Below are 49103 nucleotides of genomic sequence, written 5' to 3' on the forward strand. Positions count from 1 at the left end.
GCCTGGGGTGGCCGCAGGCCAGGGCGAAGCCCCAAAGCCCCAGGGGTGGGCCTGCCGCAGGGCCTGCAGGCCATGACGGGTCAAGAGGCGAGGGGACCCGCACACCACGGGACGGCCCCACGAAGCGAGAGCCCACCCCCGACACCGGCCCACGAACCGCAGCCCCGGCCAGCCCCAACCGACCCCAACCAGCCCCAACCGACCCCCCGCCGACCCCAACCAACCCCGGCCGGCGCCCAGCCCAGCCCAGCCCAGCCCAGCCCCCTCCTCACCCCCCGTACAGATGCTTCAAGCACTCGTAAGCCGTCGGCAACGTGTCCAGCAGGATCCGCTGCTGCCGCTTGACCGCCGTGAACACCTCGTCCGCGGCCGCGGCCCGCTGCACGTGGTGGGCGAGCGCCGGCAGCGGCCGCGCCGGCTCCGTCCCGAGGCCGGTGAGGATGCTGTAGTAGTGCCCGTCCGTCCAGACGGTGCGCAGCTCCGCCTCGGGCCGGCCGGCCGCCCCGTAGTACGCCGCTTCGTCCGTGGCGGCCGCCACCACCGGCAGTCCCGCCCGGTAGTCGGCCGTCTTGCGGCGCAGCCCGGCCGGCAGCTCCGGCTCCTTGACCGCTCGCCAGAACGCCGTGTCCGTCCGCGGCGCGAAGGCCAGGTGCGCCCGGACGAAGTCCCGCGACTCCTCGAACACCTCCTCGGTGTCCCGGTTGTACCCGTCCGCCAGCGCCGGGTCGACGTCGCGGTCCGGGAAGTGGGTGACGAGCCGGTGCAGCGCCGCGACCAGGAAGTGGCTGTCGGTCGGCTGCAGCGGCCCCAGCGAGCCCGCCGCGGTGCCGACCGCGACGACGTTGCCGACCCAGGCGCGCCGGACCCGGCCCACCCGCAGGCCGACCACGTCGAACCCGCCGCGCGCGGCGTCCGCGCCCCACAGCGCACCCAGTTCGGCCACCGCCTCCTCCGGCGTGGTCAGCGCGCTGTGGTGCACGTGCCCGGTGGTGAATCCGGCGCGCAGCGGGGTCCGCCACACCCAGCCGGACGGCACCGCCACCGCCGAGGTGTACGGGTCGACGGTGTCGGACCGGTCGGCGTGCGGGACCCGGGCCACCACCGCCCGGTCGCAGAGCAGTTCACCGGACAGGTCGAGGAAGGGCTCGGCCAGCTCCCCGCCGAGGAGCGCCGCCGCGGAGCCCGAGCAGTCGACGAACAGGTCCCCCTCCCACCGGCGCCCGTCGTCGGTCCGCACGGCCGTCACGAAGCCGCGGCCGTCCCGCTCGGCCCCCGCGAAGCCGCCCTCGACGGCGCGCACCCCCGGCTCCCGCAGGGCCAGTCGGCGGACGAACCCGGTGAGCAGTGCGGCGTCCAGGTGCCAGGCGTACCGGGTGGCCGCCCGGCCGTCGAGCCAGCGGGGTGCCAGCCGGGCGTCCATCAGCGGCGGCTCGCGGAAGCAGGCGTAGTCGAACGGCTCGGTGGTGCGGCCCTCGCGGGTGCGCAGCAGCCAGTACGAGGACAGCGGCAGCCCGTCGCAGTCGGGGAGCAGCCCGGTCGAGTGGTAGAAGTGGTCGGGGCCGCCGCCCGGAAGCTCCCGCGGTAAGGGCGAACAGGGGCCTTCCGTACGCCAGTTGACGAACCGCGTCGCGGTCCGGAAGGTCGCCCCGCAGGCCCGCATCCATTCGTCCTCGTTGACGCCGAGCAGGTCGAAGAAGCACCGGTGGAACGGCGGCAGCGTCGCCATGCCGACCGCCCCCGGCACGGGGGCGTCACCGGGCGCCTCCAGCACGGTGATCCCGACCGTGCCCCGCAGCGCCCGTGCCAGGTGGGCGGCGGTCATCCACCCGTCGGCGCCGCCGCCGAGGACGACGACCTTCTCGATGCGTCGGCTGTTCATACGGCGGCACTCCTCGCGGACGGCGCGGACGGGCGCGGGCTGGGGCTGCCAGCTTCGCCCGGGCTCCTATAGGTGTCCTGTAGCGGTCCGTGCGTCGCCTGAAGGTTTTTCATAGGAACGTCGGAGGCCCCCCGGCCACCCTGAGCCCGCGAGCCGTGCCGCCGCCCGACCGCAGCCTAGGGAGACACCGATGAAGCGCAGGTTCCGTACCAAGCCGGCCGTGTACGCACTGGCCGCCGTGACGGCCGGAGGGCTCCTCTCCGGCTGCATGGGCAGTGCCACCACCACCTCCGCCACCTACACCGTCGAGTCCGCCGTCACCTCGCTGAACGTGAAGACGTCCGGCGGCACGATCGAGGTCGTGGTCGGCAGCGGCCGCGGCGTGAAGGTCACCGAGAGCCTGAAGTACGACGGCGACAAGCCCCTCACCACGCACCGGGAGCGGGGCGGCGAACTGACCCTGACCGCCCCCAAGGACTGCGGCGGCAGCGGCATCGGCGGCTCGACCTGCCAGGTCGACTACCGCGTCGAGGTACCGAAGGCCCTCGCCGCGACCCTGGACAGCGACGGCGGCAACATCGTCGTGGAACGCGCCGTCACCGGCCGCTTCACCGCCCGCTCCGACGGCGGCAGGGTCACCGCGGGCTTCGCCGACGCCCCCGACGCGGTGGACGTCGACAGCTCCGGCGGCAACGTCGTCCTCCGCCTCCCGGACGGCACCTACGCCGTCGACGCCTCCTCCGACGGCGGCGACCAGAGCGTCCGCATCCGCACCGCCCCCGACTCCCCCCACAAGATCCGCACCCGCACCGACGGCGGCAACGTCAGTCTCCTCCCGGGGAGTTAGCGCGTCGGGCTCCTCCGGGGAGGGCTCCTCCCGGGGAGCCCGGCGCGGCGGGGCGGGGCTCAGACCGGCGCGGGGGCGAACTCGTGGATGGCGTCGTGGCCGGGCCGGACGATGCCGTAGGTGCCCTCCGGCACCTCGTTCCAGGCGCCCGGCAGGTCGCCCAGGGGCTCGGAGACCACGAGGCGGGTCTCGTCGGACACCTCGCGCAGGAACTCCAGGTCGGGGTGGAGCCTGCGCAGGGAGTCCACCCGGGTGCTGTAGAAGAGCGTCCGGGACTCGTGCCGGCTGGAGTAGCGGAAGGCCCACACCGATTCGCCGTCCGTCACGGCCACCGTCATCTGCAGCGGGTCCGCCACACCGTGCTCCCGGCCGACCGCCTCGACCACGCCCGCCATGCGCGCGACGGCTCCCGGCGGGTCCTCGTCGAGCCCGAAGGTGAGCGCCAGGAAGAACATCATCTCGCTGTCCGTCGTCCCCTCGACGTCGGCGTAGAGGGAGGGGTCGACGCGCAGCGCGAGGTCCCGGCGCAGCGCGTGGAAGCCGGCGACGGCGCCGTTGTGCATCCACATCCAGCGCCCGTGCCGGAACGGGTGGCAGTTGGTCTGCTGCACCGCCGTACCGGTGGAGGCGCGGATGTGCGCGAAGAACAGCGGGGAGCGCACGTGGTCCGCGATCTCCCGCAGGTTGCGGTTGTTCCACGCGGGACCGGTGTCGCGGAAGACCGCCGGCGTCGCGATGTCCTCCTGCGCGTACCAGCCGATGCCGAACCCGTCGCCGTTGGTCGTCTCCACGCCCAGGCGGGAGTGCAGACTCTGGTCGATCAGTGAATGCGCGGGCTTGTAGAGGATGGTGCCCAACAGCACGGGAGTCCCCGAGTACGCGAGCCAGCGACACATGTGATCACCCCATATCCCTCCCAGTCTCGCCCGCACCCACGCTGATCGCCACGGGGACGGGACCCGCCCCGCCGCACCACGCCGCAAGCCGGCCCCGGCGGCCCCGCCGCGGGGCGGACAGGGCATTTCGTGCACGGGCCGGGCCCTCCCCGTGATCTAGGCTCGGTCCGTGGGGCGACCTGAGCAGAACGTCGAAGGTGTAGGACCCTTCGCCACCCGGGTCACCTGGACGCTGCCCGATGGCGGGACGGCGGTCTGGGAGTCACGGCAGGCACGGCGGCGAGGAGCGCTCGCCATCCGTGTCCCGGGCACGGACCCCGTGCGGCGCGCCCGTGCCGACGCGGTCGCGATCGGCCGCCTGCGCCGGCTCAACGCCGTGGCAGCGACCGCCTTCGTCATCGGCGGGGCCCTGTTCGCGGCCGGTGCCGGCATCGCCCTGTTCGGTTCGGGCGATGCCGTGGAGAGCGTCTCGGTCTACTTCGCCGGCGGCCTCTTCTTCAACACCGGCGGCTACGCCTCGCTCCTGCAGGTGGTCAACGCCCCCCGCCACCGGGTCGGGCACCGGGGCCTGGTCACCCACAGCTGGCGGTGGTGGAGCTTCGAACCGATGCGGTTGGACTGGCTGAGCGCGTTCCTCCTGTTCACCGGCACGCTCGTGTTCGGCGTGAACCTGGTGGACTCGTTCCTGCAGGGGCTGAGCGTGCAGCAGGTCAACCGGCTGATCTGGGTGCCCGACGTGGTGGGCTGCGTACTGTTCCTGGTCTCCGGGCACCTGGCCCTGATGGAGGTCTGCCACGGCCGGATCCGGGTCCTGGCGCGCGACCTCGGCTGGTGGATCGTCGCCGTGAACCAGCTCGGATCCGTGCTCTTCATGATCTCGGCCCTCGCCGCCTTCACCCACCCGGCCACCGGGAGCATGGTCAACGTCAACATCGCCAACTGGGGCACCCTCACCGGCGCCCTGTGCTTCTCCGTCGGCGGGGTCCTGCAGTACTTCGAACGGCCGTGAGTCCCGCCCCGGGCTTCAGGAGGCGGGCACCGAAGGCCGTGCCCTGCCGCTGGAGGGGCTCTGGGGGTCCGGTTCTCCGTCACGCAGGCCGGTGGCCGGGCCGGCGGGCCGAACGGCCCCCTGCCCGGTCCGGCCTTCTACACATCCTTCAGGTGGCGGCCCACGGCGGTACGGCGGGAAGGACCGTGGGGCCTTCGGCGCGGACGGCTTCGATGACCGCGTCGTGCAGGGCACGGCTGGCGTCCTCGCTGGGGCACGCGATGGGGCTGCCCGAGAGCGTCAGCCAGTGCGAGCCCCCGCTGTACTGAACGGTGACGTGGGCCAGGCCGTCGGACTCGGTCCACGTGGTGTGGACGTCCAGTTCGCCGTCCAGGATCCCGGCCTCGTCGGTGCGCACGCCGCCGCGTCCGGCGAAGACGCCGCGGGTGGTCCATGATGCCCAGCTCATACGACCCTCCGGGCTCAGCCCCTCGTGGTTCCTGCCGCCTCGCGACAGGCGCGGGAGCTCCGCTGCTGCCAGGGTAGACCGACCCGCCACCGCAGGGCGGCGAGCAACGCCGCAGGTCCGCCGATCATGCCCGGGCGCACAGGGCGGCCTTCTGGACCTCGTTCAGTCCGGTCCCCAGCGGGAAGGGCGTTCCGTGCCGCAGCTCCGCACCGAGGTCGTAGACGTTGACCGCGAACACCAACTGCCGCTCGCCGTCGGCGGTGGTGAGCGCCATGCTCATGAAGCCCGGTCCGGTGCCGTCCGTGGCCCAGACGCCGACCCGCTCGGCCTTCGGCCCCGATCCGCAGGCCACCGTGCCGCGCTGGACGCCGAGGCCGTACGCCGGCTTTCCGCGGAACCGCACCGTGGTCAGCAGTTCGCGCTGCTGCGCGGGCCGCAGCAGCCTGCCGGTGAACAGGGCCCGGTGGAAGCGGGCCAGGTCGTCGACCGTGGAGACCATGGCCCCGGCGGTCCAGTCGTACGACGGGCTGAACCGGGTCACGTCCCGCCCCGCCAGGTCGTAGCCGTGCAGGTGGGGCCGTGGAGGTCCGGGTCGGTCAGCGGGAAGGAGGTGTGCTCCAGGCCGAGCGGGGCGAGGATCCGCCGGCGGATCTCGGAGGGCGCGCCGCGCCCCGTCACGGCCTCGACCACCAGACCGGCGAGCAGGTAGTTGGTGTTGGAGTACCTGAAGCTCTTGCCGGGCGCGAAGTACGGGGCGTGCCGGACCGCCCGCGCGATCACCTCCCGCGGGGTGTACACGTATCCCCACTCGTGACGCTCCAGGTAGGGGGCGAAGAACTCCGGCTCGTCGGTGGGGTCGTAGATCCCCGAGGTGTGGTTGAGCAGCTGCCGGACGGTCACGGCCCGCCCGTCGTTGCCGGCTCCCCGGACCACGCCGGGCAGCCAGCGCTCCACGCTGTCGTCGAGGGAGAGCCGTCCCTCGCCCTCCAGCTGGAGGAGCACGGTCGACACGAAGGCCTTGGTGTTGCTGGCGATCCGGAACCGCTGGTCCGGCCGGGCCCGCTCGCCGCTCGCCCGGTCCGCGAGCCCGGCCGCCAGCCGTGACTCCCGCTCGCCCCGCCGGGTGTACGCGACGACCCCCGGGAACCCGTCCGCGACGGTCCGCTCGAGGGCCGCCTCCAGGCCGGCGGGCGGCGGGGCCGCCGTGCGCGCCCGGCCCCCAGCAGGCCCTCGGACCCCCGCAAGCTCCCGAACCCCCGCGCGCCCCTGCGGAGCGTCCGCATGCTCCTGCGCGGCCGCCGGGAAGATCCCCGCCACCGTCACCACGCACATCCCCACCAGCAGTGCCGCGGCCCGTGCCCGTGCTTTCACCGATCGCTCCCGTACCTATCGTCCGCGTCGTACCTACCCGCCCCACCCTGCCGGGCGACCACCCCCGTTCCCCATCCCGCTGACACCCGTGTCCACCCGGGGGTGTCCCCCACCCCGCGCCGGGATCGCCGGGTCAGGCCGCCGTCAGGACGCGCGGGCCGTTCGTGGTCACGGCCACCGTGTGCTCGGCGTGCGCGGCCCGGCTGCCGTCCGTCGTGCGCAGGGTCCAGCCGTCCCCCGCCGTCACGTAGCCGTCCCCGCCGCCCCCGATGACCATCGGCTCGATGGCCAGCACCATCCCCGCCCGCAGCCGCATGCCGCGCCCGGCCCGGCCCTCGTTGGGCACGCCCGGGTCCTCGTGCATGGAGCGACCTACGCCGTGGCCGCCGAAGCCGTCCGGCACGCCGTACCCGGCGGCCCGGCAGACGGTACCGATGGCGTGCGTGACCCCGGCGCGCCGCCCGGCGCGCGGGTTCGGCCACCTGCTCACCCCGCGGGTCGTGCGCGCCGCCGGTCCGCGTCCCCGCGGAGCCGCCACCCGGTCGGCGCGGCCGGGCCCCGGCGGCCGGACTCGGCCGGCGCCCGCACGGCCGGCCCCGACGGCCGGGGCCCCGGGGCGGCGCCCGCCGTAGCGGTGCGCGGCCCCGGGGCCCCGGGTGGTCCGCAGGTGGTCCGTCAGCGCGCGAGCACGCCGAATTCCCTGCCGGTGAGGACCTGGGAGTCGACCGGCGCCTCCACGACGCGGGTGGCCGCGGTCCCGGCGAGCTTGCCGGCCTTCGTGCCGACCGACCAGACCGCGGGCCTGGTGGCCGCCACCGGGACGGCGAGCTCGGGCTGCTTGTCGTTGTTCAGGTCCGTGACCTTGAGCTGCGAGCCGATGCGGAACGTGCCGGCGGGGCGGGGCAGACCGGGGGCGTTGTAGGCGTACCACGCGGCACCGCTGCCGGTGACGCCCTTGCCCGTGCCCTTCAGCACGTAGAAGCCGCCACCGCTGACGTAGCAGTGCTCGCAGGTGGGCTTCCGCTCCCCGGGGGCACCGATGATCAGCTCGGGGTGGCCGTCGAGGTCGAGGTCGGCCGCGGCGAGGGAGGCGCCGAAGCGGTCGGCCTTGCCCACGCTGCCCGGGATGCCGTCGGAGTCCTCGGTGAACGTCCGGACGCCGCGCCTGTCGTTCACACCGGTCGAGGTGCCGAAGTTGATCCGGACCAGGCCCGCGGCGTAGTCGGTGTCGATCTGGCTCTCCGCGTCGCCCACCGCGATGTCGCCGTAGCCGTCCTTGTCGAAGTCCGCGACGGCGACGCTGTTGCCTCCGCGGATCGTGACCGGAGTGATGCGGAGGCCCGAGGACCCGCCGAGGAGCACCCGGCCGCGCATGGGGCCGTCCATCCGCCGCTCGCCGAGGACGACGAGGTCGTCGGCGGCACCCTTGTCGATGCGACCGACGGTGATGCGGTCCTGCGCCAGCCCCTCCTCGAAGACGGGGTAGTCGCGGCCGAGGTCCAGCTTCCTGGGCGTGGCCGCGGTCGTGCCGTCCGTCTTGAAGGGGCCCCGGAACAGCCAGAGGGAGGTCTGGTAGCCGACGACCAGGTCGGTCTTCCCGTCACCGGTGAAGTCACCGGCCTTCAGGACGGTGCCGAAGCCGGGCCGGTGCTGCGGGTCGGGCATCAGGGTGCCGCCCTTGAGGCCGGTGGGGCTGCCCCACAGCAGGCTGACCTGGTCGCCGCGGGCGCCCACGGCGAGGTCCGCGTAACCGTCGGCGTTGAAGTCGCCGTTGGTCAGGACCTGGCCGAAACGCCGGCCCTGGGCGGCGTCGCCCGGTACTCCGGGGCTGTTCTGGGTGAGGACCTTCAGGCCGGTCTTCTGGGCGCCGTACCGGCCGCCGTACGAGACGGTGACGTAGCCCGCGCCCGGCAGCTGCGTGGTGGCCCCGTCCGTGCCCGTGGCGTTCACGGTGGCGTCGGGGGCGCCGATGGCCAGGTCGTGGACGCCGTCGCCGTTGAAGTCGTCGGAGAACCGGCTGGGCGCCGGACCCGCGGCGGCGGCCGCGGCCTGCGTACCGGTGGAGACCAGCAGGCCTCCGGTGAGCGTGGTGGCCGCCGCGGCGATGGCGACGGCGTGACGGATGTGGCGTCGCACGTCCGTTCCCCCTAGGTGTGCGATCAGATGAACACCCTCTGGACCCCCGGCCCCCCGAAAAGGTTGTACGCCCCCGGGCCCGCCCGCCCCGGTACCCCCTGTGCCCGTGACGCCGTCGGGCCGCCGCCCGGACCGCGAACTCTTCGTGGACGGCGGCGCCCGCCGGGTCCGACCCGTGCCGGGCAGCTCCGACCCGCTGCCCGGCAGGTCCGCCCCGCCGCCGCGGGTCAGCGGAACCGGTGCAGGTTCTCGACGAGGAAGTCCTCGAGGGTGCGGGGGGCGCGTCCGACGAGGCGGCGGAAGGAGTCGTCCGGTGTCTCCTCGCGAGCCACCGCGAGCTGCTGGATCTCCACCACGTGGGCGGCCAGCCAGTCCGGCATCCCGGCCCGGCCGACCAGGTGGGCGTACAGCTCGGAGGGGCTCAGGTCGAGGTAGCGGACCGGTCGGCCGAGCAACCCGCCCAGCAGTGACGTGAGTTCCGGGTGGCTGTAGGCCCGCCCGCCGGTGAGCGGGTACGTGCCGCCGGCCGACGCCGGACGGGTGAGGACCTCGGCCGCGGCGTCCCCGATGTCCCGGACGTCCACGTAGTTGCACCGCGCATCGCCCGTCGCGCCGTGCACGACCCCGGCGGCGGCGATGCCGGGCGCCAGGAGCAGCAGCTTCTGCATGAAGGCGTACGGCCGCAGGACGGTGGCGGTGACGCCGCAGGACCGCAGCCGCTCCTCGACCAGGTGGTGGCCGCGCGAGACGGCGACGGGGGAGTCCGGTTCGGCGGCCGGCGCGGAGACCTTGACGACGTGCGTCACGCCGCAGTCGACGGCCGCGTCGATCGCGTCGAGCTCGTACCGGACCTGGTGCGGGCCGTTGGCCATGGTGAGGAAGAGCTGGTGCGCGCCGCGGAAGGCCGCCCGCAGGGACTCCGGATCGGCGGCGTCGGCGCGGAGGACCGTGGTGCGGGCGAGCGTGCGCGCGTCGAGTGCCGAGGTCAGGCGGGCGGGGTCGCGGCTCAGGGCGCGGCTCGGTACGCCGAGGGCGGCGAGGCTGCGCAGGGTGGCGCCGCCGGTGTGCGCCACCGGCGCCCATGATGACGATCATGAAGTCTGCCTTTCGGGTCGGGGTGTGACGGGGAGTCGGTGCTGCGGTGCGCGGGCCGGGCCGCTCCCGCGTCGGCGCCAGGTGGTGACGGCGGCCGCGATCGCCGAGGAGACCGGCAGGTCGACCGGCAGCCGGCGCGGCCACGGGCTGTCGGCGAGGGCCGGGACGTGCGGCAGCCCGTGGGCGGCGGCGAGGCCGACGGCCAGGCCGAGCGCCGCGCCGGCGAGGCCCGCGGCGGCGGCTGCGAGCGCGCGCGGGGTCCGGCCGGGCCGGGCCCGGAGGGGGCGGCGCCGCAGCACGGCGCCGAGGGCGGCGGTCACCAGGGCGGAGGCGCCACCGATGGTGGTGAGCGCCGCGACCACCAGCTGCGGCTGCCCGGTCACGGCGCCGCCGAGACCGGCCGTCGCCGCGGGCATGGCGTAGGCGACCAGGACCTCGCTCCACGCACTCGGGGGCGGGGGAGCGCCGGCAGCCTTCCTCGTCATCATCGGTCGTCCTCTCGAACAAAGTAATTAGTCACCTAACTATTAGTGCTTAGGTGCCTAACTATAGGATGGGAAGAAAGGCGGGCCGCCAGGCGGCCCGCCGGGACGCGGTCGGCCTCAGGGTCGGCCGTGAGGTCGGCCGTCGGGTCGGTCGTCGGTGAGCGCATCGATGCCCGAGACCACCCGGGCGAGCAGGTCGAGGAAGGTGGCGCGCTCCTCGGGGGACAGTCCGCCGACCAGTCCCTGCATCCGGGCGAAGTGCTCGGGCGCCAGCTCGCGCAGCTTGTCGGCGCCCCGCGCGGTGAGGACCACCACGTTGCCGCGCCCGTCCTCCGTGGATGGTCGGCGGGCCACCAGACCCTCCTGCTCCAGCCCGTTGACCAGGCCCGTCACGGTGGCCCGGGACACGCCGAGGCTCGCCGCGAGCTGGGAGGGCGACTTCTCGCCGCCGTGGTCCTCCAGGTCGGCCAGCAGTCGGTAGCGGCCGGTGGAGAGGCCGAAGCGCCCGAAGTGCACCTCGCCCGCCTGGCCGATCCGGGCGCCGGCGGCCATCAGGCGCGCCGCGACCAGCACCGCCTGCGGGTCGGCCGTGAGGCCGTAGCGGGCGATCTGGCGGCGCGCCTGGTCGAGCGTGGGCGCGCCGGGTCCGGTCTCGGGGTGCTGGGTCACGTGAAGTAATATGGTGCCTAATCACCTCTCCGGTCAAGAGCCACCGCCTCCCGTCCGCACTCGGAGGAGACCGTCTCAGACGCCACCGAAGTCGGGGAGGGTGATCGAGCCGTCCTCGTTGAAGGGGATCCCGGGATTGTGCGCGACCTCCCAGGCGTGGCCGTCGGGGTCGACGAAGGCGCCCGAGTAGAACCCGACGGCGTTCACGGCCCCGGGCTTCGTGACCGTCCCGCCGGCCCGCTCCACCGCCGACAGCAGGGCGTCCACCTCGGCGTCGGACCGGACGTTGTGCGACAGGGCGATCCCGCCGAACCCGACCGCCGGCACCGGCCCCGGCCCCGCCTCCAGTCCGCACTCCCGCGCGAGCCTGCCGCGGTCCCACAGCACGAGGCCCAGGCCGCCCGCCTGGAAGAAGACCGTCTCCTCGACCTCCTGACCCCGCCAGCCCAGCGCGCGGTAGAAGGCCTTGGCGCGGGCGAGATCCGAAACCCCCAGCGTGACCAGGGTGATGCGCTGCTCCATGCCGGCACGGTACGCCCCGACCCGCGCGACCGGCCGCCCGCCGGGCGGGAGCCCACCAGGGCGTCACCCCCTGCCGCGGTGGACCGCCTCGAGCCGGGCGAGTTCGCCGTCGGTGAGGCGCAGCGCGCCGGCGGCGACGTTGGCCTCGAGGTGGGCGGGGTCGCCGGTGCCGGGGATGGCCAGCACGTGCGGTCCCCGGTGCAGCGTCCACGCGATGCGGACCTGGGCCGGCGTCACGCCCCGCGCCCGGGCCACCGCCCGGACCTCCTCGTGCTCCCGCCCGGTCGCCCCGGCCTGCCGGCCGTCGGCCGCGAGGGCGTAGAAGGGCACGAAGGCGACGCCCTGCTCGCCGCAGTGGCGTACGAACGCGTCCTGGTCGGGCCGGACCCCGATGCCGTACATGTTCTGCACGCACACCACCGGCGCGATCTCCCGCGCCTCGGCGAGGTGTTCGGGGGTGACGTTGGACAGGCCCAGGTGCCGGATCAGCCCCGCCTCCCGCAACTCCGCCAGCACGCCGAACCGCTCGGCCTCGTTCGCGGAGCGCAGCGGGGAGAAGTAGAAGGCGGCGGTGTCGATGTGGTTGACGCCGAGTTCCACGGCGCGGCGCAGGACGCCGATCGCCTCGTTGCGGTCGCGCGGCCTCGCACCGGGCACGAGTGCCGTGCCGGTCTGCGGCAGGCGCATGGCGCCGAAGCCGATCCGGCGGACCGTGAGGTCACCCAGCGTCCACGTGCCCGATGCCGCTGCGGCGGCGGTGTTCGTCTCCAGGTCGGTCATGCCGGAAGGATCTTCGGACGGTACTCTCGGCGCCATCGATTCAGGTGGACCCGAATCCTCGACCGAGCGGACGGACACGGTGGCGGAGCTCTCCTTCTCTGCGGGGGACCTCGCACGGATGCGGTTCGCCGTCTCCCCGATGTGGCAGGTCGGGACGAGCTTCCGGCTGCTCCGCTCCGGAGCCGCGGACCCGGTGCACCACCGCTGGCTGGAGCAGGTACGGCCCCGGCTCGCGGCCGCCGGGCTGGACCGGGGGTGGCTGGCGGAGCTGATCCCGCCCTCCGGCTACGTCCCCGACTTCCTCAACCCCGCACCGCCGGGCCCGGCCCCGACACCGGCCGACGAACTGGCGGCGATCACCGCGACCCCGCCCGAGCGGCTACGGCGCGACCTCGACCACCTGCGCCACCACCAGGGCGCCCTCGGCGAGCGGCTCCGCGCGCTCCACGCCGACCCGCACCGCGTGGAGCACCTCGCGCAGGAGATCCAGGCGTACTGGGAACTGGCCCTCGCCCCGTACTGGGCCCGCATCCGGGCACTGCTCGACGCCGACGTCCGCCACCGCGCCCGGCAGGTCGCCGAACACGGAGCCGGCCACCTGCTCGACGACCTGCACCCCCTGGCCAGCTGGCACGACGACGTCCTGCGCCTGGTCCGCCGCCCGCACACCCTGTCCCGGGCGACCGCGGGCAGCGGACTGCTGCTGGTCCCGTGCGCCTTCAAGGGCCCGGGCCTGTCGACCCGGGTCGCACCCCCGGACCCGCCCCAGCTCGCCTACCGCGCCCGCGGCACCGGAACCCTGTGGGAACCCCGGCCGGCCGCCGGCACCGCAGCCCTGGCAGCCGTGCTGGGCCGCACCCGCACACTGCTCCTCACCGAGCTCGACGCACCGGCCACCACCACCGAACTGGCCGCCCGTACCGGCGCCTCCATGGCGGCCGTCTCCCAGAACCTGTCCGCCCTGCGCGACGCCGGCTTCGTGACCGCCCACCGCACCGGCCGCACGGTCCTGTACGCCCGTACGAAGACCGCTGACGCCGTCCTCGCCGCGCATGCCGCCCCGTCCTGACCCGTCGACGCGACCGCGCGGGCGAACGAGCGGCCCGGATCACCCTTGTTAGGGTGCGCGGATGGCATCGATCAAGCAGTTCCAGGTCACCTTCGACTGTGCAGTGCCCGAGCGCGTCGCCCGCTTCTGGTGCGAGGTGCTGGGGTACGTCGTACCGCCGCCGCCGGAGGGGTTCGCCACGTGGGACGACTTCGACCGCGCGCTGCCGCCCGAGCGCCAGGGGTCGGCGTTCGCCTGCGTGGACCCTTCGGGCGTCGGCCCGCGGCTGTTCTTCCAGCGCGTTCCCGAGGGCAAGTCCGTCAAGAACCGGGTGCACCTCGACGTGCGGGTCGGCACCGGACTCGTGGGTGAGGAGCGCCTGGCCGTACTCGAGGCCGAATGCGCGCGCCTGGTCGCGCTCGGCGCCGTGCGCGTTCAACTGCTCCGCGCCGACGGCGTCGACGAGTCGTGCATCGTCATGCAGGACGTCGAGGGCAACGAGTTCTGCCTCGACTGAGCATCCTCCGGGACGCGGAGGGGGGACGGCGGGTCCCCTCGCCGCCCCGCCCCCGGGGGCCCGTCAGTCCAGGAGCGCCGTCACCGGCGACATCGCGTCCCACCCCGGGTCGCGGCCGGTGAGCCGCCGTACGACCCGCTCCCACGCCAGCCGATCCGTGCCGAGGCGCCGCCCGACCAGGTCCGCCAAGGCCTCCAGGGCGGCGGCGGCCTCCGGCGGGGCGTCCGTACGGAGCCGCGCCGAGCTCAGGTAGGAGAGCACCAGCACGGCCGGGGTCGCCACCTCCAGCAGGTCGCGGGCGCGGAGGTGGCCCGAGGCGAGCAGCCCGTCGAACTGCATGACCGGCGGGGCACTGTAGAGCCCTCCCAGGCCGAAACGGCTGCGGGCCCGCGTGAATTCGGGCCCCTCGGGCAGTCCGCCGGGTCCGGGCTCCGGTGCCAGCTCGGGATGGCGGAGCCGGAGCTCCAGGGGCGCGTCCGGGCGCCGGACCAGCCACGCCCACTGCGGCAGCGGCTCCTTCGCGTGCTCGGCGGCGAGGACGTCCCAGTCGGGGGCGTGCGGGAAGACGCGACGGTACGGGTCGTCCCCCTCCCCGGAGGCGGTGCGCAGCTTCGCGGCGAGCTTGACCGGGTCGGTCTCGAGGGCGAGCCGGGCCCGCACGACGGCGGCCGGGTCCGCGGACGCCAGCGCCTTCGCGCAGAGTTTCGTGGCCGCCCGGCCGAGCACCCCGCGCGCCACGAGCGCGGCCAGCCGGTCCCGGCCACCGTGCTCGACCAGGTGCAGGCAGCCGGTGAGCTGCTGGACGAGACTCAGCTCGGGCGAGCGGGTGAGCACCGCCTCGACCAGGTCGGGCTCGGCCGAGGCCAGCCAGCGCAGCGACCCGGCCGGCTGCCCCCACGGACCGGCCGGCATCCGTTCCAGGACCAGCTTCCCCAGCTGCTCCGCGCGCTGCGTGCCACCGGCCCGGGAGCGGCGGACGATCCGCCGGCGGACCGGCTCGGGGGCGTTCTCGGCGAGCAGGAAGTAGTCGACCTCGGGATCGCCCAGGTCGGCCAGCCGGTCCGCGGTACCGGCCGGCAGGCGCCTGGCGCCGGCGGCGAGGACGTACATGGCCCTGGGGTCGCGCCCGGCCAGCAGCCGGTCCAGCACGGTCCGCGGGGTCCGCTCGTGGCGCAGCAGGTACGCGGCCAGCAGCCAGGGGCCGTCCGGGCCCAGGCGGGGCAGGACCGCGTCGACGGTGTCGGCGTCCGCCATGCACAGCATCGTGGCGATGGGCCACTGCCACAGGTGGCTGCCGCGCCCGCTCTGCCGGACCGCCTCCTCGGGCGTGGCCGGCAGCGGCGTGGGCTGCCCGTACTTCCACTGCCCCAGCGGCCGCCGTGCCGTGGCGGCCCGCTCACCGGTGCGCGCCTCCCCGGTCCCGTCCCCTGCCGCCCCGGCACCGCAGCCGTCCGTCCCGGCGGCCCCACTGCCGTCCGCCCCGTCGGTCCCCCTGCCGTCCACCTCCCCGGACCGGGCCAGCCGCACCAGCTCGGGCCAGGTGAGCCCACCGCCGCCCGTGTCCAGGTCGCCGCCGCCCGCGGCGGCCACGGTCCCCGCGAGCCGCAGCCAGGCGTCCGGGTCGGCGCCCAACTCGGTGCGCAGCAGGCGGGCCACGCCGGCCTGCCACGCAGTGGCGAAGGCCTGCCGCCGCCAGTCGCCCGGCAGCGGGAGCAGGTACTGCGCGGGCAGCCCGTCGAGCAGGTCGGCCACCGTCAGGATCCCGTGCTCGTACGCGACGGCGACGGACCGGGCGGTGGAGGGGGCGAGACCGGCGAACGTCGCCCGCGCCTCGTCCCGGGTGGGCGCGACCGACCACCCGCGCGTCCAGGGTGGTCGTACCCCGTGGTCCGCGCACGCCTGTGACAGCCACCGCGGGGTGGCGAGTCCGGGCGCGTCCTCGTCGCCGTGGGCGGCGAGGAAGAACAGCACGCCGGGGTCGGAGGGAGCCGGCGCGCCACCGTCGGCGAGGCAGCCGCGCAGGACGTCGAGGGCGGCCAGCGCGGCCCGCTCGTACGGGGTGCGCGGCCGCTCGGGTGCCTCGGCGGCCGCAGCCGTACCACCGTCGGCGGGCGCGGCGGACGGGACGACGCCGTCCGCGGCGGCCTCGGCCTTCCCGGCCTCGGTGATCACCTCGTGCAGGGTGCCCCCGTGCCGGGGGAGCAGGGCCCCGAACGCCGCCCATGCCTCCGGGCGTTCCCCGAGCGCGCCCTCGGCCAGCTCGGCGAGTCCGGCCAGGAGCGCTCCGCCCAGCAGCTTCCGCCGCGCCAGCGCCTGCAGGGCGCCCAGCGCGTGCACGGCGGGGCGAGCGGTGGAGACCAGGTCGGCCGGGTCGAGCAGGCCGGCCGCCGCCATGCCCTCCGCCCACAGCGACGCCCTGTCGTCGAGCGCCTCGCTGGCGAGGCGTCGCGCGGGCGGGGTGGTGTTCCCGGTGCGTCGGCCGCCGCCCTGCCACGGGTCGTTGAGCGTGCTCAGCCGGAAGGCGAGGCGCTGGGCGTCGTCGGCGTCCTCGTGGCGGGCCAGCTCGACGGTGGCCTTCGGCATGAAGGGGGTCTTCGCATGGGCTTCCGACAGGGCCCGGAGGTCGTACGCGTACGGCTCGGCGAGCAGCACGCGCAGCGTGCTCGTGCGCCGCGTGGCCGCCAGCAGCGCGGGCAGCCGCGCGGGGTCCCCGTACGGCTCGCAGCGGGCGCGCAGGGCCGCGAGCGCCGCCCCCGAACCGTCCTCGGCCGCGAGGGACCTGGTGACGCGGGAGAGGACCGGCGGGGTCAGGTGCGCGCGCACCGCCGGGTCGTCCACCAGTGCGCGCACCGCGTCCGGGCCGGTCCGCTCCCAGACCCTGACCAGCGCGTACTGCTGGGCGACGCCGCGGGCCCCGGCCACGGCACGGGCCGTGAGACCCGGGTCGCCGGACACCAGCAGCGGCGCGAGCCACGTGCTCGGCAGCTCGCCCGCCGGGTCGGTGAGTTCGGCGTACAGGCCCTCGTCCATGGGGACGTCGTCGAGGCGGCCCGCGAGGGTGCGGCGCAGTGTCTGGGTGGCGCGCGGGTTGCGGTAGACCGCGGCCCCGACCCGCGGGTCCCCCGTGTCCAGCAGCCGCGCCAGCACGCGGGCGTCGAGCCGGGTGTGGCGGGCGAGCGCGGTCCTGGTCCGGGTGTCACCGTGCCCCGCGACGGCGTCGGTGAGCACCGGCCCGGGGACGGGCCCGGTGGCGAGCAGCAGGTCCAGGGTGTCGTCCGGGAACACGGCGAGGGCCGCGGCCGCGTCCTGCGGCGGCGTGTGCTCCAGCAGCAGGGCGAGGGTGGCCTGGACGCTGCGCGGCGCCGGCACGCGTACGACGCCCGGGGCGGCGGGCGGCGCGGGCGGCGGTACGTCCGCCAGCAGGTCGGGCAGTGTCCCGCGGTGGCCGGCGAGCGCGTCGTGCACGCCGAGCCACCGCCCGGGGGAGCCCGCGAGATGGTCCCGCACCAGGGCGGCCAGCCGCCGAACGGCGTCCTCGTCCGGTCCGCCGGCGGCGGCCACGGCGGCCGCGACGGTCCGGGCGGGCCGCGTCCGCGCGACGGCCCGCGCCGCGGCGCCCGCAGCCACCGGGCGGGGCTCCTCGCGGGCCAGGGCGAGGAGGTCCCGCAAGGTCTGCGCGGTCGAACTACTGTGCGTGGTGCTCATGGACGCCATGGTAGGAACCGGGTCGGACATCGCCCTCCGACGACCGGCGCGGCCCGCGCTGCCGGAGCGAACTCACCCCACCCGTAACCGGTGTGACGGCACGGCAGGCCACGGCGCGTGCCGCTCACCGCCGAAGACCGGCCCGAAACCGCTCCGCCCGCCTCCTGGTGACGACCCGTCCGGTCGGACGCCCCCGCTGTCGGCTGAGCACATGAGCCCCGAGGAATGAGTACGCCGCCCCACGACCCGGTGGCGCCGGGCCGGCGACGATGAAGGCGACCACAGCCTCAGTCCGGGAGCCGACATGCTCAGCCGCTTCGCCCACACCGTAGTGCCCGTCTTCGGCCGCCTGTCGACGAGCACGGACACCGGCTCCGAACCGGCACCCGGCAGCATCCTCGCCGCCAACCACACCTCCCTCGCGGACCCCGCCGTCGTCCTCGCCGCCCTGCGCCGCCTCGGCGTCCAGCCGGTCGTCATGGCGGCCGCCGGCCTGTGGCGGATCCCCGTACTCGGAGGCGCCCTCACCCGGGAGGGGCACGTCCCCGTGCACCGCGGCAGCCGGGACGCCGCGGCCGCCCTGGACCTGGCGGCCCGAGCCCTGCAGCAGGGACGCCACGTCCTCATCTACGCCGAAGGCGGCCTGCCCCGCCGCAAGGACGCCGGCGAAGCCGCCCCGGGCGCCTTCCACACCGGCCTGGCCCGGCTCGCCCTGCGCACCGGGGCACCCGTGGTGCCGGTCGGGCAGGCCGGAGCCCGCCGGCTGACCTCGGGCAGCGGGCCCAAGCAGCTCGCCGGCCTCGTGACGGCCCCCGTACGCCGCCCCAGGCTGCACGTCCACGTCGGCAGGCCGCTCGTGCTGACGGACGACCTCACCACCAGCACGGCGCGCGCCCGTTCCGCGGTGACCGCCGCATGGCGGACGGCGGCCCTGCACGCGTGCCGTCCCTGACGGCGCGCGCCCTCGCAGCCAGACCTGAGCCCGTGCCCCGGCCGGTACCTACTCGGGCGCCCGGCGGGTGAACGTGAACGTCAGGCTCGACGAGCCCGCGAGTTCCCCGCCGGAGCCCAGGAGGGAGACCTGGCCCTTCGCGCTGACCTCGGCGCTGATGGTGACCTCGTTCAGCTCGAAGTCCCCGCAGTGGGCGGGCAGGGCCCCGATCACCGACCGCATCGAGTCGAGGAATCCGGTGACCCGCTCCTGGAACACCTCGAGCGGGACCTCGGCCCGGCCCAGCCGCCATTCCTGAGAGCGCCGGAACAGGGAGCGGTCGTCGCCGTCCTCCAGGCCGATGACGCGGACCACCGCGGGCCCGTCGGGCTTGGGCCGGTCAGGGAGCGGGGACTCGGTTCGCTGGGAGATCGACATCTGCATCCTCTGTCGGGTCGGTGCGGACATGGAGCTGTGGATCCGCGTAGGCCGCGTACGCGATGCCGAGCGGATTCCCGTACGTGTGCAGCAGGCTGTTGCGGGCTTCGAACACCGAGCGGCCCAGTGGCAGCCGACGGAGCAGGAACCGCTCGTACAGCGCCTGGGAGAAGGCCGCCGCCACCTCGTCCGGCACCTCGATCTCACTGCCGACGAAGCCCCGGTTCCCGTTGGTCAGGAAGAGGTGCGGGAAGGAGAGGGAACTGGTCGCGTGCATGCGCGCCGACCCGCAGGCGTTCATGACCACGAGCGGCATCTCGTCGCTCTCGTGCCCGGGCCGGGACTTCAGCGCGACCAGGTCCTCCGCGATGGTGCCGAGCTTCACCCGGAGGTCCCGGCCGCCGCCGTGCAGCTCGATCTCGTTGTCGAGGGGGCTGTCGAGCGTGGCGTAGCAGTGGCAGGCGAAGTGCTGGATCTGGTCGGGCACGGCCCGGACCTCGCCGGCGAGCGAGCGCCGGGGGTCGAAGATCTGCTCGGCCAGAGTGGCGGCCCCGGTGTCGTCGCCGTCGCCGGGGTACGGACCGTCCACCTCGACCCGGTCCGCCGCCGCCGAGGTCAGCCAGTCGAGTTCGCGCCGGGCCCCGGAGAGCAACTCGTGCCGCAGGAAGCGCAGGGGCAGCCGTCCTCCCGGCGCCGGCCGCAGCGAGAGCCCCGTGGGTACCCGGGCGGGCAGCAGCGTCCGCTTGACCACGCAGGAGAAGCCGACGAGGTCGCGGCACTGCGCGACGAGCTCCGCACGGTCGGCCGGCACGGTCGGGTACATCCGGTGGAGGGGCAGCAGTTCGAGGGGGAGGAAGCAGTCGCGGTCGCCGACGCACTCCACGAGCGGAGGGGGCAGCGCCGGGTTGCGCCCGACGGGCAACGCGGCGTTCCAGAAGGCCTGGAGGCCCTGGATGACCCCGGCCTCGAGGCCGAACAGGAGGAAGACGAGCCCACGGCCGATGCGGTGCAGCACGTCGAACACCTCGGGGACGTCCCCGTCGTCCACCGCCAGGCCCGGCAGCACGTCCTTGAGTCCCAGCAGCCCGGCGTCGAGGCGGCGCCGGGCCACGTCCATGACTCCTGGCTGGGGCAGGGTCATCCGCAGGGGCGGTGTGCCGTTGCGGGCCTGGAAGACGACCTGGGTGGTCCGAGCCGTACGCCGCACCCGGACGGTGACGTCGGCCGGCTGGCTGCCCGTCATCCGGAGTCCTGCCCGCGCACGTCGCCCCCGGACCGCGCCTCGGAAGCCGCGGCCCGGACCGCGATCGAGACCGCGATCACCTGGACGAGCCGGCCGGCCTGGTAGAGCTGGAACCACACCTCGTGCAGCCCCTCCTCCTCCGGCAGGGGGATGCGGAACACCGTCTGCGCCTCCCGCTCGGTCCGCAGGGTCCGCCGGTGGGGGCTGGGAGCGAGCGTCGGGCTGTCGACCAGCGCGTCGAACTCGGCCTCGGACACGTCCCGGCCCCCCTCGATGTGCACCGGCTCCAGGACGAAGAACTGCCGTTCGGGCGCGATCTGCTGGGCGGATCCCGCATCCCGGCCCCGCGGGTCGCGCACCACGAACAGCACCAGGCCCAGGCGCTGCCCGGGGGACGCCACGATGGTCGCGCCCTGCGCGAGCCCGCCGGACGCACCCCCGCCCGCGGCCCCGCCGCCGACGACCTCCTGGCCGGCGTCGAGCTGGAGGGCGAAGTAGCCGGTGAAGTTCGCCAGCGGCGGCCCGGTCACGGCCTCCTCGATGCCCGCCCGCAGCACCTGCTGCAGCTCGCGGGCCGCGTTCCGGTGCAGGTCGGACAGCTCGCGCCCCAGACGTTGGCCGACCGCCGCCGACGTGCGCCGGGCCACCTCCTCGGCGAGCCGGGCCAGGTCGGTCGCGCCGAGCTGGCCGGGGCCGACCCGCCGGGCCGGCGCCTCGTGCTCGTCCCGCAGTGCGGCGCGCACCCCGCGCACCACCTCGGCCGACACCTCGGACACCAGCGCCTCGCGGTCGGCGCCCGACATCCCGACGGACCCCGCGTTCTCCGGGGGCCCGGGCGCGGCGGTCCGTACGGCACCCGTCCGGGCGAGCGGCCGGTCGTACTCCCCGACTCCCAGCAGCGCGGCGCTCTGCCCGAGGAAGTCGGCGTGGTTGTCCGGCAAGGGCAGCCGCAGGGCCTCGGCCAGGTCGAAGCGGTACACGTCGGCCGCGTCCGCGCGGTGCTCGTACGCCGCCACCACCCGCCGACGGCCCGCCACGACCGCGGCCAGGGCGATCAGGAGCGGACCGAGGACCAGTACCACCAAGGAGCCGCTCTCCGGCCGGGGGCGTACGAGGACCTCCGCCGCGAACCCCCACGCCGCAGCGGTGCAGACGGCGCCGGCGGCGGTGACGCGCAGCAACGCGACGGCCCGGCCGAGGCGGCGGGCCTCGTGCCGGACCCGGGGCGGGGCCACCAGCTCGATCCGGGGCCACACCCGGTCGACGGCCAGACCGGTGGCGAACGCCGCCTCCACGACGGCGGCGTCACCGGCAGCGGGGCGCAGCGGACGCACCAGGAGCCCGGACGTCCGGACCGCGGCGCGGTCGTGGCCGAACTCCGTCCTGGCCGCGGCCTCGATGCGGCGCGCGCGTACCCGGTCACCCTCCCGGTCCGCCCGCTCCCGCCCGTACCCGTCCCACCCCGCGCGCCGGACCACATCCCGCAGGGCCCACTCGCGCTCCTCGAGCCACCGCGCCTCACGCCCCCTCGGCGTCCGTCCGGACGGGTCGTCGTCGTGGTGTGCCACCGCGTGGCGCCACAGGTACGCGGCGGCCTTCTCCGCGATCCCGGGTGTGCACCCCGGACGCAGCCAGCCGAGCAGCAGCGCCTGGAGCACCCCCAGCACGGCCGCGGCGACCGCGAGTTCCCCGGCCCCCACCAGCACGGCGGCCGGACCGGTGCCCGGCCGGTGCTGCGTGCTGTGGAGCGCCGCCCAGCCGAGGGACCCCAGGGGTACGACGAGACCCGCTGCCTGTGCCCAGAGCGGGACCACCGCTCCCGGCGGAGGCGGCCCGGACGGCTCCGGGAGCGCCCTGCGCGGGACGGAGAGCCGGACGCGCGGGACCGACCAGTCGTTCACCACCCACAGGGCGCCGAGCGTCCCGGCCAGCCCGGGTCCGCCCACGAGCCAGGCGGCGAGGACGCGGCCCTCGCGGGCGAGGGTGGCCACCACCAGGGCCAGCGGTACGGTGAAGACCAGCGCCAGCACCCAGCCGGGACGTCCGTCCAGGTCGTCCTGGACACCCAGCCAGAAGGTGACCGCGAACAGGGCGGCGGCGGGCAGGGCCACCAACCCGGCCCGCTGCGGGGCCCCTCCCGTCATCAGGTGGAGGGCGAGCCAGCCGAGCAGGACGCCGGACAGGACGACACCCGCCACCACCAGGGGCCTCTCGTGGTCGTCCATGGCGTTGTGCCGGATGACCAGTCCCACCAGGGGCACCAGGAGCACCGCCGCACCGGCGCCGGCGAGCCACGCCCACCCCGTCCGGCCGTCGAGGGCGAGGACGAACGCGAGCCACACGAGGCCGGCCTCCGACAGCACCGCCAGTGCCCCGGCCAGCACGCCCTTGGCCACGGTCGAGGCAGGCCCTCGCCTCTTCGGGCCCGAAGCCATGCCGTCCCCCGTCCCCGCCGGGCGTCGCCCGACCGCCCGGCCAACCGTGGTGTCAGTATGGGCGGTTGACGGACGGCGGGTGGCAGGATCGGTGGAGGTCCACCCGATGCGACGACGGGCGGGCCCGCCCCCGAGGGGCCGGGCCCGCCCGCAGCCCGTCGCTCAGGCGGTACAGCGGATCATGGTCAGGGGTCGGTTCGCGGCGTACTGCTCCCAGTACTCCTCGCCGAACTCCGCCACCCCCGCGTCCGAGACGTCCAGCCGGACCCACTCGATCCCGGTGAAGCCGGCCGCCTTCAGCGTCTGCTCGTACGTCTCCTTCGACGGCACCGTGGCCTCGAACGAGACCGGCGGCTCCAGCAGGGCCGTGAGCCGGATCCCCCGGCCGATCTCGTTGTCCTTGCCGGTCGACTCGCACAGGAACCCGTACTTGGCCAGCGACGGGCCGTCGAAGTCGAAGTCCGGGTTCTGCACGAACAGGTAGAACGCGCCGCCGGGGACGAGGCTGCGCCGGATGTTGCGCATCATCAGCTCGATCTCGGCGACCTCGTCGGCGTAGTTGAACGCCTGGACGGCCACGGCGACGTCGAACGGCTCGTCGAACGACCGCAGCGTGGCGGTGTCGCCCACCTCGTAGTCGATGCCGAGCGGCGCCGACCGCTCGAGGGCGGCGGCCGCGTCGATCATCGCGCCGGAGATGTCGAACCCGAAGACGCGGGACGCGCCGCGCCGCTTGAGCTCGCGACTGTAGAAGCCGGTACCGCAGGCGATGTCGAGCACGGACTTGCCCGTGACGTCGCCGACCAGGGCGAGGAAGCCCGGTACCTCGGCGTAGCGAATGACGGGCAGGGTCTTGAAACCCTCGAAAGCTTCCCCGATGCCGTCGTACAACTGACCACTCATCGTGGTGGTTCCCCCTCGATTTGTGGCGTCGGCCCTCACGATGAGCCGCGGCCCTTGGGGGGAAGTCTCTGCCGCCTACGAACGGACTTCGTACTGGCTGAAGATCCAAAAAGTCACTCCCCGCGATGTAGGGAGATCTCCCGGGTCGGGTCCCACGACGGCGGCGCCGCGGGCACCGCCGGGGTCCCCCTACACGCGGGGGACCTGGAGCTTGTTCCAGCTGGTGCGGCCCGGGATGCCGTCCGCGTCGTCGCCGGAGTAGCCGAGCTTGCGCTGCCACGCGGCGTAGCTGGCCCGGTCGCCGGAGCCCCAGACGTCGACGTCCGTGTGCGTCCGGTACCGGCCGCAGCCGACGGCGACGAGCCGCGCGTGCATGGCGGCGATGACGGGCGAGCGGCGGCCGGGGACGAAGAAGCCGGAGCCCGGGAACGGCTCGTACGCCGGCCTGCCCGGCGCGGGCGCGTCGGCGAGGTCGGGCCAGGACCCGGGATCCGTGTGGTCGTTCTCCGGGACATGGGCATGGGCGTACCAGCCGCCCTGCCGCTCCCACACCGACTCGTCGCGGTGAGCGGTGAAGTCCGTCGGCTGCCCCATGGGCCAGACGTTCGGCACGCCCCACGCGTGCACCCAGTCCCGGAGCGCGGCCCAGCCCTTGCAGGGCGCGTCCCGCAGGCGGGCGTACACCCTGCCGTCGACGCGGCAGTACGGGAAGAAGAGCGCCTCGACCTGGATGACGACCGAACCGGCCCGGTTGGTGCGCGTCCCCCCGGCCCGGTCGACCAGGCTCTTGGAGCGGGAGTCCGCCGGGTGGAACTGGGTGAGGCGGCCCGTGAACGGGTCCCAGAGCAGGTGCGGCGCGGCGGCCTTCCCGTCCGGGTTGCGGCCGAAGTAGGTGACGAGGGTCTCGTAGGGGACCAGGTCGGCGGGCTCGGCCGCGCTGGCGTTCCTGTCCCACGTCACGTGGGCCACGGCCTTCGCGGGCCCGCCGTCGGTGGGGGCGTGGTCGCCGATGTCGAGCCGGGTCGCCCCGGGCATCCAGAGGTCGGGCAAGGGGGCCTCCTGGGCGTGACCGTGCCACCGGCATACGCCAGGGCGGGAGGAGCGGGGGACGCCTGGCGATCCGCAGGCGGGCGGCTTGGGTGCGGGAGCCGGTGGGGTGGGAGCGGCAGGCGGCCGTCGGAGGCCGCGCGGCAGGAGCCGGAACGCCCGACGACCCAGGTGTCGACCCCGATGCGGATGCCGCTGCGGTCGATCTGCCCGCCGGCGGGCCGGCTCATGTCCGCTCGACGCGACCGGCGTCACCGACCTGGAGTGCGGACGGCGCCGGTGTGCGCCGGAGCCTCCGGACGGCCCAGGAGACGCGGGGCCGCCGCTCGGGGCGCGGGGCGGTGTGCCGGGTAGGGCATGATCGGGGGATGTCCGATCGCATCATCGCCGCTTGTGACGGGGCGGCCAAGGGAAACCCGGGCCCGGCCGGCTGGGCGTGGGTCATCGCCGATTCCGAGGGCCGCCCCGAACGCTGGGAGGCCGGCCCGCTCGGCCACGCCACCAACAACATCGGTGAACTCACCGCCCTCCAGCGCCTGCTGGAGGCCGTCGAACCCGGCACGGCGCTGCAGGTCCGGATGGACTCGCAGTACGCGATGAAGGCCGTCACGCAGTGGCTGCCGAACTGGAAGCGCAACGGCTGGAAGACGGCCGCGGGCAAGCCCGTCGCCAACCGGGAGCTCGTCCAGAGCATCGACGAGCTGCTCTCCGACCGGGACGTCGAGTTCCGCTACGTTCCGGCGCACCGCGAGGACGGCGACCACCTCAACGCGATCGCCGACCAGGCCGCCAGCGATGCCGCCACCAGCCAGGAGGCGGCCGGCACCGCACTGGGCACCCCCGACATCCCCGTACCCGCGCCGAACCGCACCGCCCCGCCCGCCCGCCGCAAGCCGGCCGCGGCCGCCCGCCGCACCAACGCGTCCGCCGGCTCCGACGCACCGGTCATCAAGGCCAAGTTCCGCGGCACCTGCCCCTGCGGACGCCCGTACGCCGCCGGCGAGAGCATCACCAAGCTGGGCACCCGCTGGGGCCACCCGGAGTGCCGCTCCACGCTCCCCGGCGCCGCCCCCGCCTGACACCGCCGCCCTCGGCTGAGCCGGCCGCCCCGGGCGTGGTCCCGACCGCCGGGGACGGGGCCGGCCGGTCGCCTCCCGGCCGGCCCCGCCTCACCTCCGCACGGCGTCAGGCGGCGGACTCGGGGTCGGGTTCCGCGTGGCGCAGGCGCTCCCCGCACCGCGAGCACCAGCCGGCACGGCTGCGGTTGGAGTTGCCGCAGCCCGCGCAGAGCTTGACGTGCGGATGGATCTCGGTGTGGGTCTCGGTCTCCTGGCCCATCGGGTCGTTCGGCATGGGGAACCCCTTCCGTGATCGGTGCGTGGCGCCAACGTAGGGGATCAAGCCCCCCTGCCGGAGGCGAACGCACGGACCGCCCCCGGAGCCGGCACGATCGCACCCCTCGTACGGCCGGTGGCCAGGGGATCGGGCGGGAGTCTCGTGCGCGGCGGCGCGTTGCCGCCGTCGGCGGAGGCCCGTGGTGCTGTGGTGGAGGGGTGAGAGAGCCTCGGCCCCGGCGCCGACCGGAACAGCAGCGCGGCCTGCACCTGTGGCCGATCCGCCGGGTCCTCGTCGGTACCCGCCGCAGGCCCGACGAAGACCGTCGCCGGTCACCCGACGCGGCCCCTGCCGTGGACGTGGGTACGCCGACCGGGAGCGGGTGCCCGCGGGCCGCGCGTCACGCCCGCGGCGAGCCGGCGGACAGGTCGGGGAAGCGGACGCCCGTGAGCTGCTCGGAGAGGTCCCACAGCCGCCGGGCCCGCAGGTCGTCCTGCGCGTGGGCGCTGCGCTGCGCCGGGCCGGGGTGGCCGCGCAGTTCGCCGCGGCCGTCGGGCCCGGTGTAGCTGTCGCCGGGCAGCGGCTGTGTGGCGGCGTAGAGGGTGGGCAGTGCCCCCATGGCGTCGGACTGCGCCATCAGGCGGTTCGTGACGGCCAGCACCAGGCGCTGGACGGCGCTGGCGGAACGCCCCTGCAGGTTGGTCGCGGCGTAGCCGGGGTGGACGGCGTGGGCGGTGACCGGGGACCCGGCCTCGGTCAGGCGGCGCTGGAGCTCGCGGGTGAAGAGCAGGTTGGCCAGCTTGGACTGCTGGTAGGCGCGCCAGGGGCGGTAGTCGCGCTCGGAGTTGAGGTCGTCGAAGTCGATGTCCACACCCGGCCGGCGGTGGGCGTTGGATGCGACGGTGACGACCCGGTCGGTGATGTGCGGCAGCAGCAGGTTCGTCAGGGCGAACGGCCCGAGGTGGTTGGTGCCGATCTGCATTTCGAAGCCGTCGACGGTGCGCGCCTCGGGGACGGCCATGACGCCGGCGTTGTTGATGAGGACGTCGAGGGGGCGGTCCCAGCCGGCGGCGAAGGCGCGGACGGAGGACAGGTCGGCCAGGTCGAGGCGGCGTACCTCGGTGCTGCCGGTCAAGGTCGCCGCGAGGTGCTCGCCGCGCGCGGTGTCGCGGACGGCGAGCACCACGTGGGCGCCGGCCCCGGCCAGCTCCTTCGCGGTGACCGCGCCGAGGCCGCTGGTGGCCCCGGTGACGACGACGGTTCGGCCGGCCAGCGAGGGCAGGTCGGCGGCGGTCCAGGCGGTGGTTTCGGTCGGTGCGCTCATGGATCCAGGCTGACACCGGCACCTGCATGTTGTCAACGACAACATAGTTTCCAGTGGCAACATTGGGGCGGTAGTATGCCGCCATGCAGGAACGCAGCTACCACCACGGCAACCTGAGGACCGCCCTGCTGGAGGAGGCCGAGCGGTCGGTCATCGAGCACGGCGTCGCGGCGCTGTCGCTGCGCGAGCTCGCCCGCGGGCTCGGCGTCAGCCATGCCGCGCCCCGGCGGCACTTCCCGGACCGGGCGGCCCTGCTGGACGCGCTGGCGCAGCGCGGGTTCGACACCCTCGGGGAGCGGCTCGCCGGGGCGGTAGCCGCCGCCGGCCCGTCCTTCGAGGCCAGGCTCCGCGCGATCGCCCAGACGTACGTCGCGTACACCGCGGGCCGGATGCCGGTCGTGGAGCTGATGTACGCCAGCAAGCACGCGGCGGAGACCGCGGCAGCACCGGCCGCGGCGCGCGCCGCCTACGCCGTCCCGTACGCCGTGATCGAGGAGGCCCACCGCGGCGGCGAGCTGGCCGAGGGCCAGGACCCGCAGGCCGCAGCCCGCCTGGTATTCGCCGCGCTGCACGGACTGGCGGTCCTGCTCAACGGCGGCATGATCGCCGCGGTCGACGTCCCGGCCACGGTGGACACCGCGGTCGACGGCCTCCTGTCGGGCCTGGGCTCCCGCACGGAGAGTCCTGCCTGACTCGTCCGCGACCGACCGTACGGCCGGCGTCCCCCACGCCGCCGGCACCCGCACACGGATGCGGAGCGGAGGCGGTGACGTGGGGGACAGGCCCGTTCAACGGCGCGAACGGATCAGCACGCGGCCGGCGGACGGCCGACGCCCGCCGCGGCGGCCCGCACCCCGTCCCCGGCCCCCGCGTCGGCCGCGGAGCGGCAACGCCCGACCCACCTCACTCGGCCGCGGCCATCCACTCCTCCAACTGCTCCAGGGTGGTGGACGGATCCGCGACGAGCTCCGCGAGCCGGTCGTCGCGCGGGTTGAGCGTGGAGACGGCCGGGCAGCGGTGACAGGCGTCCACGCCCGCCTGCCCCCACCACTTGCAGCGCGGACGGAGGTGGCACCGCGGCACGGCTCCGCCGGCCTCGGACACGGGCAGGGTCTCGATGCGGTCGATCAGCCCGCAGGCGTCGCCGACCCGGTTCGCGCACTCGGACACGCAGTGGGAGGCGAACCGCAGCACCCGGTTCGGGGCGATCCCCTCGGGGATCGTGGCCAGGACGTCCGCCGCCGGGACAGGCTCGGCCAGGTAGACGACCTGTCCGTGCTCCCCCGACCTGACGCCCAGGACGACCGACTCCGGGCGATGGGCCTCACCGCTGGGACACCAACTGACCTGCTGTTCCCCGGAGCTGTCCACGGCGTGCGCCTCCACCCCGTCAGGCGGACGTGCCGTCGGCGCGCTCGGGGTTGGTGACCGCGCCCAGGATCGGGCCGCCCGTGGTGCCGCTCTCCAGCTGTGCGGCGGCGACCGCCTTCTGGATGTGCGAGGAGAGCTGCTGCGCGTCGATCCTCTGAGCCGCGTGGGCGGTACCACCGGCGGCGAGCAGCCCCGTGATCAGCGCCGCCGTGGCCGCAGTCGTCCGCAGGCTCTGGTTCATGCCGTGCCTCCTTGACGTCGTCGTCGCAACTGACAGAGGCGACCGTATGTATCAACTCCCTTCTGCGGAAGGTACTTTGGGCCTGATTTTTTCCGTGACGAACGACCACCGGGGACGCGTTCTGCGCCTCGGGAACGACGGTCGCTGCCGAAAGCGCGGGCCGCTCCCCGGCCGTCGACGGCTGGTTCGAGCGGTCGAGCGGAGGGGGGTGGAGGTGTGTCCGGGTGGGTGGAGTGCCGCGCCAACGGCGACTCCGCCCACCCGGGCGAGGCGCGGGACCGTCATCCAGGGTGCCTCGGCACGGGCGGTTCGGTTCGGACCTGCCCATCGGAACCAGTTTCGAAGATGCCGGCATTTGATGTACAGGGTGCGCGGGCACTGCCGGACAGATCACCCCGTCCCTCCCTGCGCGCAAGACGCTGAGCTGGCGCGACGCAGGAGGCGAGAGGGGTTCTCCAGCGCGCGGGGCGACGGACGGCGAATTGTTCGGGGCCCTGATGACCGTCGTCGGCTTTGTTTGATAAGCGCCGTATAACCCACCATACGGTGCATATCGGGAGGCGTGCCGAGGCTGTTCCGACGTGACGGGACCGGGGCATGGTGGGTGCATCGCCCCCTCCGGCCCGAGCGGCCGGACGCAGCGCCAACTGTGCCGGGCGCCACCCCACTTGTCCGGACCGTCATCCCAGGAGGCCTCCCATGACCCCCAACTCCCTCTCCTGTCTGCCGTCGTTTCCGCACGAGGTGCGAATCCGCATCGTGGTCGTGGTTCTGGTGCTCATCGCGACGGTCGTACTCGTCCGCCACGGCTACGAGGCCGGCAGCGCCCTGGCACTCATCACCCTGGCGGGCGGCACCGCGCTGGACCTCGCGCGAGGCCTGCTGACGCCGGGCTCCCGGCCCGCGCGGGCCCGCCGCCTCTCCACCGCCGGGGAGTGAGGAACGATGTCGCGCGGACGTCCCGAGAAGCCGGTCGACGAGACCGTCCCGGAACTGGCCGAGCTCGCCACCCGTATGCGGGCCGTACGGCACGAAACCGGGCTGACCCTCCAGCAGCTGGCCGGAGTCACCCACTGGAGCAAGGCGATGCTCCAGTCCGCCACGACCGGTACCACCCTCCCCCGCTGGCGCCTGGTCGAGGACTGGGCGAAGGCCTGCGACCCCGAGACCAGCGTGGACCTGTGGCGCAGCCGTTATGCAGAGGCCAGCCGTGCACACCGTGCCCACCACCGCCCCGACCAGGTGCAGGACACCGTCGCCGGCGAGGGTCTTCAAGAACCCGGCACCGCTCCGGGTGCGCCCGGTGAAGCCGGGAAGGGTGCGCCCGCTGCGCTGCGGGCCGCCGCCCAGCACACGCTGGCCTCCAGCCTGCCGTTATGGAACCTACGCAGTGACGCCGGAACCCGGGACGGCGTCGGCCCGCTGCCGATCCGGTTCCTTCCGGCGCCCGTCGACCTGATGGACGGTCCGCCGCCCGTCGACCTCCGCGGGCGCTTCGGTGACCTGGGGGCCCTGTTCACGCTCCTGCCGTCCCAACGCCTGGTCATCCTCGGCCCCAGGGGCAGCGGCAAGACCGAACTCGCGGTTCAGCTGGGCAGATCCCTCCAGAACGGCACGGCCGTGCCGATCCTGATGTCCCTGGCCGACTGGGACCCGCGGTACGGGTCTCTCCTGGAGTGGATGGCGAGCGCCGTGCCGTGCGTCTCCAGGGAACGCTTCACCGCCGAGCGGCTGTCCGTGCTGCTGGAGGCGGGCGAGATCCTGCCCCTCCTGGACGACTTCGACGCGGTCGACCCCCGCTACCTGCTGCGTGCCCTCGAAGAGATCGACAGCCGCCTGAGCGGCGTCGTCCTCATCAGCGAGACCGATCCGTTCCGCACCCTGGTCGAGTCCACCGACACGCCCTTGGCACGCAGCAGCGGCATCATGATGTGCCCGCTGGAACCGGAAGACCTCGAAGCGTGGCTGCCCCGGACCAACCGAAGCGCCGCCGCGGCACTCGTCCGAGGCAAATGGGAGCCCGTGCTCACCTCCGACGACGCGCCGGAACTCTGGGAGGTGCTGTCCACCCCGTCCATGGCCTGCGCCGCCCGGCAGGCGTTCAGCGACGGACGAGCGGACCCGGCAGATCTGCTGGGCAAGCCGCGCCACGCCGTCGAACGCCAGATCATCGAGTCCGGCTACCTCCCCGCCGTCGCCAGGCGCGCATGCGCGGTCGGCTACTCGCCACCCTTCACCGCCGAGCGGTTCCAGGCCTCGCTGGCACTGTTCCTGCGCCAACCCCCGCGCCCCGACGGGAGCCGCACGTTGGGCGGAGTCGGCTGGCAACCCTCCAAGCGGCCCTACCTCACCGTCCTGATCGCCGTCCTGGCGTTCTTCTACACCTGGGTGACCCTGGCCGAGGAGTCCATCAGCTCTACGGGCGAGTACGACGGCGGTCTCCACGTGCGGCTGGTGCCGTACGCCGTGGTGGCCGCCGCCCTCATCGCCGTCACGGTGCACCCCGTGGTCACCCGACCTCCCTCGGCCGTGATCTACTCCGAGCCACCCCCCTCGGTGCTGCGGGCCGTGGCCAGCAGGGCGAGCTTGCCGGCGCTTCCCTGCCTGCTCTGCTGCCTGATCGCCCACTACACCGGTGGGCCCGGTACCGTCGTACTCAGTCCCGTCTTCGGCGTGTACGCGGTGGCCTTCATCGGCCGGGCGGCGTTCACGGACGCCAACCCCAGGCGCCACTCGCCGGACCGGTGCCCCCGCTGGTTCCCGCGGCGCCACGGCACCGGGATGACCATGGAATCGCTGCTGTCGTTGCCGATGATCGCCGTGTCGCTGACCTGCCTTCCCTTCACGCTCGAACACGACACCTCCGAAGCCACCGCCCTCGTCGGCACCTCCGCCGCCCTCGCGACGGCCCTGCTGCTGGCGATGCTCGCAGGCACCCTCGCGGCCCCCCGCTGGGCATACGTCTTCCTCGACCGCCACCGACGCAGGGCGCTCACCGACCTGGGTGACACGCTCAGGGCCGCACACGACCAGAAGTTCCTGACGGTCGACGACGGGGCGTACCGCTTCACCGACCCGATCCTCGCCCGTCACTACGCCGGGACGCTTCCGCGCCCCGATGCCGCCCTGACCAGGGCCTCGTACCGGCGCGGCTACCGAAACCGGTCCCCCTCTCGGTCCTGGCCACCGCCCAGCGCGCGGCGGCCAGGACCGAGGCGCGCCCTGCGCCCCGCGCCACCGGGCGAGCCACATAGTAGCCATGTACATAATAGCCATGTACTCTACCTTTCATGAGTAAGGGCACCCCGGGCCCCACGCCCGGCTTCCTGGTATGGCGGCTCGCCAACAAGTGGCGCGTCGCGGTCGACCGCGCACTGGCCCCACTGGGCCTCACCCACGCGCAGTACTCCCTCGTCGCCTCGCTGCACGGCATGCGGCGCGCCGGTGAGCGGCCCAGCCAGCGCCGGCTCGCCGACCACACCGGCCTGGAGGCGCTGTACGTCTCCAAGCTGGCCCGCGCCCTGGAGTCGGCCGGACTGATCGAGCGCACCCGTGACCCCCGCGACCCGCGCGCCGTACAGCTCGCCCTCACCGAACAGGGCCAGGCCGTCACGCAGCACGCCATCGAGGTGGTCCAACACCTCCTCGAGCAGCTCCTGGAGCCGCTCGGCGGCCCCGACGCCCCGCGGACGCAGGCGTTCACCGACGAGCTGACCGCCCTCCTCGACGCACCTCTCGGCCCACCCGTACCGAACGACCAGAACACGAAGGGGACATCGCCATGACCGCCAACACCGCACCCGTCGCCGACGCACGCACCCTCGGCCTGGCCCACTACGCCGCCCGCGGCGTCCTGGAGCACGTCCTGGCCCGGCACGGCATCACGTTCCAGCAGCAGATCGTCCTGCGCGCCGCCGTCACCGCCGTCACCCCGCAGACGCCGGACGACCTCGTCACCCAGGTCCAGGGCTCCCTCAAGACCGATCCCGCCGACATCCGCACCGTGCTCGACGAACTGCTGGCCCGGCACCTCCTCGCCGCGGACGGCACGCACCTGCGCCCCACGGACGCCGGCCGTCAGCTGCTCACCTCCGTCGGCGCCGACACCGCCCCCGTCACCGCCCGGATCTGGGGCGGGATCCCCGCCGAGGACCTCGCCGCCGCCGGCCGCGTCCTCGCCCTGGTCACCGAACGCGCGAACACCGAACTCGCGGCACTGACCGCCTGACCGCATCGCCCGCACGCCACCCGGGACGCCGACGGCAGCCGCCACCAGCCCACCCGGCCCGGACGTCAGGGAGTCAGGGAGTCAGGGAGTCAGGACGATCTTCCCGGTGACGGTGCCGGACTCCGCCAGCTTCAAGGCCTCGGCGGCCTTGGCGAGCGGCAGTCGGGCGGCTATCCGGGCGGTGATGTCGCCGCGCTGGAGTGCGGCGAAGACCTCGGTGAGGTCGGTCCGCAGCCGGGTGCGGAAGCGGTCCTTGTTCCACGCCCGGCCGGCCCAGATGTTGTAGAAGTGCGCCCGGCGGCCGTTGGGCAGGGCGTTCCAGAGCCAGGTGCGGGCGAGGATCTTGAGTACGGGCATCTGCTTGGAGCCGGTGTCGTCGCGCGTGGAGGCGCTGCCGTAGGAGACGAGCGTGCCGCCGGGGGCGAGCAGCTGCCAGGAATCGACGACGCTGCGCCCGCCGACGTGGTCGAAGACGGCGTCCACCCCGCCGGGGACCAGCTCCCGGGTCCGGGCCGCCACGTTTCCCACGCGGTAGTCGATCGGGGTGACGCCCAGCTCCCGCAGCGCCTCGTGGTGGCGGGCGGAGGCCGTACCGATCACCTTCACCCCGGCCGCCCGGGCGAGCTGGACCAGGACGGAGCCCACCCCGCCGCTGGCGCCGTGCACCAGGATGGTCTGCCCGGCGCGCACGCGGGCCGTGCGGTGCAGCATCTGCCAGGCGGTGATGCCGTTGACCACGACGGTCTCCGCCTGCGCCGCGGTCAGGCCGTCCGGCACCTCGACCGCGTCCTTCGCGTCGACGAGCACGTGGCTGGCCCATCCGCCGACCTTGACCAGTGCGGCCACCCTGCGGCCGGCCAGCTCCGGGGCCACTCCCTGGCCGGTCGACAGGACGCGGCCCACCAGGTCGTACCCGGGCACGAACGGGAACGGGGGCTGATCGTAGTACCGCCCGCGGCGCATCTGCTGCTCGGCGAACGAGACGCCGGTCGCCTCCATGGCGATCACGAGCTGTCCCGGGCCCGGCTTCGGCACGGATGCGCGGCGGATCTGCAGGTCTTCCGGCTCCACGATGCCCGGCAGGACGACCTGGACGAGGCGTTCGTTGCTCATGTCGCTCACTCATTCCGTAGATGTCTTCTCGTTCGTTAGAAGTTATAACTCACCCGCTTCGCAAGAGTCAACAACATTCGTGATAGCTTCTAACTGCCCAGGCGCGTGAGAGAGCGGAGACAGGTCGTGACCGAGCAGGACGCCAGGACTCCCAGGGAGCGGTACCGCACCCAGGTGCGGGAGGAGGTCAAGCAGCGCGCATGGGAGCAGATCGCCACGGCCGGGGCCTCCGCGCTGTCGCTCAACGCCATCGCCAAGCAGATCGGCATGAGCGGACCGGCCCTCTACCGGTACTTCGCCAACCGCGACGAGCTGATCGGCGAACTCATCCGGGACGCCTACCGCAGCCTGGCCGACACCTTCCACGCACGCGCCGAGGCCGGCGCCGACCTCGGCGACCTGGCGCAGGCCCTGCGCACGTGGGCCCTGGCCGACCCCCAGCGCTACCTCCTCGTCTACGGCACCCCCGTGCCCGGCTACCAGGCCCCGGAGGACACCACGCGGATCACCGCGGAGATCATGGCCGTCCTCCTCGACGCCTGCGCCGCCGAAGAGCCCCCCGCCGGCCCCCCGTCACCGCTCGAGGCGCGCTTGGAGGAGCATTTGGCGGAGCACGGCGACTGGGCCGCGCGGCACCCGGGCCCGCCGTCGACCCTGCACCGCGCGCTCATCTTCTGGACCCGCCTCCACGGCACGCTCTCCCTCGAACTCTCCGGCCACTTCACCGGCATGGGATTCGACCCGGCCCTGCTCTACACCGCGGAGGCGCAGGCCCTCACGACCCCCTGACCGCGCCCGCCCGAGGCCGATGGCGGTAGGCCGCACCGTGGCAGCGGGGCTTGATCCGGGCAGGCGGTCGGCGTCGTCCAGCGCGAGAGACGGGTGCTGTCACACGGTGGTGACAGTCGGGGGACGGACTCGTGATGCGTGGGGGTCAGGCTCGTAGTGAGAGGACAAACCGGGGCATCGAAGTACATATCCCCCTCAGATCCCCTCTCCCCCTTCCCCCACTCTCTGGAGATCTCATGTTCGGCTCTTCCCGGAAGCAGCGTTTCGCGATGTTCGCCGTTTCGGCGGCGCTCGTGGGAGGCGGTGCTGTGCTGCCGACCACGGCGTTCGCCGCGCCGGCCGCCCCTCAGGGCGCCCAGGTGAACGCGTCGGGGACCGTGCACCAGGACCACGGGAAGAGCGGACAGGGGAAGAAGCGCGGGGGGAAGAAGATCCGGGTGCAGGACGTGCAGAACATGCCCGGCTGCAAGTTCCTCCAGGGCAAGGTGTACTGCGAGGCCAAGCCCGACAAGCCCGCCCCGAACCCGAACCCCGACCCGGCGCCGAAGCCCACTCCCGACCCGGCGGCCCAGGCCAAGGAGCGGGGCGAGTCCACCCCCGCGTCGCCCGCGCCGAAGACCGACCCGGAAGGCACCACAACGGCGGCGGAGTAGCCCCCGACCCCGCGCAACCTTTCGAAGCGAGAGCACACGCGTCGGACCCCGCCTCATCGCAGGCGGGGGTCCGACGCGCAGCCGCGTATCCCTACGCGCAGCATGCTGCAACCGGCCAGGTCGCCTGGCCGTGAGAGTTCGTACTTCTCCGGCGGCAGATTGGCCGGTTTAGGACTTACAGATGATCATGGCTTGTTTAAGCTGCTCGGTGGGTCGCTTTTCAGGTGACCGGGTAGATGTATCGATTTCACGGGGGAATTATGCGTGCTTTCGTCGCGAGAGCTGGTGCCGTGTTCGGGGCTGGTGCGTTGATGGTGTCGGCCCAGGCCACACCGGCATCGGCGGACGTTCCGACGGAGCGTGGTGTCTTCCGGAACAAGTTCAGCCGCCAGTGTCTGGAGGTGGCGGACTGGAGCCAGAGCAGGGGTGCTGCCGTTCGGCAGTGGCCGTGCACGGGCGGGCTGAACCAGAGGTGGTACGTACGCGATTCTCCGGACGGTGGATCCGGGCGAAAGGTCGTCGTCAACGCCAACTCCGGAATGTGCCTGGACGCGCCCGGCGGGAACTGGGGCAACGGATCTCAACTGATCCAGTGGGACTGCAATGGCGGACTGAATCAGGCGTGGTGGATTTTCCACGACGCCGACGACAACCAGAAGGACGTGAAGTTCTACTCCGGTGACGCCTCCAACGACCAGGTGATGGAGATCAGCAACTTCAGCACCGCGAACGGCGCTCGGGCGCAGATGTGGGAGTACAACGGGGGATCCAACCAGCTCTGGGACCATCTGATCGGCTGAGGCAGCGGGGAGCGAGGTCCGCTCTCCTGGCACCTGGTCGAGCCGGAGCGGCGTCGAGGGCTGTCACCCCACGGGTGGCAGCCCAGGGCTGTGACTGGCCTCCGACGACGGACGTGTTCACGATGAAGTCACCCATGGTCGTCGTCCTCCTGTGTTCCGTGTCCGCGCCTCTCGGCACGGCCATCCCCAGCACAGCCGCGCCGCCGGGCAGCCGCAATCCGGCGGCAGCCGTTCAGAGGTGGCACCCACCCCCGTCGCAGCACGTGCAGCCAGCCCTCATCACGCGGGGCACCGCGTGCGCTCCGGGACCGCCGCTGCGCACCGCGGCGGCCGGGCACTCGAGTAGGGAGCCAATGGCGGTGGCGGTGATGCAGCAAGGGGTGCGGTAGTCGGACCCCCGGTCGAGGGAGACGCGGGTCCGCTTGGCTTCGGCGAGCTCGGGGACGATGCCGGTACGGCTGGTGTGGTAGCCGCCTGCCGGTTGGCCGTTGGCCTTCACGCAGGGGTGGCCGGGTCTTGCTTCGCATGGCCAGGGCGTCGGCATGCCGGACGTCAGGCGGGCGTCGGGTCGGGTGGAGTCGGTGCCGCCTTCTGCGTGGAGGACGGCCCGGGCGGTGGCCATGAACTCGGCGATGAGTTGGTTGGCGCGCCTGTGGTGCTCCGCAAGAGTTTGCCGGGCGACACTCAGCTCTGGGCCCTCTGCTCGTGAATCGGCGATGACCGAGCAGCCGGACTACGTCGTCGAGGCACCTCCACAGGCGGGGCGGCCGGTCGACCGGTGGAATGCTGGCGCGCCGGCTGTCCTGCGCCGTGAGGGTGGGCTCGGCTACCAGTCCAGTGCAGTGATCTGGATGATGTAGACGCGTGCGCGGCGGACGACGATCTGGTAGGTGATCATCCCGCCGGGGATGATCAGCGTTTCGCCTTTCGGGTCGAGGCCTTGGTGGTCGCCGGCGTGGAGATAGGTGATCTCGCACATCCGCACGAGCTCGTCGGCCTTCTTCTCGACCTGCCGTAGGAAGTCGGCCGGCGCCGTCCTGGCGGCGGTCTCGGCGCCGAAGGCGTACTCCCACTTCCAGCTCAACCGCGCACCGCCTGAAGGGCCTCGTCAAGGACGGCGCTGAGTTCGGCCAGGGCCCGGTTCACAGCTCCTTCGTCACCGTGTTCGTGTTTGTCGTACGTGGCCAGGACGTCCTGGGCGTGCTGGTAACGCCTCCGCAGGTCGGTACGGCGGGCGATCTCGATGTCCCGCGCCCACACCAGCAGCCATGCCTGGATGGGGGTGAGTGATTTCTCCTCGATGGCCTGAGAGAACGCCGCGTCCATCGTGGCCTGCATCTCCTCCAGCCGGGCCGGGGCGACCTTGGCCAGGGCCGCGCGCAATGCCTGCGCAGTTCTTTCCGGGCGGGGGATCAGCTCGTGCGCCGTCTCGTGCTGAGGTGCCGGTGCCACAGGGCGCTCCTTCCGTCGCGATGGCCCGAACCTACCAGCGCCCCCGACCCCCGCTCCCACGGTTGGAATGGCCCGCCGAGCGGGGAGCCACCGGATCGCTCGCGGGGTGCTCGTGGACGGGTGGGCTGGCCGGGGTGATCAGGCGTCGGCGAGGAGGGGGCCGAACGGGGGTGCGGCGGAGGGCGGATGGTTGGCACCTGTGGCACGGCGAGAGCCCCGGCCACCTTGTCTCGGCTGTACCGGCCCCTGCGGGAGTGGTCCGGGAAGGCTGCGTGTCGTGAGCGCTTGTAGATCGTTGCCATGGCATGAAGAAGATCTTGACTGTCGCCTCGCTTGCTCTGGCTGTCACCGGCCTTGGCGCTCCGGCGCACGCCGACAACGACTCCAACTTCGGTGGCGGCGTCAATGCCGCGAACAACTGGAACTTCACCGCTGCCGATGTATGCCTGCAGGAGGTCGCCGTGGTACCGGTCCTGGGGGACTGGGCGGGCAACCACGCCAACAACTGCTCCAACGGCAACGTCATCGATCACTCGAAGTAGCAACGGCGCCTCCGGTATCTGCGTCGTTCCTGGCACGGCCACGCCGATACGTCGTCGGGGCACGGGCATCCGGTGGGGCCGGTCGGCACCTGCCGCCCGCGCCCGCGGCTGGCGGACAAACGAGCTCGTCTGAGCCGCCGTCCCTGCTCCAGGCCGCCGCAGACCTCGGGCTGCATCCCGTGCTCATGAGCTCCCTCGCACCCGACGTCGTAGCCGACCCGCCCCCGCGCCGAACCGCACCGGTGATCAGCCTCGATGACCGCCGTCGCAGAGGCGCGCGCTTTCAGGTCCTCTGACTGGCCAAGGACCTGCCCGAGCGCGGGCAGTCGTCGCCGCCTACGTCGCCGACTGGTGGGCCGCCGAACGCGTCGAACCCCCGAGAAGTGATGGAAGGGGGGCGAACTACGGCTGGCTATGGGACAGTTCGTGATGCCGGGTCACTGGCTGCCGGGAGAAGGGCACGATATGGCTGGCGAGTTCGAGGGCAAGTGGCTGACGGCGCGCCAGGTGAGCGCTGTGTGGCCGGGCGTCGGTGCTCGCTCGGTGTATGTAAATGCGCTGGCCCATGGAGTCCGGGTCCGTACGGACAGCTGGATGACCACCACCGGGTCCGCCAGTAAGACGTGGTATCACGCCGACGACGTGCGCCGAGTGGCCCCGCAGATAGCAGCCCGGCCACCCCTCAAGGGGCCGTCCCCGCTGCCGTGCTGTCTCCTGCTGATCGTTCTGGCAGCGGTACCCGTCGTCTGGCTGGCGCTGGAAATACGAGACACAGTTTCTCCCTAGGGCAGTCGACGACTGGATGGGCCCTGGCCCGCGAGGACGACGGCCGGCCAGGTCGAGCAGGAGGAGCAGGGCAGCGCACCAGGCGCCAGGCCGCCGAGGTCGGCGTAGGCAGTTTGGTGCAGCGTCCGAAGCCGGGCCTCGGCTGCCTGGACTGCCGGGACTTCGTGCCGGGCCCCTTCGCCGTCACGCGGTAGCGCTCGTGGTCGCCCTGCCGGGCCGTGCCTGCCGGTCGGCTGCTCGGTTGATCAAGACCTGGGCCGCCGAGCGAGCGGCAGGACCGAAACCCTGATGGCACTCACCCTCGCCTCCCGTGCCGCGGCCGGCCTCGCCGCGCTCTTCGCGGTGCTCGTCCTCGTCGATCCGGCAGCCTTGGGCGCAAGGGTCAGAGCCCCACACCAGCAGCGCGCGCTACGACCTGACCGGCGCGCCGGAGTACCGTGGCCGGCTTCAGCTCCTTCTCCACGCGCAGCAGGTAGCCGGCGGGCGAGGCGGCCACCAGGTTGTCGCGCTGCTGGGCGGCGGCCTGGCGGGCGGCGAGGGCGGTGAACGCGATACCGGCGCCCACGGCCGTGGTGGTCCCGCCGAGCCACAGCCCGAGTCCGGCGCCGGGCAGAGTCGCCTCCGGCTTGATGGTGAGCGCGCTGTAGACGGTGTCCATCTTCAGACCGTTGATCGCCTTGCGCAGGGATTCGAGCGGTTGCGCCACATGAACGTCGAACGCGTCCTGGAGGTGGGACTCGAAGGCCGCGCGGTCAGTGACCTGTCGGGTGGCCTCGACGACCTCACCGGTGGCCGCCTCCACCGCGGCGGTGAAGGCGGCGAACTCACCGGCGTAGTCCTTCCGCAGGCGCACAATCTTCTCCGCCGGGACGTTGCGCAGGTCGGCCGGAAGGACACAGCGCACGGACATCATGGCCACCGCGGCCCGCGCCGACTCGCGGCCGATCGAGGGCGCCGTGCGACCCAGGAGCGTGTCGGCGATGTGCCCGGGCGTCCAGTCGCCGGTCACGGCGTAGGCGTCGAGCTGGTCAGTGACCGGCACGAAAGCCGTCCGGCGCGCCAGCTCCTGGGTGAGCGCGCACTTGTACACCCATGCCAGGGCCGGATCCACAACGACCCAGGAGGTCTCCTCGGCTCCTACCCGTGGGACGCGCTCGCGAGCCCGGCTCACGCGCGCTTCCCAGCGGGCGAGTCCGGCTTCCTCCAGAGCGGCCACAAGTTCGTGGTCTACCTCGGGGGGATAGAGGCCGGTCAGACGCTCAGCGGACAGAGCAAGGCTCGGAGGCGACTGCCACGGGCGGCCGAATGGACGCTCCTCCACGGCGTATCGCGCCCGCAGCACCTCGGCGTTGTCCTGCACGGCCGCGATGAAAGCCGGCGCGACGGCCTCAGCGGCGGGCCGCGGATCGGTACTGATAAGGAACCGCGAATCCTCGTTGAGCTCTTGGACGGCCGGGCGGTCGCGCACGGGGAATCCAGCCGGCACCACGCGGGCCAGCTTGCGCCAGTACAGCGCCGCCGCCTTCGCCCACGACTCGTCACGAAAGTGCACGTACGGGTAGTAAAGCCCTGTATGCAGCACCATACTCGCATTCCCCTCCCCCAGCCCGACCGACCGTGATCAGGCCCCCACGAAATGCTAGGCGAAGGCCGTACGCCAGCCCGTCGCCCGCCTGGCCGCTGATGGGTCGGCCTTCCCGGCCGGGAAAGGAGTCGAGGGCGTTGACGATGGCGTCGCGGAGTTCGCTCGGCTCCATGGGCGGTGCTGCAGCTGCACCCCGTAGAGAAGACAAGGTCCCCCACCACGCCGGGCGCCGTTGCAAGCACCTCAGCCCACAGCCCCCTTCCGTGCCGCAGCTCGTCGGAGCCGCACCCCCGGCACCACCCAGTGCACCGGGCGCCGGCCAGGCGCTGAAGGAAGCACGCCGGGCCCTGGCCGTGGTCCGCGTCCTGCAGGAACACCGACTCGGCGCCGAGACCTGGGACCCCTCCGCCATCAGGAGTCGCCGTGCACCGCCGTACTGCCGGCGAGGGCAAGTCGGCGGACGTCGTCGCGGTAGCCCGAGGCCTCGGCGTCGCCGAGGCGGGAGCAGATGTGCCAGCCGGGGCCATGACCGCGTCGGCGAGTCGAACGGGTGGGCTCCGTGCCTGCCGTCGGCGTCGCGCCCCCCGATCAGCCACGTGGCGTGCAGGAACTGAGCCTGGCGGCGGCCGGGCTGACGGTGTCCCGGCCTGTGCGGAAGCCGGACTCGTGGAAGCCGGACTCGTGGAAGACCTGGCCCCGTCACCTGGACGAGTGATCGCGCAGCAGCTGGCAGCACCTGCGTGCCTGATCACGAGCCTGTCCGTTGACCTGGTGTCCAGTTCCGCATATCCGTGGGGCTACTCTCTGTAGCTCATTGGGTACAAAGGGCAATCGCGTGAGCGCAGCGCGGTGGGAGGAGGGGGAGGTCGCGATGACCGCCACCGAGATCGTGCCGCCCGCGACGGAACGCCCCCAGGAGCCTGGCCTGCGGTACGCGCTCATCCTGGCCGCCGGCTGGAGCATCGCCAAGAGCCTCGTGCAGCCCATGCTCGCCGACCAGGACGAAGACAGCGTTCGCTTCCTGCCGCCCGGCGAGGCGCTGCCGATGGAAGTCACGCCTGTCGTCATCGCCGACACCACCGTCAGCAACGCCGTCCATGTCGAGCATCTGCTGCGCGAGTCCTGGTCGGTTCACTTGCCGCGCCCGTGGCTGGTCCTGGTCGCCGACGCCCCGGCTCCGCCGCCGCTGGCGGCCCGGTACCGCATCCGTGCCCTGGGCGCGCGGGTGATCGGTACTGCCTACGTGCCGTACCTGCCGGTGCTGCGCACCGTCGAGACCGCCTCGGAAGCCATGGAGCACAAGGACGTCCGGGCTGCGGCCCGCAAGCTGCGCAGCACTCTGGAAGGGAACTAGCCGATGGACATGATCACCGTAGCTGCCGTTCCTGCTGCCAAGGGTGGTGGCCGGCTGCCGAAAGCCAAGCCCACCCCGATCCCGGGCCTCGCCCCGTCGGTTTCGTGAGCGCGGCGGCCGGGCCGCCGGATGGCGAGCAGGGGGCTGCGGCCCAGGATCCTGCGGTAGTAATCGAACGAGGAGGTCCGGCCACACCAGTTCGAGGAAGTGGCCCACCGCCCAGTCTGCGTGCTTCTTCTCCTGGCGGACCCGGCCGAACTCGTCCCGCAGGGTGTCGGGCGGTGAAACATGCGAGGACTGGGGGACGTGCAGAGGTCACCGCAGGAGTCCGCGCCACTGCATGCTCCGCCGATCGACCCGGCCGTCGGCGTGATGGATCTCGACGACCCCGCCGTCCGGGAGCCTCGTCAGTGCCGTTCCGCAGCCCCTATGGCACTGCCGAGGTCTTGGTGTACCGACTCGACGTCTCCTGCTGCACCGCCTTCGCACAAGCGCCACGCTGCGCGGTCGGCGTCAGCGATGACCGTGGCTGCCGTCACCGGCCTGCCCCCCTCGGACTTTGACCGTTCCGTCACAGGTAGTCGCCGCACGGAACCCTGCCGCTCTCCCGCCCTGTCTGCACTCACGTACCACGCGTACCGCGGGGCAACAACCGACGACCGAAACCCGCGGACGAGACGACTCAGGGGGACGACAGCATGCGTCACAGCAACAACATCCGCAGGGCGGCTCTGGCGACGACGGCGGTCACGGCCGTCGCGGCGGCGGTGACCGGCATCCTGCCCGGCACCGCCATGGCGGCGAGCACCACCCCCACCCCGCCGCCCGCCTGCCCGGCCTCCGCCCTCCAGGTCAGCGCCTGGCAGGCCGCCCACCGGCCCGTCGGGACCGGGACCGGGGCGGCGGTCGTGCAGTTCACCAACGTCTCCCGGAAGACGTGCGTCCTGAAGGGCCATCCGACGGTCGCGGGCGCCGGCAACGGCTCCCCCGCCCGCAACACCCCGCTCAAGGTCACCCCCACCGGCAGGGCGGCCACCGTGACGGTCCGGCCGCACGGCAAGGCATGGGTGAAGCTGACCTTCGTCCAGGTCCAGGGGGAGGGCGACGGCTACTGCGCGTCGGGCAAGACCCCGGCGGCGTATCCGACGATGGTCATCGGGCTGCCGCACTCCGGGAAGCACCAGGTCGCCCTGAAGGACGGGTGGTGGGCCGAGTGCGACAACAAGGTGACCGCCACCCCGGTCTCGACGGTCAAGCCGTTCTGACCACCGACCTCACACATCGAGCAACCTGCATGACGATCGCAAGGCTCTGCCCTACACGTCTACGAGGAAGTGCACACCTAGTGATCAAACTCCGATGACACAAACTCGCGGCGCGTCCGTCAAAGTCCGATGGCCAACGGACTGGACTGGTGGAGGTCCTTGGCCCTGGTCGTGTGTGTCGCTGTACGGCCCCGGCGCGCCGGGGTCGGACACTCCACGGCTGGGCCCTGTCCGGGCGATCAAGTTCGCAGCGGTCCGTCACTGACGCGGGATATCAATGCCCGCCGCGCGCAGGTGCCCCTCGACCAGCCCGTTCAGCCGGGCGATGGACGGTGCCTCGTCCTCCCGGTGGTGGTTGACTACGCCGTACCGGGAGGCCGCGTCGGGCCCGTGCGGTCGCTTGGCCGGCAGCGTCAGCAGCGCGCGGACGCCCAGCAGGTTGGCGGCCACCGCTGAGGCCAGCTCCTCGATCCGCGGGTCGTCGGGATCCCAGGACCTCGCCTCCCAGCCGCGCTTGGTCAACTCGACGAACGCGGGGTCGTCGAGCCGGTGTTCGAGGTTGGCCAGGAAGAGGTCGAAGACCTCCGGAGTCAGCGCCCGCGACAGCACCAGGGCCTCCCGCTGGGTGGTGACGTAGTCGGGGCTGAAGTCGAGCTCGGCCAGTCGCTCCAGGACCGCGCAGGCCCGGTCGGGCAGCAGGGCGCGGTCACCGTGGGCGAGCCGGTGCAGGGTGTCGCGGCGGGCGGTCAGCTCCTCGATCTGTTCGGTGAGCCGGCGGCGGACGTCGTCCAGGGCGGTGGCGAACCGCTCGGGCTCGGCGTCGAGCAGCTCGCCGATCTCGGCCAGCGGCACGCCCGCCCCGGCCAGGGTACGGACCTGGACAAGGCGCAGCAGGTCGGCCGAACCGTAGCGCCGGTAGCCGGAGTGGTCCCGTTCCGGTTCGGCGACCAGGCCGAGCCGGTGGTAGTGCCGTACCGTCTTGACGGTGATTCCGACGAAAGCCGCCGCCTGACCGATCGTGAGCCCCTCTGCCATGGGGTGAGACTAACGCTCCTCCATCGCCTTGACCTTGACCTTGGGTCAGGGTCCACGCTCATCTCACACCCGCTGATGCGAGATGAGGAATCACCATGAGTGAGCAGAACAACGCCGCCGCGCAGGACCGCCCCGAGCTACGGAAGGCCATGCAGGAGATCGTCGACGCCGGTTTCGCCGGCGTGCAGCTGCGCGTGAACGACGAACTCGGCGAGTGGGTCGGCAGCGCCGGGGTGAGCCAGCTGGGCCGGACCGCGAAGCCGCCGACCGACGGGCACTTTCGGGTCGGCAGCGTCACCAAGACCTTTGTCGCGACCGTCGTCCTGCAGCTGGTGGCCGAGGGCCGGCTCGGCCTCGAGGACCTGGTGGCCGACCACTTGCCCGAGTTCCGGCTCGACCGGCGGATCACAGTACGGATGCTCCTGCAGCACACCAGCGGGCTGTTCAACTTCACCGGCGAGTTCTCCAAGGACGGGTCGGTCGAACCCGGTGTGGTCGCCGGATGGGGCAAGGAGTGGGTGGTGGACCTGCAGCACGCGACCTACCGGCCGGAGGAGCTGGTGCGGGGGGCGTTGGCGAAGTCGGCGCGGTTCGAGCCGGGGACGGCCTGGAGCTACTCCAACACCAATTATGTCCTGGTCAGGCTGCTGATCGAGCAGGTCACCGGCCGCTCGCTGCCCGAGGAGACGCACCGGCTGATCCTGGGCCCGCTCGGGCTGACGGGCACCCTACTGCCGGAGACCCGGGAGGACATACCCGAGCCGCACGCCCACGGCTACTTCGGCTACGACGACGCCGGACAGTGGAAGGTGGTCGACACCACCCGCTTCAACCCCTCCTGGGTATCCGCCGCCGGCGACATGATCTCGACCAGCCGGGACCTCCACACGTTCTTCTCCGCGCTGAACAGCGGCAACCTCATCTCGACCGAGCTTCTGGCCGAGATGCGCGTCGCGGACCCCACGGTGGGTTACGGCCTGGGGGTGTTCGTGGAGGAGCTGGACGGCGGCGGCACCGTCCTCCACCACAACGGAGGGTTCTGGGGCTGGGGCGCAATGATGTACAGCACGCCCGACGGCGCCAAGACCCTGACCGGCTCGCTGACCTCCGGGGACGTCGAAATGGACCTGCCCACCATGGCCGGGACGTTCGAGAAGGTGAAGCAGACACTGGTCAAGGCGGTGTTCGCCTAGGCTAGCCGGCGGTGACCGGTTGACCCAGCTCTTCAACTCGCTGGGGGTCTCTGCGACGACATGCGCGATCGATGAGTCTTGCAACGCTCGATCAATCGGCGGCGACCCTCCACGGACAACGGTGCGTTCGCGTGGGTCATGGTGTCGGCGAGGCCGTACGGGGCGCGTGGCGTCGTGCACTGGTGACGATGAGCGAGACGTTCTGCCCACCGAAGCCGAAGGAATTGCTGAGCACGGCCTCCTGGGGGACGTCTCGTCGCTCTGCGACGACATCGAGAGCGATGTCGGGACCGACGCCGGCCGCGGTGATGTTGCGGGTCGGCGGGATGACGCCGTGCTTCACACTGAGGACGGCGATGAGCGCTTCAATAGCGCCGGCGGCGCCAAAGAGATGACCGAGCGCCGCCTTGGGGGCCGTCACGGTGGCGCGGCCGAAGACCTCCCCGATCGCGTGCGCCTCGGCAACGTCGCCGACCGGAGTTCCGGTGGCATGGGCGTTGATGTGGCTGATCTGCTCGGGAGCCAAACCGGCTTGGGCGAGGGCCTTCCGCATGGCCGAGATCTGACCGGAGCCGTCGGCAGCGGGCGCCGTGATGTGGTGGGCATCGGCGGCGATGCCGGCACCCGCAAGCACCGCGTGGACGCGCGCGCCTCGGGCGCCGGCATGCTCGGCGCTTTCGAGCACCACGACAGCAGCGCCTTCACTGAGGACGAATCCGCTGCGGTCCGCTGCGAACGGCCGGGACGCAGACGCGGGTTCGGCGGTATGCCGCGACAGTGCTTGTGCCTGAGCGAAGCCGGCAACGGTGATCGGGGTGATCGCGGCCTCGGTCCCGCCCGCGATCACCACGTCCGCCTCGCCGGCACGGATGAGCCTGGCCCCCAGAGCGATCGCCTCGGCACCGGAAGAGCACGCCGAGACGGGCGTGTAGACCCCGGCTCGTGCACCGTATTCGATACTGATCAGCGCCGCCGCCGCATTGGGCATGAGCATCGGGACCGTACGTGGCGAGACGCGCCGCGTCCCGGCCGCCTCCAGCACGTCGTCTTCCTTCAGCAGCGTCCGTACGCCCCCGATTCCCGTGCCGATCGCCGATGCGAGCCGGTCCGGGTCCACCTCCGGGGTACCGGCATCGGCCCAAGCTTCGGCCGCCGCGGCGAAGGCCGCCTGCTGCGAGCGGTCGAGCCGCCTGGCCCGCACCGGCAGCAGCAGCTCGGCGGGGTCGATCGCCATCGTCCCCGCGACGGTGTCAGGAAGGCCAGTGTCCTCATGGCCGGGCAGGACGCAGCGGCGGATGCCGGACTCGCCGGCAAGCAGGGCTTTCCAGGTGGACGCCAGGTCTGCCCCGAGTGGTGTGATCGCGCCGAGTCCGGTCACGACGACTTCAGTCCGGTGCATGCCCCTCAACCTTTCTTGTATGCGATACAAGTGAACGCCCTTGTTGTATCACATACAATTTTGGGGTGGAGAAGAAGCGAACCGAAGCTCGATCAACGTCGACTCGGTCGCGTGACCGCGGTCGCGCGACGAGGCGCCGGTTGATTGAGGCAACTGCCCGGCTCTGCAAGGAGCGACCCGGCGCTGAGGTGAGCGTCGCGGAGATCGCGGACGCAGCAGGCGTGTTCCCCAATCAGGTCACCTATCACTTCGGCTCCAAGGACTCGCTGCTCGTGCACGCCGCCTTTCTCGGCTTGCTGCACGACGCCCGACGGATTGAGCGCATCGGTCGCCAAGCCCCCGATGCGGCGACGTTTCGGCGCAACATCGCCCGCGCCGTACTGGCCATGCCCTCGCTCCCATCGGTCGCGCGAGCACTCGCCTCGGGGATCTCCAAGCCCGACCTCGCCCCCGTGGTCGACCAGCACCTCCAGTTGCTGTTCCGGCAATCCGAGCGCTTCGTGAGTCAGCTCATAGCCGGTCGTGGCTGGAGGGCCCGTCGACCGCTCAGCGTGGAGGCCAGGACGTTCTGGAGCACCGCGCTCGGCGCAGTGCTGCTCGTCCGCGCCGGGGCACACGGCACCAACGCCGACCTCGACCTCGCCGGAGCGCTGACCATCCACGACGACCCCGATCCCGCTTAGCCCAGTTGTGAGTTGGGGGTGTGGTGGTGGGGCTTGGGCGTCATCGGTGTATGACACGAGGAACCACGCTTGACCAGCGCAGCAGTAGTTCGGGATGGCTGTCCTGGGATGACGAAGGGGCTGCCGTTTGCCGATAGCACGGGGGCTGTCTTCCTGTGTCTGGGGCGGCTGGCATGAGTTGTGCTGCGGGTATGGCTGGTGGGTGGGGTCGCGGTGTACCGGATGGGGACTCGTCGCTCGCTGTGGGGGTGGGTGCGGGGCGTGGTGTGGTGGTTCGGCGTTTGCTTTCGGTGGACGAGTCGGGGGTTGTGTCGCGTCTGCATGTGAAGGTCGCTGCGGAGCTTGCTGGGGTCTCGGAGCGGACGGTGTGGCGTTGGCTCGCTGAAGGGCGGGCAGGGCGGATTGAGGCGAGGCCGCGCCGGGACGGGCTTGCGGTGAGCGAGTCGCTGTGGGCGGTGCTTGCGGAAGAGGGCGGGAATGTGTCCGGCCTTTATCGGCGGATAGAGCGGGCACACGCTGATGGCGGGCTGGGGGAGTGGGGTGTTGGGCGCGTCCCGTCTCTTTCGACACTCCAGCGTGTGGTGCTTCGGGATCTGCGGGCGGGGCGGGTGCTGGAAGTGGCGAGGCCTTCCCGGAACCGGGTTGAGGTCAGCCGGTATGAGCGGGTCCTGGCCGACCTGAAGCTGCAGCGGGAGGGCGAGGGCCTGCCGGTGGTGGACGCGGTTCCGCAAGCTCCAGGTGTTGCCGAGTCGGACGAGGAGAACACCGGTGCGTCGCGGGGTGGGGTGCGGTTGTTCGTGCCGGGTGCGCGTGTGGTGTCGGCGGCCGGTGTGGCTGCGGTGGTGGAAGCAGCGGGGCACACGGTCGCCGCGCGGGGGATGGCGTGTGTCTTCGGGGAGCCGGGGGCGGGTAAAACGGTGGCGGTGCAGCAGGCGCTGCATTCTGCCTGATCGGGTGCCGGTGTGGCGGGCGGTGGTGGGGGTGAAGCCGGGTCTGCCGCAGATGCGTGCGTCGTTGCGGCGGGTTCTCTCTCGCACCGGGCGCAGCCGGCGGACCGCGCCCTCGGGGAGGCGCTGCGTCGGCCTGGGGTGCTGTTCCTCGATGACGTCCAGCGCCTGTCCCCGCCCCTGCTGGACTACCTGCGACTGCTGTGGGACGAGCCGGGTACGGCTGCAGCGCTGCTTCTGTGCGGGGCTGGAGCCGAGCGGGTCATCGCTCGGGCGCCTGCGCTGCGGTCACGGGTACTGAGCTGGCGCCAGGTCCCTGGGCTGGGTCAGGAGTGGCTGGCAGAGACGCTGGCGCTGTTCCATGACGTGTGGGAGGGCGTGGATCCGGCGGACGTGGTGTGGGCGGATGCCACGGTGGCGCGGGGCAACTTCCATACCTGGGCGAAGATCACCTCCCACGTCTACGCCCTGTCCAAGCGCGGCCGGGAGGCACGTGTGGACCCTGGTGTGAGTGGGTGGGGTGGTGGCAGCGGTTGGGCGTCAGCGGGTGCGCGGGGGCTGGCCGGTGTGGGGGCTTGTTGTGGCTCGGTGTTTTCGTGGCAGT

General features: G+C 73.1%; 47 protein-coding genes and 2 pseudogenes. 21 read left to right on the forward strand and 28 right to left on the reverse strand.

All coding sequences use genetic code 11. The features are described 5' to 3' along the window. Nucleotides 1-268 precede the first annotated feature (268 nt). On the reverse strand, nucleotides 269-1879 hold the full coding sequence (locus IF43_RS0130545) for a tryptophan halogenase family protein (RefSeq protein ID WP_030208209.1): 1611 nt from the start codon (nucleotides 1877-1879) through the stop codon (nucleotides 269-271). Nucleotides 1880-2069: 190 nt separating this feature from the next. Here IF43_RS0130545 and IF43_RS0130550 point away from each other — a divergent pair, with 190 nt between their 5' ends. Continuing rightward, nucleotides 2070-2726 (forward strand): DUF4097 family beta strand repeat-containing protein, encoded by a 657-nt coding sequence (locus IF43_RS0130550; RefSeq protein WP_051796483.1) that lies wholly within the window; start codon nucleotides 2070-2072, stop codon nucleotides 2724-2726. Nucleotides 2727-2785: 59 nt separating this feature from the next. Here the strand turns inward: IF43_RS0130550 and IF43_RS0130555 are convergent, their stop codons facing one another. Further along, complete coding sequence (locus IF43_RS0130555) at nucleotides 2786-3622, reverse strand: class II glutamine amidotransferase (RefSeq protein ID WP_030208214.1); 837 nt, start codon at nucleotides 3620-3622, stop codon at nucleotides 2786-2788. Nucleotides 3623-3791: 169 nt separating this feature from the next. Between IF43_RS0130555 and IF43_RS0130560 the strand changes: the two genes are divergently transcribed. Then, nucleotides 3792-4631, forward strand: a complete 840-nt coding sequence (locus tag IF43_RS0130560; protein ID WP_030208217.1) for a hypothetical protein — start codon at nucleotides 3792-3794, stop codon at nucleotides 4629-4631. Between the two features lie 148 nt (nucleotides 4632-4779). Here IF43_RS0130560 and IF43_RS0130565 read toward each other — a convergent pair whose 3' ends face one another. The 10 genes and pseudogenes from IF43_RS0130565 to IF43_RS0130605 form a co-directional block, all read right to left on the reverse strand. After that, complete coding sequence (locus tag IF43_RS0130565) at nucleotides 4780-5079, reverse strand: hypothetical protein (RefSeq protein WP_030208219.1); 300 nt, start codon at nucleotides 5077-5079, stop codon at nucleotides 4780-4782. A gap of 124 nt (nucleotides 5080-5203) precedes the next feature. Further along, nucleotides 5204-5620 carry a hypothetical protein gene (locus IF43_RS43175; protein WP_234332591.1) on the reverse strand — a complete coding sequence of 139 codons (417 nt, stop codon included), beginning with the start codon at nucleotides 5618-5620 and terminating at the stop codon, nucleotides 5204-5206. Beyond that, complete coding sequence (locus IF43_RS43180; protein ID WP_234332592.1) at nucleotides 5617-6450, reverse strand: serine hydrolase; 834 nt, start codon at nucleotides 6448-6450, stop codon at nucleotides 5617-5619. Before IF43_RS43180 ends, IF43_RS43175 begins: the two co-directional genes overlap by 4 nt. Nucleotides 6451-6583: 133 nt before the next feature. Next, nucleotides 6584-6892, reverse strand: a pseudogene (locus IF43_RS0130575) (M24 family metallopeptidase); the annotation flags it as partial. Nucleotides 6893-7125: 233 nt separating this feature from the next. Continuing rightward, entirely contained in the window at nucleotides 7126-8586 is a 1461-nt protein-coding gene (locus tag IF43_RS0130580; protein ID WP_030208225.1) for an FG-GAP and VCBS repeat-containing protein, read from the reverse strand. Nucleotides 8587-8813: 227 nt separating this feature from the next. Further along, nucleotides 8814-9659: an NmrA family NAD(P)-binding protein gene (locus tag IF43_RS37135; protein WP_234332593.1), complete on the reverse strand. Its 846-nt coding sequence runs from the start codon at nucleotides 9657-9659 to the stop codon at nucleotides 8814-8816. Between the two features lie 18 nt (nucleotides 9660-9677). After that, a complete protein-coding gene (locus IF43_RS0130590) occupies nucleotides 9678-10169 on the reverse strand; it encodes a hypothetical protein (protein ID WP_030208228.1) in 492 nt (163 codons plus the stop codon). A 114-nt stretch (nucleotides 10170-10283) separates the two neighbouring features. Beyond that, nucleotides 10284-10835, reverse strand: a complete 552-nt coding sequence (locus tag IF43_RS0130595) for a MarR family winged helix-turn-helix transcriptional regulator (RefSeq protein ID WP_030208231.1) — start codon at nucleotides 10833-10835, stop codon at nucleotides 10284-10286. A 75-nt stretch (nucleotides 10836-10910) separates the two neighbouring features. Then, entirely contained in the window at nucleotides 10911-11357 is a 447-nt protein-coding gene (locus IF43_RS0130600) for a VOC family protein (protein ID WP_030208234.1), read from the reverse strand. Between the two features lie 63 nt (nucleotides 11358-11420). Beyond that, nucleotides 11421-12137 (reverse strand): aldo/keto reductase, encoded by a 717-nt coding sequence (locus tag IF43_RS0130605; protein WP_030208235.1) that lies wholly within the window; start codon nucleotides 12135-12137, stop codon nucleotides 11421-11423. Nucleotides 12138-12255: 118 nt separating this feature from the next. Here IF43_RS0130605 and IF43_RS0130610 point away from each other — a divergent pair, with 118 nt between their 5' ends. After that, entirely contained in the window at nucleotides 12256-13206 is a 951-nt protein-coding gene (locus tag IF43_RS0130610; protein WP_030208236.1) for a helix-turn-helix domain-containing protein, read from the forward strand. Between the two features lie 61 nt (nucleotides 13207-13267). Beyond that, nucleotides 13268-13702, forward strand: a complete 435-nt coding sequence (locus tag IF43_RS0130615) for a VOC family protein (RefSeq protein ID WP_030208237.1) — start codon at nucleotides 13268-13270, stop codon at nucleotides 13700-13702. A 63-nt stretch (nucleotides 13703-13765) separates the two neighbouring features. Here the strand turns inward: IF43_RS0130615 and IF43_RS0130620 are convergent, their stop codons facing one another. Beyond that, complete coding sequence (locus IF43_RS0130620; protein ID WP_158939569.1) at nucleotides 13766-17407, reverse strand: hypothetical protein; 3642 nt, start codon at nucleotides 17405-17407, stop codon at nucleotides 13766-13768. Between the two features lie 304 nt (nucleotides 17408-17711). Between IF43_RS0130620 and IF43_RS0130625 the strand changes: the two genes are divergently transcribed. Beyond that, nucleotides 17712-18359 (forward strand): lysophospholipid acyltransferase family protein, encoded by a 648-nt coding sequence (locus IF43_RS0130625; RefSeq protein WP_030208239.1) that lies wholly within the window; start codon nucleotides 17712-17714, stop codon nucleotides 18357-18359. Between the two features lie 48 nt (nucleotides 18360-18407). On the opposite strand, the gene IF43_RS0130630 is transcribed toward IF43_RS0130625, so the two are convergent. From IF43_RS0130630 to IF43_RS0130650, 5 genes are all read right to left on the reverse strand, one after another. After that, nucleotides 18408-18776 (reverse strand): hypothetical protein, encoded by a 369-nt coding sequence (locus tag IF43_RS0130630; RefSeq protein WP_030208240.1) that lies wholly within the window; start codon nucleotides 18774-18776, stop codon nucleotides 18408-18410. Further along, nucleotides 18739-20019 (reverse strand): CHAT domain-containing protein, encoded by a 1281-nt coding sequence (locus IF43_RS0130635; protein WP_030208241.1) that lies wholly within the window; start codon nucleotides 20017-20019, stop codon nucleotides 18739-18741. The genes IF43_RS0130630 and IF43_RS0130635 overlap by 38 nt, the downstream gene beginning before the upstream one ends. Then, the gene (locus IF43_RS0130640; protein ID WP_030208242.1) at nucleotides 20016-22415 is read right to left on the reverse strand and encodes a hypothetical protein; all 2400 of its coding nucleotides are present in this window, start codon (nucleotides 22413-22415) and stop codon (nucleotides 20016-20018) included. Before IF43_RS0130640 ends, IF43_RS0130635 begins: the two co-directional genes overlap by 4 nt. Before the next feature lie 201 nt (nucleotides 22416-22616). Further along, the gene (locus tag IF43_RS0130645; protein ID WP_030208243.1) at nucleotides 22617-23357 is read right to left on the reverse strand and encodes a class I SAM-dependent methyltransferase; all 741 of its coding nucleotides are present in this window, start codon (nucleotides 23355-23357) and stop codon (nucleotides 22617-22619) included. 189 nt (nucleotides 23358-23546) lie between these two features. Further along, nucleotides 23547-24407, reverse strand: a complete 861-nt coding sequence (locus IF43_RS0130650) for a peptidoglycan-binding protein (RefSeq protein WP_030208246.1) — start codon at nucleotides 24405-24407, stop codon at nucleotides 23547-23549. Nucleotides 24408-24772: 365 nt separating this feature from the next. On the opposite strand from IF43_RS0130650, the gene IF43_RS0130655 reads away from it, so the two are divergent. Beyond that, nucleotides 24773-25483: a ribonuclease H gene (locus IF43_RS0130655; protein ID WP_030208249.1), complete on the forward strand. Its 711-nt coding sequence runs from the start codon at nucleotides 24773-24775 to the stop codon at nucleotides 25481-25483. 106 nt (nucleotides 25484-25589) lie between these two features. Here IF43_RS0130655 and IF43_RS41835 read toward each other — a convergent pair whose 3' ends face one another. Next, complete coding sequence (locus IF43_RS41835) at nucleotides 25590-25757, reverse strand: hypothetical protein (protein WP_158939573.1); 168 nt, start codon at nucleotides 25755-25757, stop codon at nucleotides 25590-25592. A gap of 382 nt (nucleotides 25758-26139) precedes the next feature. Continuing rightward, nucleotides 26140-27063, reverse strand: coding sequence for an oxidoreductase (locus IF43_RS0130665; RefSeq protein WP_030208252.1), 924 nt, complete (start codon nucleotides 27061-27063; stop codon nucleotides 26140-26142). 83 nt (nucleotides 27064-27146) lie between these two features. Here IF43_RS0130665 and IF43_RS0130670 point away from each other — a divergent pair, with 83 nt between their 5' ends. Continuing rightward, nucleotides 27147-27755 (forward strand): TetR/AcrR family transcriptional regulator, encoded by a 609-nt coding sequence (locus tag IF43_RS0130670; RefSeq protein WP_037890765.1) that lies wholly within the window; start codon nucleotides 27147-27149, stop codon nucleotides 27753-27755. A 211-nt stretch (nucleotides 27756-27966) separates the two neighbouring features. On the opposite strand, the gene IF43_RS0130675 is transcribed toward IF43_RS0130670, so the two are convergent. Both IF43_RS0130675 and IF43_RS0130680 read right to left on the reverse strand, forming a co-directional pair. Then, nucleotides 27967-28434, reverse strand: coding sequence for a hypothetical protein (locus tag IF43_RS0130675; protein ID WP_030208256.1), 468 nt, complete (start codon nucleotides 28432-28434; stop codon nucleotides 27967-27969). Nucleotides 28435-28453: 19 nt separating this feature from the next. Continuing rightward, nucleotides 28454-28675 (reverse strand): hypothetical protein, encoded by a 222-nt coding sequence (locus IF43_RS0130680; protein ID WP_030208258.1) that lies wholly within the window; start codon nucleotides 28673-28675, stop codon nucleotides 28454-28456. Between the two features lie 699 nt (nucleotides 28676-29374). Between IF43_RS0130680 and IF43_RS0130685 the strand changes: the two genes are divergently transcribed. From IF43_RS0130685 to IF43_RS0130700, 4 genes are read left to right on the forward strand one after another with little or no spacing between them, the layout of a single operon-like run. Further along, nucleotides 29375-29614, forward strand: coding sequence for a hypothetical protein (locus IF43_RS0130685; protein WP_030208260.1), 240 nt, complete (start codon nucleotides 29375-29377; stop codon nucleotides 29612-29614). 6 nt (nucleotides 29615-29620) lie between these two features. Beyond that, a complete protein-coding gene (locus IF43_RS0130690; RefSeq protein ID WP_030208262.1) occupies nucleotides 29621-31969 on the forward strand; it encodes a helix-turn-helix transcriptional regulator in 2349 nt (782 codons plus the stop codon). Further along, nucleotides 31966-32460 carry a MarR family winged helix-turn-helix transcriptional regulator gene (locus tag IF43_RS0130695; RefSeq protein ID WP_030208264.1) on the forward strand — a complete coding sequence of 165 codons (495 nt, stop codon included), beginning with the start codon at nucleotides 31966-31968 and terminating at the stop codon, nucleotides 32458-32460. Before IF43_RS0130690 ends, IF43_RS0130695 begins: the two co-directional genes overlap by 4 nt. Beyond that, nucleotides 32457-32903: a hypothetical protein gene (locus tag IF43_RS0130700; RefSeq protein WP_030208267.1), complete on the forward strand. Its 447-nt coding sequence runs from the start codon at nucleotides 32457-32459 to the stop codon at nucleotides 32901-32903. The genes IF43_RS0130695 and IF43_RS0130700 overlap by 4 nt, the downstream gene beginning before the upstream one ends. An 81-nt stretch (nucleotides 32904-32984) precedes the next feature. Here the strand turns inward: IF43_RS0130700 and IF43_RS0130705 are convergent, their stop codons facing one another. Beyond that, nucleotides 32985-34016 carry a medium chain dehydrogenase/reductase family protein gene (locus IF43_RS0130705; RefSeq protein ID WP_030208269.1) on the reverse strand — a complete coding sequence of 344 codons (1032 nt, stop codon included), beginning with the start codon at nucleotides 34014-34016 and terminating at the stop codon, nucleotides 32985-32987. Between the two features lie 126 nt (nucleotides 34017-34142). Between IF43_RS0130705 and IF43_RS0130710 the strand changes: the two genes are divergently transcribed. The 3 genes from IF43_RS0130710 to IF43_RS40010 all read left to right on the forward strand — a co-directional run bounded on the left by IF43_RS0130710 (nucleotide 34143) and on the right by IF43_RS40010 (nucleotide 36258). Then, the gene (locus tag IF43_RS0130710; protein WP_030208271.1) at nucleotides 34143-34805 is read left to right on the forward strand and encodes a TetR/AcrR family transcriptional regulator; all 663 of its coding nucleotides are present in this window, start codon (nucleotides 34143-34145) and stop codon (nucleotides 34803-34805) included. A gap of 236 nt (nucleotides 34806-35041) precedes the next feature. Then, the gene (locus IF43_RS0130715) at nucleotides 35042-35458 is read left to right on the forward strand and encodes a hypothetical protein (protein WP_030208273.1); all 417 of its coding nucleotides are present in this window, start codon (nucleotides 35042-35044) and stop codon (nucleotides 35456-35458) included. A gap of 260 nt (nucleotides 35459-35718) precedes the next feature. Next, nucleotides 35719-36258, forward strand: coding sequence for an RICIN domain-containing protein (locus IF43_RS40010; RefSeq protein WP_158939575.1), 540 nt, complete (start codon nucleotides 35719-35721; stop codon nucleotides 36256-36258). Nucleotides 36259-37084: 826 nt separating this feature from the next. Here the strand turns inward: IF43_RS40010 and IF43_RS0130725 are convergent. Continuing rightward, complete coding sequence (locus IF43_RS0130725) at nucleotides 37085-37342, reverse strand: hypothetical protein (protein ID WP_030208277.1); 258 nt, start codon at nucleotides 37340-37342, stop codon at nucleotides 37085-37087. After that, complete coding sequence (locus IF43_RS0130730; protein ID WP_234332594.1) at nucleotides 37339-37710, reverse strand: hypothetical protein; 372 nt, start codon at nucleotides 37708-37710, stop codon at nucleotides 37339-37341. Before IF43_RS0130730 ends, IF43_RS0130725 begins: the two co-directional genes overlap by 4 nt. Before the next feature lie 305 nt (nucleotides 37711-38015). Between IF43_RS0130730 and IF43_RS0130735 the strand changes: the two genes are divergently transcribed. Continuing rightward, nucleotides 38016-38252: a hypothetical protein gene (locus IF43_RS0130735; RefSeq protein ID WP_030208283.1), complete on the forward strand. Its 237-nt coding sequence runs from the start codon at nucleotides 38016-38018 to the stop codon at nucleotides 38250-38252. 1168 nt (nucleotides 38253-39420) lie between these two features. Here IF43_RS0130735 and IF43_RS41840 read toward each other — a convergent pair. Continuing rightward, entirely contained in the window at nucleotides 39421-40623 is a 1203-nt protein-coding gene (locus IF43_RS41840; RefSeq protein WP_158939577.1) for a DUF6236 family protein, read from the reverse strand. Between the two features lie 835 nt (nucleotides 40624-41458). On the opposite strand from IF43_RS41840, the gene IF43_RS0130750 reads away from it, so the two are divergent. Together IF43_RS0130750 and IF43_RS0130755 are read left to right on the forward strand one after the other, a co-directional pair. Further along, nucleotides 41459-41977: a hypothetical protein gene (locus tag IF43_RS0130750; RefSeq protein ID WP_158939579.1), complete on the forward strand. Its 519-nt coding sequence runs from the start codon at nucleotides 41459-41461 to the stop codon at nucleotides 41975-41977. Nucleotides 41978-42675: 698 nt separating this feature from the next. Next, a complete protein-coding gene (locus IF43_RS0130755; RefSeq protein ID WP_030208292.1) occupies nucleotides 42676-43242 on the forward strand; it encodes a DUF4232 domain-containing protein in 567 nt (188 codons plus the stop codon). A gap of 258 nt (nucleotides 43243-43500) precedes the next feature. Here the strand turns inward: IF43_RS0130755 and IF43_RS0130760 are convergent, their stop codons facing one another. Next, nucleotides 43501-44277, reverse strand: coding sequence for a MerR family transcriptional regulator (locus IF43_RS0130760; RefSeq protein ID WP_030208295.1), 777 nt, complete (start codon nucleotides 44275-44277; stop codon nucleotides 43501-43503). 95 nt (nucleotides 44278-44372) lie between these two features. Between IF43_RS0130760 and IF43_RS0130765 the strand changes: the two genes are divergently transcribed. Continuing rightward, nucleotides 44373-45470 carry a serine hydrolase gene (locus tag IF43_RS0130765; protein ID WP_030208298.1) on the forward strand — a complete coding sequence of 366 codons (1098 nt, stop codon included), beginning with the start codon at nucleotides 44373-44375 and terminating at the stop codon, nucleotides 45468-45470. Between the two features lie 136 nt (nucleotides 45471-45606). On the opposite strand, the gene IF43_RS0130770 is transcribed toward IF43_RS0130765, so the two are convergent. After that, on the reverse strand, nucleotides 45607-46869 hold the full coding sequence (locus IF43_RS0130770; RefSeq protein WP_037890771.1) for a beta-ketoacyl synthase: 1263 nt from the start codon (nucleotides 46867-46869) through the stop codon (nucleotides 45607-45609). A gap of 65 nt (nucleotides 46870-46934) precedes the next feature. On the opposite strand from IF43_RS0130770, the gene IF43_RS0130775 reads away from it, so the two are divergent. From IF43_RS0130775 to IF43_RS43185, 3 genes and pseudogenes are all read left to right on the forward strand, one after another. Next, on the forward strand, nucleotides 46935-47552 hold the full coding sequence (locus IF43_RS0130775) for a TetR/AcrR family transcriptional regulator C-terminal domain-containing protein (RefSeq protein WP_030208302.1): 618 nt from the start codon (nucleotides 46935-46937) through the stop codon (nucleotides 47550-47552). A 434-nt stretch (nucleotides 47553-47986) separates the two neighbouring features. Further along, the gene (locus tag IF43_RS38430; RefSeq protein WP_158939581.1) at nucleotides 47987-48502 is read left to right on the forward strand and encodes a hypothetical protein; all 516 of its coding nucleotides are present in this window, start codon (nucleotides 47987-47989) and stop codon (nucleotides 48500-48502) included. 138 nt (nucleotides 48503-48640) lie between these two features. Next, a pseudogene (locus tag IF43_RS43185) lies at nucleotides 48641-49103 on the forward strand (ATP-binding protein); the annotation flags it as partial.

This window comes from Streptomyces sp. NRRL S-87, from assembly GCF_000719335.1.
GTDB lineage: Bacteria > Actinomycetota > Actinomycetes > Streptomycetales > Streptomycetaceae > Streptomyces.

Excerpts from the sequence above, each read along its gene's own strand:
- IF43_RS0130590 (WP_030208228.1), bottom strand. The coding sequence starts at position 10,169 with ATGATGACGAGGAAGGCTGCCGGCGCTCCCCCGCCCCCGAGTGCGTGG.
- IF43_RS0130690 (WP_030208262.1), top strand. The coding sequence starts at position 29,621 with ATGTCGCGCGGACGTCCCGAGAAGCCGGTCGACGAGACCGTCCCGGAA.
- IF43_RS0130555 (WP_030208214.1), bottom strand. The coding sequence starts at position 3,622 with ATGTGTCGCTGGCTCGCGTACTCGGGGACTCCCGTGCTGTTGGGCACC.
- IF43_RS0130670 (WP_037890765.1), top strand. The coding sequence starts at position 27,147 with ATGCAGGAACGCAGCTACCACCACGGCAACCTGAGGACCGCCCTGCTG.
- IF43_RS0130605 (WP_030208235.1), bottom strand. The coding sequence starts at position 12,137 with ATGACCGACCTGGAGACGAACACCGCCGCCGCAGCGGCATCGGGCACG.
- IF43_RS0130550 (WP_051796483.1), top strand. The coding sequence starts at position 2,070 with ATGAAGCGCAGGTTCCGTACCAAGCCGGCCGTGTACGCACTGGCCGCC.
- IF43_RS0130695 (WP_030208264.1), top strand. The coding sequence starts at position 31,966 with ATGAGTAAGGGCACCCCGGGCCCCACGCCCGGCTTCCTGGTATGGCGG.
- IF43_RS0130715 (WP_030208273.1), top strand. The coding sequence starts at position 35,042 with ATGTTCGGCTCTTCCCGGAAGCAGCGTTTCGCGATGTTCGCCGTTTCG.
- IF43_RS0130770 (WP_037890771.1), bottom strand. The coding sequence starts at position 46,869 with ATGCACCGGACTGAAGTCGTCGTGACCGGACTCGGCGCGATCACACCA.
- IF43_RS0130655 (WP_030208249.1), top strand. The coding sequence starts at position 24,773 with ATGTCCGATCGCATCATCGCCGCTTGTGACGGGGCGGCCAAGGGAAAC.
- IF43_RS0130645 (WP_030208243.1), bottom strand. The coding sequence starts at position 23,357 with ATGAGTGGTCAGTTGTACGACGGCATCGGGGAAGCTTTCGAGGGTTTC.
- IF43_RS0130685 (WP_030208260.1), top strand. The coding sequence starts at position 29,375 with ATGACCCCCAACTCCCTCTCCTGTCTGCCGTCGTTTCCGCACGAGGTG.
- IF43_RS0130665 (WP_030208252.1), bottom strand. The coding sequence starts at position 27,063 with ATGAGCGCACCGACCGAAACCACCGCCTGGACCGCCGCCGACCTGCCC.
- IF43_RS0130625 (WP_030208239.1), top strand. The coding sequence starts at position 17,712 with ATGCTCAGCCGCTTCGCCCACACCGTAGTGCCCGTCTTCGGCCGCCTG.
- IF43_RS0130615 (WP_030208237.1), top strand. The coding sequence starts at position 13,268 with ATGGCATCGATCAAGCAGTTCCAGGTCACCTTCGACTGTGCAGTGCCC.
- IF43_RS0130630 (WP_030208240.1), bottom strand. The coding sequence starts at position 18,776 with ATGTCGATCTCCCAGCGAACCGAGTCCCCGCTCCCTGACCGGCCCAAG.
- IF43_RS0130755 (WP_030208292.1), top strand. The coding sequence starts at position 42,676 with ATGCGTCACAGCAACAACATCCGCAGGGCGGCTCTGGCGACGACGGCG.
- IF43_RS0130705 (WP_030208269.1), bottom strand. The coding sequence starts at position 34,016 with ATGAGCAACGAACGCCTCGTCCAGGTCGTCCTGCCGGGCATCGTGGAG.
- IF43_RS0130635 (WP_030208241.1), bottom strand. The coding sequence starts at position 20,019 with ATGACGGGCAGCCAGCCGGCCGACGTCACCGTCCGGGTGCGGCGTACG.
- IF43_RS0130610 (WP_030208236.1), top strand. The coding sequence starts at position 12,256 with ATGCGGTTCGCCGTCTCCCCGATGTGGCAGGTCGGGACGAGCTTCCGG.
- IF43_RS0130700 (WP_030208267.1), top strand. The coding sequence starts at position 32,457 with ATGACCGCCAACACCGCACCCGTCGCCGACGCACGCACCCTCGGCCTG.
- IF43_RS0130735 (WP_030208283.1), top strand. The coding sequence starts at position 38,016 with ATGAAGAAGATCTTGACTGTCGCCTCGCTTGCTCTGGCTGTCACCGGC.
- IF43_RS0130565 (WP_030208219.1), bottom strand. The coding sequence starts at position 5,079 with ATGAGCTGGGCATCATGGACCACCCGCGGCGTCTTCGCCGGACGCGGC.
- IF43_RS0130545 (WP_030208209.1), bottom strand. The coding sequence starts at position 1,879 with ATGAACAGCCGACGCATCGAGAAGGTCGTCGTCCTCGGCGGCGGCGCC.
- IF43_RS41835 (WP_158939573.1), bottom strand. The coding sequence starts at position 25,757 with ATGCCGAACGACCCGATGGGCCAGGAGACCGAGACCCACACCGAGATC.
- IF43_RS0130765 (WP_030208298.1), top strand. The coding sequence starts at position 44,373 with ATGAGTGAGCAGAACAACGCCGCCGCGCAGGACCGCCCCGAGCTACGG.
- IF43_RS41840 (WP_158939577.1), bottom strand. The coding sequence starts at position 40,623 with ATGGTGCTGCATACAGGGCTTTACTACCCGTACGTGCACTTTCGTGAC.
- IF43_RS0130620 (WP_158939569.1), bottom strand. The coding sequence starts at position 17,407 with ATGAGCACCACGCACAGTAGTTCGACCGCGCAGACCTTGCGGGACCTC.
- IF43_RS40010 (WP_158939575.1), top strand. The coding sequence starts at position 35,719 with ATGCGTGCTTTCGTCGCGAGAGCTGGTGCCGTGTTCGGGGCTGGTGCG.
- IF43_RS0130760 (WP_030208295.1), bottom strand. The coding sequence starts at position 44,277 with ATGGCAGAGGGGCTCACGATCGGTCAGGCGGCGGCTTTCGTCGGAATC.
- IF43_RS0130600 (WP_030208234.1), bottom strand. The coding sequence starts at position 11,357 with ATGGAGCAGCGCATCACCCTGGTCACGCTGGGGGTTTCGGATCTCGCC.
- IF43_RS0130680 (WP_030208258.1), bottom strand. The coding sequence starts at position 28,675 with ATGAACCAGAGCCTGCGGACGACTGCGGCCACGGCGGCGCTGATCACG.